This window comes from Nocardia exalbida NBRC 100660 (assembly GCF_000308575.1).
Lineage (GTDB): Bacteria > Actinomycetota > Actinomycetes > Mycobacteriales > Mycobacteriaceae > Nocardia > Nocardia exalbida.
Window position 1 is genome coordinate 109856 of record NZ_BAFZ01000032.1, and the last position, 56481, is coordinate 166336.

The following is a 56481-nucleotide window of genomic DNA, read 5'->3' on the forward strand; positions in this document are numbered from 1 at the left end:
TCGGCGCCGCGTGTGCGGCACCGTGGAGCCATGGCTCACGATGACAAGACCCCGATGTTCAGCTGGCGGGCGCGAGAACAACTGCTCAGCCGCCGCATAGTCGTACTCGACGGCGCGCTCGACGACGACAACGGGACGCTGCTGATGACCCAGCTGCTCACACTCGCCGCCGAAGACCCGGACGCGGGCATCTCGCTGTGGATCCATTCGCCGGGCGGATCGGTTCCCTCGATGCTCGCCATCCGCGACGTGATGCGGCTGGTGCCGTGTGAGGTCTCCACGCTCGCGCTCGGATTGGCTTGCAGCGCGGGACAGTTCCTGCTGTCGTCGGGGAGCAAGGGCAGGCGTTTCGCCCTGCCGCACGCCCGGGTGCTGATGCACCAGGGATCGGCGGGCATCGGCGGCACCGCCGTCGACGTCGAGGTCCAGGCCGACGATCTGCGCTACACCGTCGACACGGTGCTCGGCATCATCGCCGAGGACACCGGCCAGCCGTTCGACCGGATCTACGAGGATTCGCTGCACGACCGCTGGTTCACCGCCACGCAAGCCAAGGAATACGGCTTCATCGACCACATCGTCGACTCGTTCGGGCAGATCGTCCCGCAACGCCAGCGAATCGGGATCTCGGCATGATGCGGCAGCGCAGCGTGACCACGGAGGGCCCCGCTCGTGCCGGAAGGGACACATTGTGAGCACCTACACCATTCCCAATGTGATCGCGCAGCATCCGCGCGGCGGCGAGCGGATCACCGACATCTACTCCCACCTGCTCGCCGAGCGCATCGTCTACCTCGGCACGCCCATCGACTCGGGCGTGGCCAACGCGCTCATCGCGCAGCTGCTGCACCTGGAATCGGAGAGCCCCGAGCAGGAGATCAACCTCTACATCAACTGCGAGGGCGGGGATCTGCCCTCTATGCTCGCGGTGTACGACACCATGCAGCACATCCAGTCACCTGTGCAGACCACCTGCGTCGGTCAGGCGATCGCGGTCGGTGCGGTGTTGCTGGCGGGCGGCGAGCCCGGCCGCCGCGCCATGCTTCCGCACGCCAGGGCGGTACTGCACCAACCCGCCGCGCGCGGGCAGGGAACGATCCCCGATCTGATCCTGCAGGCCGACGAGCTGGTGCGGATGCGGGCGGAGATCGAGTCGATCCTGTCGCGGCACACCGGGCAGACGGTGGAGCGGCTGCGGCGCGACACCGACCGCGACCGGGTCTTCACCGCCTCGGCCGCGGTCGAATACGGCCTCGTCGATCAGGTCCTGGGGCGGCGGGACTAGGCCGCCAGGGCCATGAGCGTGGGCCCGGCGCCGGAACGCGGCGCCGACCGCTGCAAGAAGGCGAACCGGCGACGGGCGCGGAGTTCGTCCGCCACCTGGCCGGTGAGCTCACCCAGCGTGGTGCCGAGAGATCCGGCCAGGGCGGCGATCATCTCGCTCGACGGCTCCTTGCGGCCTCGCTCCACCTCGGACAGGTACTGCGGGGAAATGCCTGCCCGCCGAGCGGTTTCGGTCAGTGTCTCGCTGCGGTCCTGCCGCAGGGTGCGCAACTGCTCGCCGAGCACCTCGCGCCACAGGGGTTCCGGCGGCGTCGGCGGGGCCTGCGGCCGGTCGTCGCGTCCACCGGGAATCGAGTGAAGTCTCGGGTGCTCGCTCATGAGCAGAGCGTACGGTCCCGGAGCGTGGGTCTGCCCGGCATTACGCTCTGGGCGGACGAGTGCGGCGATATGGGCGGATTCGGCGTGGTCGCCGCCGTAATCCGAGCGGAGGCGAGCATGATGGGAAACCATGCCCCCGAATTCGAAGGTCTCCGATCTCAAGCCGCGCAGCCGCGACGTCACCGATGGCCTGGAGAAGACCGCCGCCCGAGGGATGTTGCGCGCGGTCGGCATGGGCGACGAGGACTGGGAGAAGCCGCAGATCGGCGTGGCCTCCTCGTGGAACGAGATCACTCCCTGCAATCTGTCCCTGGACCGGCTCGCCCGAGGCTGTAAGGACGGCGTCTTCTCCGGCGGCGGCTTCCCGATGCAGTTCGGCACCATCTCGGTCTCCGACGGCATCTCCATGGGTCACGAGGGAATGCATTTCTCCTTGGTTTCGCGTGAGGTGATCGCCGACAGCGTCGAGACGGTGATGCAGGCCGAGCGGCTCGACGGTTCGGTGCTGCTGGCCGGTTGCGACAAATCACTGCCCGGGATGCTGATGGCCGCGGCCCGGCTGAACCTGTCGAGCGTGTTCCTGTACGCGGGGTCGATTCTGCCCGGCATCGCCAAGCTCTCCGACGGCAGCGAGCGCGAGGTGACGATCATCGACGCGTTCGAAGCGGTCGGCGCCTGCGCCCGCGGGCTGATGAGCCGCGAGGACGTGGCCGCCATCGAACGGGCGATCTGTCCCGGCGAGGGCGCCTGCGGCGGCATGTACACCGCCAACACCATGGCCAGCGCGGCCGAAGCGCTGGGCATGTCGCTGCCCGGCAGCGCGGCGCCGCCCGCGACCGATCGTCGTCGCGACGGTTACGCCCGGCGCAGCGGCGAGGCCGTGGTCGAGTTGATCCGGCAGGGCATCACTCCCTCCGACATCCTCACCAAACCAGCCTTCGAGAACGCGATCGCGGTCGTCATGGCGTTCGGCGGCTCCACCAACGCGGTGCTGCACCTGCTGGCCATCGCGCACGAGGCGAACGTCGATCTGTCGCTGGACGATTTCGCGCGCGTCGGCCGCCGGGTGCCGCACCTCGCCGACGTCAAGCCCTTCGGTAAGCACGTGATGACCGACGTGGACCGGATCGGCGGCGTGCCGGTCATGATGAAGGCTTTGCTCGATGCCGGTTTGCTGCACGGCGACTGCCTGACCGTGACGGGAAAGACGGTGGCGCAGAACCTGGCCGACATCACTCCGCCCGATCCCGACGGCAAGGTGATCCGGGCGATGGCGTCGCCGATTCATCCGACCGGTGGCATCACCATCCTGTCCGGTTCGCTCGCGCCGGATGGCGCCGTCGTCAAGTCGGCGGGCTTCGACTCCGACGTATTCACCGGCACGGCCCGGGTTTTCGACCGGGAACGAGCGGCGATGGACGCGCTCGAGGACGGCACGATCGCGGCGGGTGATGTGGTCGTCATCCGGTACGAGGGCCCGAAAGGCGGCCCCGGGATGCGTGAGATGCTGGCCATCACCGCCGCCATCAAAGGCGCGGGACTGGGCAAGGATGTCCTGCTGCTCACCGACGGACGCTTCTCCGGCGGCACCACAGGCCTGTGTGTCGGGCACGTCGCACCGGAAGCCGTGGACGGCGGCCCGATCGCCTTCGTGCGCCACGGCGACCGGATCCGCCTCGACGTCGCCGCGGGCACCCTCGACCTGCTGGTCGACGCCGAAGAACTCGCCCGCCGTCGCGAAGGCTGGAAACCCCTGCCACCCCGCTACACCCGCGGTGTCCTGGCCAAATACACGAAGCTGGTGGGCTCGGCCTCGATCGGGGCCGTCTGCGACTGAGGGTCTGCCCGAACGACCGTCCGGCCGATCGCCGTCGTCTCCCGCGACGAATACCCGGACCGACGACGGGCTCAGCAGCCCCGCGCGGAGTGAAATCCCTGCCGCGCGGGCTGCCGAGACCGTACTACTCGCCTGCCGCTGCTCGTGCGATCAGCTCGGCGACCACGTCCGGCGCGGACACCGAGACCGCGTGCGAGGCCGAGACCTCCACGGCTTCTGCTCCCGCGCGTTGTGCCATGAATCGCTGCGCTTCGACCGGAATGTTCTTGTCCTCGCCGGTGATCAGCGCGAACGACCGGATGCCTCGCCAGGCGGTGGCGGCCGCGGGCTGTTGCAGGGCGTCCAAGGCCACCGGCCGCTGGGTCGCGGCCATCAGTTCGGCGGTGGCGGCGGGCACGTCGGCGGCGAACTGGCGGTGGAATTCCTCTTGCCGGATGTAGAGCTCGGTGCCGGTGCCCCCGTCTGGAAGCGGGTAGGAGGCGGGCCGGGTGGTCGGGCCGAGCGTCGATCCGGGGAACTTGTCCGTCAATTGCAACGCGCTCTCGCCCTCGTCGGGGATGAATGCGGCGATGTAGACGAGCGCTTCGACATTCGACTTCCCAGCGGCAGCGACCGTGATGACGCTCCCGCCGTAGGAATGGCCGACCAGAACGCACGGCCCTTCCACGGAGTCGAGAACCGAGGCCACATAGGCGGCGTCGCTGTCGAGGCCGCGCAGCGGGTTGGCGGCCGCGATCACGGAATGCCCTTGTGCGCGCAGTCGTTCGACAACCCCGTTCCAGCTGGAGGAGTCGGCGAACGCACCGTGGACCAGCACGATGGTCGGTGCGGAAGTATCGGTGCTCACGAGTGTGGTTCCTTCGGGGTCAGGCGGGGTGCAGGGCGGACCGCAGCGTCGCGACGGCCTGCGCTACCGCGCCCTTGGCGGCATGGGTGTCGTGCAGCGAGTTGACCATCACGAAGTCGTGGACGATGCCGCCGTAGCGCACCTGCGTGACCGGCACGCCCGCGGCACGCAACTTGCCCGCGAAGGCCTCGCCCTCGTCGCGCAGCACGTCGGCTTCGGCGGTGATGACCAGCGCGGGCGGCAGCCCGGTCAGCTGCTCGGTGGTCGCCCGCAGCGGCGAGGCGGTGATCTGCGCGCGCTCGTCCGCGCTGGTGGTGTACTGATCCCAGAACCACTTCATGCCCTCGCGCGTGAGGAAGTACCCCTCGGCGAACTGCTGGTAGGAGCCGGTGTCGAAGTTGGCGTCGGTGACCGGGTAGAACAGCACCTGCTGCACGAAGGAGACGTCGCCGCGCTCCTTGGCCATCAGGGTCAGCGCGATGGCCATGTTGCCGCCGACCGAGTCACCCGCGATCGCGATCCGGGACGAGTCGAGGCCCTTCTCCGCGCCGTTGGCGGTGACCCACTGGGCAACCCGGTAGGACTGCTCATTGGCCACCGGGTAGCGCACATCCGGCGACCGATCGTATTCGGGGAACACCACGGCGGCGCCCGCGCCGACGGCCAGATCGCGCACCAGGCGGTCATGAGTGTGCGCGTCGCCGAACACCCATCCCGCGCCGTGGGTGTAGACGATCACCGGCAGCGTCTCGGTGACGCCCTGCGGCTTGACGATCCGGACGCGCACCGAGCCGGTCGGCCCGCCATCGACGGTGATCCACTCCTCGTCGATCTCGGGCTTGAAGATCGGCGCGTCCTGCACGGAGTCCACCGCTTTGCGGCCCTCCTCGGGAGCGAGCTGGTAGAGGAACGGCGGCTGCGAGGTCGCGTCGACGAACTCCTGCGCCGCCGGTTCGAGCGAGATGCCCAGCGGGTTTCCTGACATGATCGTGCCTCTCTCGTAAAGGTGGTGGGAACTGTTGTGGCTCAGGCCGAGTGGGCGATCGCGTCGGTGATGACGGCCACCACGTCGTCGGGGTGGGTCTGCATCACCAGGTGTGGTCCGTCGATCTCGACCACGGCGCGGAATCCGGCGCGCTTGTAGCCGAATCGCTCGACGTCGGGATTGATCGTGTGGTCGGCGCTGGACACGATGCCCCACGCCGGTTTCGTCTTCCACGCGGCCGCCGAGGCGGGCTCGCCGAACGCGATGGCCGACAACGGCCGTTGCGAGACCGCGAGCACCGCGGCCTTCGCCGGATCGAGGCCTGCGGCGAAGATCGCGGGGAAGGCGGCGATGTCGACCGAGACGTCCGTGCCGGGCTCGGCGCCCTCGATCGGGTACGGCGCGTAGACGAGGTGGGCCGCCAGGTCGGAATCCGGGAACCCGCCCTGCAACTGCCCGAGGCTCTCGCCTTCCTCCAGGGCATAGCCGGACACGTAGATCAAGCCCACGACGTTGTCGGCGACGCCCGCGACGGTGATGACCGCCCCGCCATAGGAATGCCCGGCCAGCAGCACGGGCCCGTCGATCTGCTCCACGAACGACTTGATGTAGGCCGCGTCGGCCGACAGGCTGCGATTGAACACCGGGGGAACCAGGACGCGATGGCCTCGGTCGAGCAGCCGTTCGGTGACGGGGGCCCAGCTCGCGGCGTCGGCGAAGGCGCCGTGCACCAGGACGATGGTCGGACTTGCCGGGGCTGACATGGTGTTCCTTTCTCCAGCGCTCGCAAGTGGCGCTGCGGCCGACTCAGTCTCGGCCGCACGCCCCGCTTCGCGCCCCTCCCCACGGGCCACAAAAGCCTCCGATCAGGACACGGCCCGCTCCATCACCAGATCCGTACGGGCGGTCGACCGGAAGCGCTGCTGGTATTTGCGCGGGGAGATGCCCAGACGGGTGACGAACGCGCGGCGCAACGCCTCGCTGGTGCCGTAGCCCGCGGCCATGGCGGCCTCCGTCACGCTGTATCCGGCGTGCAGCATGTCCCGGGCCGTCCCGAAACGGATGAACGCGACGTACTCCGCGGGCGAGCGTTCGAGTTCCGCGCGGAACAGCCGGGTCAGATGCCGGACGCTGACGCGCGCGTGGGCGGCCAGCGTCTGGACGGTGTGCGGATACGCCGGGTCGGCGCAGATGAGGTCCACGACTCCGCGAACCAGCGGGCTGCGCGGCGCCGGTCCGCTCAGCGACGCGGAGAACTGGGATTGACCGCCCGCGCGCTGCACGTGCACCACCAGCGACTGGGCCACATGCCGGGTGACGTCGGCGCCGTGATCCTCTTCGACCAGCGCCAGCGCCAGATCGACGCCCGCCGCGACCCCCGCCGAGCTGTACAGATTGCCGTCCCGCACGAAGATCGCGTCCGGATCCACCTCGATCGACGGGTAGCGCCGCGCCAGTTCGGTCGCGAACTTCCAGTGGGTGGTCGCCCGCCTGCCGTCGAACAGGCCCAGATCGGCCAGCACGAACGCGCCGCTGCAGATGGACGCCAGTCGCCGCGTGTTGCAGGAGAGATGCCGCGCGGCGGCCAGAACCTCGGGAGTCACGAACTTGCCGGGTGGCAGCTCGCTTCCCGGGATCACCACGGTGTCGAAGCGGCCCGAGTCCTCGGCCGCGCAGCTCACCTCGACCCGCGCGCCGATCGAGGTCTGCGCGTCCTTGCCATCGGCCGAGACCAGGACCACCTCGTACCCCGCCACCGACTGATTCGCCTCGACGAACACCTCCGCGGGCCCGACGAAGTCGAGCATCTTCACGCCGTCGAACACCAGGATGCCCACACGTTTGCTGGGCGGAGCGGCGAAGTTGTAGGACATGTCAACATTATTATGGAGTCACGGCTCCAGAACAAGTGATGTGCCGGACCTCGCACACCGATTGGTACGGTGAGCCCATGGGACGGCCGCGCCAGTTCGACGAATCGAACCTGCTCGACGCCGCGACCGAGCTGTTCTGGTCGAAGGGTTTCGACAGCACCTCGGTGGAGGACGTCTCGCTGGCGACCGGCGTCGGGAACGGAAGCATCTACGCCGCCTACGGCAGCAAGCAGGGTCTGTTCCTGGCCGCGTTCGAACGCTATTGCCGGCGCCGCACACGTCTGGTCCGCGAGGCCATCGGTTCGGCGCGCGGTTCGGCCCGCTCCGCGGTGCGCGGGCTGTACCAGGCGATCATCGAAGACTGCGCCGCGCAGCCGAATCGGCGTGGTTGCCTGATGATCAACAGCATCGCCCAGCTCGCAGGCCGGATACCCGAAGTCGCCACCATCGGCAGCCGGACCACCACGGAGATGGAACAGGGCGTCGCCGACCGGCTGCGACCCGCGATGCGCGAGGCCGGAGACGACGACGAAGCCACCCTCTCGGCGGTCAGCGCCAATGTCGTGGTGGTCGCCCAAGGGCTGATCCAATTGAGCCGCTTGGGATTTCCCGCGCAGCGGCTGCACGAGATCGCCGATGTATCGAGTGCGGCCCTGCCACCGGCCTGGGCCGACCAGCTCGTGCCCTGACCCGGGTCGAGGACATCGGCCGCCCTCTGTCTCCGCGCGAGTGCAGCTGTGCGCCCCGCGAGCGTCGGCTTGTTGCGACCCGCCGAAGCGCAGGACGCCGCCGCGCTGGATTCTCCGGCCGTTCGGACGCGCCTCGACCTGCCGCGCAGCGAGCGCCGTACGACCTCACCGCGTCGTCCGGCGCGCTCTTCTTCAGGGAAGCGTGCCCGCCGCCCGGCCGTTCGTGACGCGGAGCAGATCGAGCTTCCCCGCGTCGTCGCTTCCGGCCGCGGCCGTGTACGTGACCATGCGGAGGTCCGCGCCCGGAACGACGAGGACGTCGCAGTCGAGGGAGATGTCGCCGATCTCGGGGTGCCGGATCGTCTTCCGGTCACTCGTGTGCTGGGACGCGGTCGCCGTCGTCCAGAGCTGGGCGAAGGCCTCGGACGTGGCCCGCAGATCGTGGACGAGGCGATCGAGCCGGGCATCGGCGGGGTAGCGGCCCACCGCGTCCTTCAGATCGGCGACGATCGAGGCCGCGAACGCGCCTTCCGCGCGGTCGGACCGGAAGGGACGGACCGAGGCGCGCGCCGCGCCCGCGCCGAAAACGGCCCGCGCCAGGTTGCGCTCCCCGGCCGGGACCATCGAGGGGTCACCGTGCAGGGCGCTCCACATGCCGTTCCACCACACGAGCGTCCAGTCGGCGGCGAAGACCCCGATCGGGACGTCGCCGAGACGCGCGGTGAGCCGTTGGATGCCCGGAGGCACGTGCGTGCCGATCGTCCCGTCCCGGGGCGGCAGGAGCCCGGCGCCGCGGTACAGCTCGTCGCGCTCGGGCCGGGAGAGCTGGAGGGCTCGCGCGAGTGCGCCGACCACCTGCGCCGAAGGGTTACGCGCCCGGCCTTGCTCCAAGCGCAGGATGTAGTCCACCGAGAGCCCGGCCAGCTGAGCGAGTTCCTCCCGGCGCAGTCCCGGAGCGCGGCGGCCGCGCGTCACCGCGAAGCCGGCGTCGGCGGGCGACAGGCGATCCCGCCAGGTGTGCAGGAGTTCGCCGAAATCGGAGCGAGCGGAAGTCACGCCTTCATTCTCGCCGCCGCGCGCCGGACCAGCCTGGGTACTGCCAGTCCAGGTGACGGGCGTGGCACTGGTTGCCGAGGGCCGCGGCGGTGACTATGGAGACGCCCGACCGGGCCGTCGGAAACCAATGCGGGAGGTTCCATGCCGTCGACCATCGTGATGACCGGGGCGAGTCGCGGGATCGGCCGTGTCGCCGCGGAGCGCATTCTCCGGGAGGCGCCGCAGGCGCATCTCGTCGTCGCCGCCCGCGGGTCCACCGGTGCACGACTGGCCGCCGAACTCGGCGGGACCGGGCGCCGGGTGTCGCACGTCGCCGTCGACCTGGGTGTGCCGGACAGTGTGCGTTCGGCCGCGGGCGAGATCCGCGGCAGGCTCGACCGGGGCGAGCTGCCGCCGCTGCACGGTTTCGTGGGCAACGCGGGGATCCAATACACGAACGCGCTCACCGAGGGGCCCGGCGGATTCGAGTCCACCTTCGCCGTCAACGTGCTCGCCAACCATCTGTTCGTCCGCCTGCTGGAGGACCGCTTCCATACCCCGGCCCGGATCGTGATCACGGTGAGCGACACCCATTTCGGCGACTTCGCGCACAACTTGGGCATGGTGCCCGGCCCGGTCTGGCGTTCGCCCGATGTCCTCGCCCGTCCCGGCGCGTTTCCCGAGCCGAGCGGCACCGCCGCCGGACGCACCGCGTATTCGACGAGCAAACTCGCCGACATCTACCTCGTGCACGAGTACGCGCGCCGCCTGCGGGCCGGGATCGATGCCGTCGGCTTCAACCCGGGGTTCGTCCCCGGCACCGACCTCGCTCGCAATGCGGGTCCGGCGTCCCGGTTCGCGATGCGCCGTATCCTGCCGCTGCTGACCCGCACGCGGTTCGCGACCAGCCGTGCCGCCGCCGGGCGCTGTCTCGCGGACGTCGTCCTCGGCGCCACCGCCGCGCCGACCGGCGCCTATGTCGACCGCGACCGGGTGGCCCGCTCGTCGGAGGAGTCGTACGACCCACGGCGCGAAGCCGAACTCTGGGACGTCCTGGAGCGTTTCATCGCGCCCTACGCCGCCTGAGCCGAGAACAAGTCCGACTCGCCGGGGACTCAGCCGGTGGAACCGCTGGCCGACTGTGAAGCAAGCAGTCCCAGTGCGGGGTGACCCGCCGATCGCGGCTCAGCTCACAAGTAGGGGAAGCAGTCGATGTCGCGGTGGGTGAAGCAGGGCTGCTCGACCGGTCGCAGCCAGCGGGCGGGGACCCGCAGCGGTTCGACCTCGGGCAGGCGCACGGGCCGGTCCTCGCCGTCGAACAAGGTCCCGCGCACCCGGAACACCCCGTCCGGCAATCCGAGGGCATCGGCTTGCTCGGGAGTCAGCATCACCGCGATGCGCGAGTTCGCGGTGATCCGCAGGCCCTCGACGGTGATCGGATCGCTGGTGTGATCGACCCTGGTGACGGTGAGCCGGAACCGGCCGCCGCGCAGCCACGACCACGCCCAAGTGAGCGAGCCCGGCTGGTCGCAATCGGGGTATCGACTGCGCGGCAGGCGCTGCGGGACCAGCACCATATAGGTGCACCCGACCTCGATATCGCGGGTCCGCATACTTTCAGCGTGACCGCCGCACCGCCCGCTCGCAAGGAAACCGGCAAAACCACCGCACCACGTGCGGGCGAGGGTTCGGGGCGAGCGGATGGTTGAGAACGGCACTACCTTCCTCAGCGCATGAGGCGATCGCTGAACGCTTTGCCACCGATCCGTCCGACCGTGAGATTCCTCAGCTGTGCTCGAGTGAACGTCACTTTCAAGCGGTTCAGTATGGGGGCGAGGGGCCGGGGATCGATGTCGCGGAGGGCCTCGGTGAGCAGGCGCATGGGCTCGCCGCACGAGTCGTAGCGGTCACCGGGGTCCTTGGCGAGCGACCGGTGCAGGATCGCGTCGACTTCGGGCGGGATCCAGCGGTGGCGCGCGGAGATCGTGGGAGGCGGCTCGTGCAACTGGGCCTCGGCGGTGGCCATGAGGTTCGCGCGAGCGAACGGTGTGTGACCGGTGAGCAGTTCGATGGCCGAACAGGCCAGTGCGTACTGGTCCGTCGCAGGCGACACGTTGTCCGCTCGCAGCAGCTCCGGCGCGGCGTATGGCACCGAAACGACGACGAAACCATTGGAGGACAAAGGCGGTTCGGGCCGGTGCAGCCACCGGGCCGAATCGAAGTCCGAGATCTTGACCGTCGCGGGCTCGTCCGTCCCGACCAGCACGTTCGCCGGCTTCACGTCGAGATGGACCACCCCGTTGGCGTGGGCGAAGTCCAGTCCGGCCGCGACATGCCTCAGCACGTGGAGCACCTGCCGCAGATCGGGGTGCCGACGCGGCACCAGCGTCGAGCCCGTCGCACCTGCCACGTACTCGTGCGCCGACCACAGCCTGCCGTCGGTTTCACCGTGCGTGTACATCCGCACGATGTCGGGGTGCCGCAGCGCCGACAAGATGTCGAACTCGTGCACGAATCGAGCGCGGGCCTCGGGCGATCGGCTGTCTTCTGGCCCCAGGATCTTCAACGACACCGGCCGCGACCATTCCGGATCCTCGGCCAGGTAGACCGCGCTGCTGCCCCCGTGTCCGAGCGGGCCCCGCACGATGAATCCCGCGAACTGGTCACCTGGTTCTAGCAGCACCGCCTCACCATAGTTCGCCGCACGGGCTCGCAGGCCGGGGTTTGCCTACGTGTGCCCAACGGCACTGCGCCACGGCGGCAGGTGTCTGTCGGAGCCGGCGGGCATGCTTCCCGCCGACCTGAAGGTTTGTGGTGCGAACACCTCAGGTCGGCAGGCGACAAGGTTGGGCGTCAGACGGCGGTGACCGTCAGGGTGTAACCGGCCGGCCCGCCGTCGGCGGAGGAGACGACGACCTGGTAGTCGTTGCCGTCGGCGACGAGATCGGCATGCGGGACCTCGTTGGCGACCTGCGGCCCGATCAGCGGGGCCACCGAGACGCGGGCATTGCCGGTGACGTCGAAGCTCAGGCGCTGCCCCGGCGCCGTGGCGATGGAATAGCTGTCGGCCTTGCCCTGGGCGACGTTGCCACTGGCATCGACGCGGTTTTGGCCCGGGGCGATCTGCAGGCGCTGCACGACACCGGGGACCGAAGGAATGCCGGGCGCGGCCTGGGCGGTCGCGGCCCCTCCGGCCGCGGTGAAGCTGACGACGGCGAGCACCGCGGGCACGGCACCCACCAATGAACGAAACAGTCGAGATGCGGTCATGGCCATCATCTTTCCTCAGGACGTGTGCGAGATCTCATGCGGCTGCGATTAATCGGCAACTGTGCGGCCGGACCTGCGCGGACGGAGGACAACGACATCGTCGCGCGGCCTGCCGGGTGTCGTCCACGTCCGGTCGCCATCGCTGCTTGCCGCGCCTCGGCTGTCCAGGTCAGCGAAGTTCCACCGGGATGAACGCGTCGGCAGGCTGCGTGGAGACGAGGCACGGAGGAGGTGCTCCGGCGCCGCGCGGTCAGCCGGGTGCGTCGGCGGATCGGGTGAGTGCGACGTAGAGCCAATGATGCGCGGCGCCGACGGTAGGGGTGTGGGTGATCCGGTCGGTGAGGTGCCAGTAACGGTGGATGCGGTGATCGGTGTCGGTTGCGCCACTGAGCAGTTCGTGGCGGAACTGTGGTGTGTCGCGGGTGCCGCGAGCGGCGGCGTGGGCGTCGACGAACTGGTCGAGTTCGGGGCCGGGCCGAGGCGGCTGGTGGGTGAGCAGCCGGTGACCGGCGGCCTGGCATGCCTGAGCGACCCCGGTGAGGAGTTCACGCCGGTGGCGGATGACGGTCCGGTTCGATCGCCAGAACTGGCGTGACATAGCGACGTGGAGCGCGGGATCGGCGGTGAGAGAGACCAGTTCGGCGTAGGCGGCGATGTGGTGGGCAGGGGGGTCGTCCGGTAGGCCGGGCACGTTCATCGCGACGAACTCGTCGAGCAGACCCGGTGGAATGGGAGTGAGTACGCGTCGCCAGAACGCCACGATCGCGTCGTGTGTGCGGTGGCGGTCCTGGACCGCGGCCAGTGCTTCCAAGCGAGCGGCCCGCTGGGTTGACGGGGCATCTTCGACAGCCCGCAACGAGGCACGCCGCCAGGTCAACGCGGCCAGTTCGGTATCCAGCGCACGACGTTCGGCGGCGACCGTGTCGGCGAGGGAGACGGTGCCCGCGAGTACGTCCGCTATCGCGGTCAAAGAGACGCCGAGCGCGCGCAGCCTGCGCACCAACAGCAGACGATCGACCGCGGTGCCGCGATCGAAGATCCGGTGCCCGCCGGTGGTGCGGTGCGAATCCAAGATCCCGTGATCGCAATAGAAGCGGATCGTCCGGACCGGCACGGCGGTCAGCCGTGACAACTCCCCGATGCTCACCGAGCCGGTATGTCGTGTGTCGTCGGTCACGATTGCTGGAACCTCCACCCGGGTGGAGTTCCTACCGTACTGGAACACCCCCGCTGAGAAGGAGCACGCTGATGACCGGTAGCGCGACGATGACCACCGACCAGATGTGGCGAGCGGTCGCCGCTGAACGGGCGAGTTTGATCGAACTGCTGGAGACTCTGCCGGAGCCCGACTGGAACCACGGTTCCCTGTGCGAGGGCTGGCGGGTCCGTGATGTCGTCGCCCACATCGTGCTCTCCGCGAACCCCGGCATCGGCTGGATTCTGGTCAACGTGCTCCGCGCCCGCGGCAACTTCGACCGCGCCATCCGGGAGACCGCGATCCGTCTCGCCGACCGCACCACGCCGACCCAGTTGCTCGTCGCCCTGCGCGAGGGAATCGCGCTGCGCTCGACGCCGATCGGCACCACCGCCGCCGATCGACTGATGGACCTGCTGGTACACGGCCAGGACATCGCGGTGCCCCTCGGCATCACCCGGCAGATGCCCGTCGATGCCGCGCGATCGGCTCTCGAAAGAATCTGGGCCACGAATGGATTCCGATCCCGCGAGCTGTCCCGGTATCACCTCGTCGCCACCGACACCGGTTGGGCCGTCGGCTCGGGACCTCTCGTCGAAGGCCCGGCCGCCGCACTGCTCCTGCTGGTCACCGGGCGCCGCGCCGGGCAGGAACACCTCACGGGCGAGGGCGTCCCGCGACTGAACCTCCAGTAGCCGACGAGAATTCGGAGTTCGTGTCGGTGCCTCGTGCCACACTGACGGCGTAGTCACCTGGCCAGAGGAGAACGCAGTGGCCACCATTGATGACCGCCCCACGGTGCGACTGGTCGCCCATTGCCGTCGCTGTCACGGGTGGCTCCTGTCGCCGCAATCGGTCGCCCAGGGAATCGGACCGACTTGCGCCGCCCGGGAGCGCGCCGAGTCCGCGCGGAATCCGGCAGAACTGACATTGTTCGAGGTCGCGGCGTGAGTGCGACGCGGTCGCCGGTCGGCAGGCTCGGCTGATCGGTCCACGGGTCAGGTGCGCATGACGGCGGCCGCGATCGCAACCGCTGCACCGGTGGCCGTCTCGCGCCGGTGTTCCAGGCGGGTCATCCGCCTCGGCGCATCAGCAGATGGCCCCGGCGGAACCGCTCGTTCTCGCACGGTTCACGCAGCATCCGGCCGATTTCGATGAATCCGGCGGCGCGGGCCAGCCTCGCGAGGTCGTCGATCGGCCACCGGTAGGCCGCCGTCACTTTGTGGTCGAACACCGTCACCGGCTCGTTCTCCGATTCGAAGAACGCGAGCAATAGGTGTCCACCAGCGGCGAGCACCCGATGGAACTCGGCGAAGTACGAGGGGATGACCTGCGGCGGGGCGTGGATGACCGAGTACCACGACACGATGCCGCGCAGCTCGCCGTCACCCAGGTCCAAGGCGTCCATGGAACCGACCTCGAACCGCAACTGCGGGTATGTCTCGCGGGCGAGCTCGATCATCACCGGTGACACGTCGACCCCGAAGACGTCCAGTCCCAGGTCTCGCAGGTGCGCGGTCACAGGCCCGGGGCCGCACCCGAGTTCGGCGACGAGTCCGGGATCAGCGCTCCGCGTGACTTCGGCGAACGCGGCGAGCACCGCGCGATCCAGTGCGATGGCCTCGAGATCGTCGCGGGGGAGTTCGGCATAGCGGACGGCGACGGCATCGTAGGCATCTGCCGTCGCGCGAAGGTGCGAGGAGGGTTCGATCACAAGCAAGCACACTAGGGCCTCCGAACTCCACGGCTGTAAATAGGACACCAACTCCTCTGTCTCACAACGTGATTCGAGCACGGTCGCGCCCCAGGCCAGATATCCGCAACCTCGGCTCCGCCCTGCAACGGCGAATCGCTCCCGGCCTGTGGACCACTTCGAATCCGTTGTCTCGCCCCGGTCCGGAACCCCGACTCGTGACATAGCAATTGTCGGTCGGAGTTCCGGCGCGGGGCTCTCGACGTTCACCCAGTGGAGGCGGCGACGAGTTTGCGGATGATCATCGGCTCGGCGAGCACGAATTCGAGCACCTGCTCCACGTGCCGGAAGTGCGCGGTCGTGAAGTGTTCGTCGAGGGCCTGCGTGCTGGTCCACTCCTCGACGATCACCATTCGGCCGGAGTGGTTCGGGTCGAGGTAGGGCCGGTAATCCAGGCAGCCGGGCTCCTCCAGCGAAGGCTCGATCATCGCCTCCAGCGCGGTGCGGAGGCGATCCTCTTGCCCGGGCGCGGCCAGGCACTCGGCGATGACGGTCAGCGACATGGTGATCTCCTGTGCGGTAGAGGTTTCACGGCCGAGCGGGACCGGTGCCCGCGCCGGAGGAGGTGATCGCGGCGGCGATCTCGGCCAGGTCCGACGGCGTCAACGCAACCGACTCCGCGCCGATCCAGCCGTCGACCTGGTCGGACGTGCGTGCGCCGACGATGGCTCCGGTGATACCGGGCCAGGCCAGCACCCAGGCGATGGCCACCTCGGCGACGGTGGCGCCGTGCCGTGCGGCGATGGGGCGCAGCGCGTCCGCCAACTGGAGGTTGGCGGACAGGCCGGTGGTGAAGTCGTGGTGGGCCCTCCGCCAGTCCTCGGCGGGCAGCCCGGCCACCCGCTCTGCGGAAAAGGCCCCGGTGAGCAGGCCGGATTGCAGCGGCGAGTAGACGATTACACCGGTCTCGTGCGCGCGTGCCCAGGCGATCTCGGCGGCGGACGACCGGTTGATCGCCGAGAACGGCGGCTGGATGACGTCGACGTGAGCGATCTGCTCGGCGGCCTCGAGCAGACCCGGCGTGTGATTGGACAATCCGATGGCCCGGACCTTGCCCTCGGCCTTCAGGTCGGCCATGACCTGCCAGTACTCCTCCAGCGGGGTGGCGTTCGGCGACACCGCGCCGAACCCGCCGCCCGCGTACTCCAGCGATTCGCCGGTGTCGGGATAGTGCACCTGGTAGAGGTCGATGTGGTCGACGCCCAGCCGCCGCAGGGAGTCTTCGGCCTCGCGGCGCACGCTGGCGGGCTTCATGATCCGCCGAGGCGCGGCCGACGGATTCTCCGGGTCCCAGACCAGGCCGGCCTTGGTGAAGATGTACGGGCGGTCGGCCTGCGGCAGGCCGGAGATTGCCTTGCCCACCAGTTCCTCAGAATGGCCCAGGCCGTACACCGCGGCGGTGTCGATCCAGTTGACGCCCGCATCCAGCGCGTGGCGGATCGCGGCGACCGACTCGGCGTCGTCCGTGGCGCCCCAGCTGAAGGTCCAGCCCGAGCCGGAAACGGCCCACGAACCGAAGCCGAGTCGGGTGATGTCCATGCCGGTGGTGCCGAGGGGGATCGGGGTCGGGTTGGTCATTGCGCAGTGCTCATTTCTTCTCGGTGTTGTTTCCGTGTTTCCAACCTTGACCGCCGCAGCGAGGGCTACCCAGTGCCAGCCGGAGCCTGGGCACCGCGTGACCAGGTTCGCGTCCAGCGGGTGCGTGGATACTGACCACATGCCACTGGACAGACGGGCAGAACTCGGCGAATTCCTGCGATCCCGGCGGGCCCGCTTGCGGCCCGAGGAACTCGGCCTGCCGGACTACGGCGGTCGGCGCCGCGTTCCCGGGCTGCGCAGGGAAGAACTCGCGCAGCTCGCCGGAGTGAGCGTCGACCACTACGTGCGGCTGGAACAGGGGCGCACCCTGCACTTCTCCGAAGCGGTGCTGGACGCGGTCGCCCGGGCGCTGCGGTTGAACGATGTCGAGCGCCAACACCTCTACCGGCTCGCGCGACCTTGGTCGGAAGGAGACCGCGCCGATGCGCCGCAGCAGGTCCGGCCCGGGTTGCGGCGGCTGCTGGACTCCGCCGCCGACGTGCCCGCCTACATCGTCGGCCGCAACACCGACGTCCTGGCCTGGAACCGCCTCGCCGCCGCCCTGATCACGGATTTCGGCGCACTACCACCCGCCCAGCGGAACCTGGCCCGCCTGGTTTTCCTGGACGAGGGCATGCGCAGCCTCTACGCCGACTGGCTGGAAAAGACCCGCGACGTGGCCGCCTACCTCCGGCTCGACGCCGGGCGTCACCCGGAAGACCCGGAAACGGCGGCGCTGCTCGACGAACTCTCGGCGGCCAGCCCCGAGTTCCGGCAAGCGTGGGCCGAGCACCGTCTCGAGGACAAGACCCACGGCCGGTACGTCTACCGGCACCCGGTGGTCGGCGAACTGGACCTCGGCTTCGAAACCCTGCGCCTCCCGGACGATCCGGACCAAGCACTGATCGCCCACACGGTCGAAGAGGGCTCACCCTCGCAAACCGCCTTGCGGCTACTCGCGAGCTGGGCCGAGGAAACGCGGCCGGTGACCTGAGACCAGTCGCCGCCGCGGCGGAAACCGGCTGCCGATGGCACAATTCCGCTCGCTTCCTCCACCATGGCTCCAGCTTCGATCACAGTGCTGGACAGCGATCTACACCCGGCCTCGGACTCGAACGGATCCGGATGTGTCAAGGAGACGCTGGTGATGATCCGACTGCTGTAAGCGGTTATGTCTCGTTGTTCATCAGCAGCTCGTATGACCTGCATCGGTCGCTCGGGCTGTACAGATCGGTCTTGACCAATAGCTCGTCGGCGCCAGTGGCCTCGACCAGCGCCTGTAGCTGCGGCAGCACAGTCGAAATACCCCCGACGAATACGCCGGTCAGCTCATCGTCTGTCTTCCGATTCTCCGCGTACCCGTGTGCCTCAGCTGTTCGAGGACTGGGTAGCTGTATCGGTTTGCCCTGTCGCCGCCGGGCGATCTTCATCCTCAGGGAACCGGCCAGCCACTGAGCTTGCTCGTCGCTGTCGGCGACGATAACCGCCGCACTGATCGAGATCCGCGGAGTCGGGCATATCGATGACGGCTGGAACGTTTGGGAGTAGGTTCGAACCGCTTCAACGGTGTTCATCGGCTTCAAGTGGTGGGCGGCGGCGAACGGGAGCCCGAGGCTCCCAGCGATCCGGGCGGTGTAGCCGCCGCTGCCGAGCATCCAGATCTCAGGTCTGTTGCCTACGGCAGGTACCGCCGCCGCGCGGCGGCCGGCACCGACCCGTATCCGCCGGGTCACCGAGGCGACGTGTCCGGCAATCACGGCTGGCGCCGCACTGGCTACCCCTGACATGCCATGATGCTCGGGCACCCAGTACCGGTGGTAGCCGAGGCCATCGGCCAGCTGTGCCAGTTCGACGCTGTTGCGCAGCGCCGTGGTGGCGTTCGATCCCTGGGGGATGGGAGCTGTGTCCAGAACCGAGATACGGACCTCCCGGAGAAGATTCATCACCTGGCCCACCTTCCCGCAACGTGGCTCCGCGCTCACCGAGTCCCGCCGGCATTCCGCACTCATCAGCTCGAAAGAGCGGCCTCCGACGCGATCTTGTGATCGGCGATCGGGGTTGTCGCCCCGGATACCCCGACGGCACCGATCGCCGCTCCGCCCGCGCGTATGAGCACCCCGCCACCGTGCGGCACGAACGGATCGCCAGAGGATACGGCCCCGGGCAACAGATGACCCGGGTCGTTGAGCGGAGCCATCTGAATAGTGTCGAAGCCGAGCGCGATCGCGGCGGCAGCTTTGTGTTGGGCGGAGTCGATGGTCGGCGGCGAGACACCGGGCATCCGTGCGAATGCGATCAGCTTGCCGACGGCATCGACCACTGCGATCGTGACGGTTTCCCCGTGCTCGGCCGCAGCGCGGCGCGCGGCGGCAACCACGGAATCGGCCCGCTCGAGCGAGATCGTCATGGTGTTCAGAATGCCGTACGGCTGGTAGAAGTTCGGCCTTGTCAGCGAAAGGTCGCCAGTTCACCGGAGTGCACCGCCGGGACTACGGATCGGCCCGAGCACCACCTGTGTCCAACTCGCCGGTGCCGGTGGTGACCGAAACCGCTGGATCCGGCAGGTAGCGCCGCCTCCGCGGTGCCGATGTCCTCGACTTGCGCCTGGGCGAGGAATGGAATCCCCAGACCACACTCCGAACCGCCCAGCAATCATCGGCTCACTCTTGCGGGTGAACTCTGTCGGGCTCCTCCGGCCGGGACGTGATGGCGCGGATCCTACGTCTTGCCGCTCGGCGGTGATTACCGGCGCGCCTGATACATCGCGAGTTCTCCCCGTCGGGCAGCCCGCCACCACCGCTGTCCGGAGTCGATACCACGCCGGATCTTGCGCACAGTGGGTATCTGGGTGAGTAGGTGTCGCTGGTAGCGCCACGGCATTTGTGGCCCGTGCCGAGCCGCCATCGCATAGGCGAACTGCACGGCGCTGCGGTCGAGATACCGGTCGGCGTGTTCGAACCAGATCATGCTGGTACGGGCGGCGGCCTGGATCGGGCGCAGCGCAGCGCGCCGCTGCGCATCGTAGTTCTCCAGCGCATCGGCGACCTCGGCATGTTCGTACAGGCTCTGCGCGAGCACGACGGCATCGACGATTGCCAAGCGGGTGCCCGAGCCGATGGTGAAATGCGTCGTGTGCGCTGCATCGCCGAGTAACACCACGTTGTCGTGATACCAGGTCTTGTTGGTTATCTCGGGAAAGCGACCCCACCTGGCGAACTCTCCTCGCGTCTTGCTGATCAACGAGTGACCGTCGAGAATGCGCGTGAATATGTTCTCCAGAACACGCATGTTCTCCGAGTTGTCCAGGGAATCGAATCCCAGTCCGTGCCAAGTCTGTGGTTGGCACTCGACGATGCAAGTGCTGATTTTTTCGGCAACCGACGGGTAGGCATGGAACCAGATCCAACCGGCCGAGGTGTGCTCGAACGCGAAGGTGAAGCGGGTGAAGACCTTGTCCGTACCGAGCCAGATATATCGATTTTCGCCGAGTGTGACCGACGTGCCGAAACGAGGATCGCCCAGCTGCCGTACCCGGCTGTTCGCGCCGTCGGCGGCGACGATGAGATCGGTGTCGACGAAGCCGGACAGATCGTGGACCTCTTGCCCGTGCTGGACGTCGACGCCCAAGTCACTCGCCCGGCGGGAAAGTACGTCGAGCAATGCCGCGCGCCCCATGCTGAACCCGTAGCCCCCGAAGTGCGCGGTCTGGTCGTCGCACACATGGATTGCCTGTTCACGCCATATAACTGAGTCGGCGCGCACCGCCTGGGCGCTGTCGGGGTCGTTCCGATACAGAACGTCGAGCAGGTCGTCCCAATACACGACGCCCCAGCCATAGGTGGACCCGAGGGGATCGCGGTCGATCACCGTGATGTCATGCGCCGGGTCGCGCCGCTTCATCGAAATGGCGAAGTACAACCCGGCCGGCCCGCCACCGACACACACAATCTTCATCTCGTCACCGGTTCCAGCCCGATTGGTCGAACCTGGCTGCACATGATCGGTACTCGATGCGACCGAGCCCGGCACGCTGTGCGTGTCCGGGCTCGGTCACCGGCGCTAGAAGCTGCCCCAGCCACCCCAGCCACCCCAGCCACCCCAGCCGGGTGGGTTGAACCAATTCCACCAGCCTGGGCCGTTACCCCAGCCGCCGCCGTTACCCCAGCCGCCGCCGTGGCCCCAGCCACCGCCGTTACCCCAGCCACCGCCGTTACCCCAACCACCGCCGTGACCCCAGCCTCCACCGTTACCCCAACCGGGGCTGTCGACGAGCTGGGTTGCGGAGGAAGGCGTCTCTGCGCGCGCGCTGGGCGCTTGCGCCGCGGCTGCGACGACCGGAATCGCGGCAACAGCGGCTATACCGGTGGCGGCTGCCAACCGTGCGAACTTCGTGTGTGAATTCTTTCTCTCGAACATGATAGGGCTCCAGATACAGTCCCGACCTAGTTGAATCGTACGCTGTTTCGTAGCACTCCAGAAGTCGCGCGTTGACAAATGGGTGCAAAAACGGGGAGATGGTCGCTAGATGTCCTCGCCGGAGCAATTTGCGACGCAATTGCGGAGTCGAAACAGCGCCAACGGGTGGCTCAGCTGCTGGGGAACGAGACGCGCCACGACCTCGGCTACGACCGGCGCCCTCGCCGCCGGGCACTACGACGACAAAGCGCTGGCCACTCTCGCGATGGCCATCGGCCAGGTGGACTTCTTCGTCCCGATCGCCCTCATCGGACAGCCGCTGCCCGGACGGCCCGAGCCGAGCAGTGGTCTCCCGTATCGGCTTGAGAGCCCGGACATCGGCTGCGGTCGTGGGGCGAAGATCGCCCGCAACCGCCTGCCGACTCGGTCTCGTACTGCTACTCGCATTCGCCGGCCCTGCCGCCGGAAGCGGTCGGCGTCCAGTTGCCGCCCCATTCTTGTATCTCCGGCGATGCCGGGTTCAGGAGATCAGCTACAGGAAAGCAGCGATTCGAAGGCGCTGTGCAGGTCGGACTCGTCGAAGATCTGGAGTGCATTGTCCGATGCGGTGTGACGCCAGACGACGTAATGAGCAGCCAGATATCGAAGATCTCCCCAGGGCTCCTGCGCGTGGACTCGCGCCTGCACTGTTCCGCAGCGCAGGCATTCGAGCCACGGGACGACGAGCAGGCCCGTCAGGGCAGAGTCCGTAAGGCCGATCCGGGCTGGTTGGACCGGCGTCGACCGATCATCCGGGAGCAGCCGGATGGAAGCTTCATCATCGGAATCTCTTACGCACGCGATGATTTCGTCGTGACGGGCCAGCCGCTCACCCCATTGCTCGGCAAGTACTTCGATCTCGGCGCGTGTTCGGTCGCTGATGGGCACCTGCCGCTCGAGCAGCCGTTGCGTCAGCATCCACAACCCTGCTTCCTGATGGGCGGACTCACGGCAGGCGCGGAAGTTTTCGGCATCCTCGGTCGAGGGCAGCAACGCAGCCAATCGTTCCCAGAGGTCGGCTTCGTATGCCGCGTAACGGCTATCGCTACCCACCGGCGCGACCCTACTGGACAGATCCGTGCACGCTAGTTCCCACCCGTCCAATGCTCAACGGGGGAACACACTGATCTGCCGCATACCGCGCGCTCGTCAATCGTTCGGAACGAATGCTCGGTCGGTAGATGCGGTGCTTCGTCACGGCACCGCCCCGACCCTCGACGAGGTAAGTCCGGAGAACGTAGCCGCCGCGTCAACTCCATGGGTATGCCCGGACGCCATTCCAGCGCGGTGGAGGTGAGGCCCTTGGCGCGGTGTTCACCGGCGATCCGCAGTCATCGCGGGCGCAGCCGACATGTACGGGGTCATCCGGCCGTAGAGCCCGATCGACGACGACTTTCCTATGGGCCACGATCATCGCACCTGGGAGCAGCCGTACACTGCTGCGCCCGTTGGTATCTAGGATGCTGATGCTCTCCTCTTCGGAGAGTCGGTTCGAGGCCGGTATCGCCTTACGCATTTATCGCCAATTTTCGAAAGCTAGGCGAGCATGCCGGCCACCTGGGCGATGAGTTCGCGCATCCACTGATGCCCGGGGTCGTGGGTCTGCGCCGTATGCCACCACAGCGCTTCGTTGATCGGCCCCACCTCGAACGTTCGGCGAAAAATCCACCGGAAACGAAGATCGCGCTCCAGATCGTGGTTCCGGTGGCACTGAAGGCCAGGAACCGCGGGAAGGAGTATTTCGACGCGCAGATCAGGATGGGAATGGTCGTGCGCAGCAGTGGAATCCAGCAGGCGAACAGCGCCGCCATGGTTCCGCGCTTGCGCAGACTGCTTTCGCCCTTCTCCAGGGCCCGGCGCAACTTGGAGTCGACCGGACGGCGACGAATCCAGTCGTCGAACACTCGCCCGAGGTAGTAGGTCCCTGTCGGGCCTGGTCGGTTGGACGTGGAAGCACCCCGATCGGTTCCATCGTTCAACGACTTTTTTCATCCGCCCTCCGCCATCGCCCGAACCCGCCCCAGCGCATCGGCATACCGCCGCAGATGCGCACCCCCGTTGAGATCGATTGCGGCCCCGGTCATCCAGGCCGTCTTGTCCGACGACAGGAACACCGCGACATCCGCAATAGCAGGAAGGTTGTACGTGGACGACGACGAACGCCAAGTGTGGGAGTTCGCGGTAGTAATCGGGCTGCCGGACGCGACCGGGCCCGGCGCCCTCGACGGCGAGGGAATCCACCCGGTCGCGCTGGCGCTCGAGGAGAGCACCCATCGGATTCGCGGGGTGAACCGTATCCCATGCTTTACCAGCTTCGGACCGGTCACCGCGGTCGATGAGTTCGCTCAGCGCGCGTGGGGCGAGGCGTACGATCCGGCGCGCGTCCCACTTGAATGCCGTCTCGCCGTCTATGTAACCAATGACGAGCTGGACGAACTGGTGCCAGCGATCGTCGAGGGTCTCGGCATCGACGAGGACAGATACTCGGTGGTAGTCGGCCGGAAGGTCACCGTCGGCCTGCGGGCCATCTCGCTGGAGTCGCCCGAGAACAGCTTTTCTCAGCACCTCGCTAGCCGATACCGGGATCAACCCACCACGGATTGACTGGAGAATTTCGTCAGTCGTTCTCGCTCAGGGGTGCGCTCGACGGAGCGGGCGCGGTCCCTGCGGCGGCGAACAAGGCCTCCACCTCGCTGCCCCACTCCGGGTACATCTCGACCTTGCGCTTGTAGATCGCATAGATCTTCTCGGGCAGTTCAGGATTCGATTCGTCGGAGAATCGCACCGCGTACTGCTTGGCCAAACGCGGCAGGATGTACTTGTCGCCCTCTATATGCACCGGATCGTGCATATAACGTTCCAGCGCGTCCAAATCGGGAATCGCCGTCAGATACGCATGGGTGAAGCCCTCCGCCGGGTCTCCGAGGTCCGGCCCGATGGTCGAGAACACCGCCGACTCGACCGATGCGGTGCGTCGCATGGCGGCGAGCACCTGTTCCTGCTCTTGCTCGGTGACGCCGGGCTTGAAGCTGAACCGCAGCAGATTGATGATCATCGGCCCTCCAAAATTGCACTGGTTAGTGCATATTAGAACACTCATCAGTGTATTCGCTAGAGTTGCCTCGTGCCCTCACCGAAGCCGCAGCGCCCGACCGGGCGGATCGACAAGCGGCAGGCGATCCTGGACGCCGCATTCACCATCTTCTCCAGGGACGGCTACCACCAGGCGGGCGTCGATACCATCGCCGTGCAGGCCCGGGTCGCCAAGCACACGATCTACAACCACTTCGGCGATAAGGAGACCCTTTTCCGCGAGGTGATCGCCAACCTGTCCTCGCAGGCGCTGACCCGCAATCTCTCCGCGGTCGAAGTCCTGGACCAGGATGGTGACCTCACCACGCTGCTGACCGAGACCGGGCTCAGGCTCGCCGAGTGCTACTGCGACGAACGCTCCGTGGCGCTGCGACGACTGCTACACGCGAACATGCCGAACATGCCGGACCTGCTCGATATCGTCAGAAACAACGCCTCCGACCGAGTCGACGACGCATTGTCCGCGCGACTGGCCAAACTCGCTCTGGCCGGCAAGCTCGATCTCGGCGCAGATCCCGCCATCGCCGCCGAACACCTCGCCGCCCTGATCACCGCACCACTCGAAGCCCGTACCCGCATGGGGGCACGAAGAGTATCCGAATCCGAGTTGCGCGAAGTCACCCAGAACGCGATCGCGACGTTCCTCCGAGCTTTCGGCTACAGGACGTAACAGAACGATCGCAGACATGGTCCCCCGACGGTGGCGCGCATCCGTCTACTGGAGGCTGAACGAAGCCTATTACGTCGCTGGCGCGATCCGCGTGGTCATCACGCCCCCGCTTTCGGCAGTCGCCCTCGTTCATGGCGATGCCACCCTCCGGAACCGGGCGGGCCAGCAGAACTCCGGCATCCAGACAGGTCAGCTCGAGACGAATGCCCGGACGCCAGCCCAGCGCGGTGAAGGTGATCTTGCCGAGGATCCGGCCTCCGTCACCGAGACAGCAGAGTCCGTAGACAACAGCGCCGCGGCGGGACGGACCGCGCGGTTCGTGACCAGTGGTCCGTGAACAAGTTCCTGCAACGGCGACTGCGGCGGCATGACCGGCGCTGTCACCGCCGACCACCCCTCCTGGTAGTGGCGCCAGCAGACTTTTCAGGGGGTCACAACTGTCGCAACGTGGCAGATGTGCCAGGAACCGGCGCAGGTCAGAGGGTGTTTCCCTTGGTCGTCCTCGGTGTGTGCGAGTGCACTCCAACCCGCGGCTGGGGAAGCGTCACGGATGACGGGAATCTGTGCGCGAGAGGGGACTTGGTTACCGATTCGGGCCACCGATGGGGTGGATCCGTGCGGAAGACACCTCTAAGATAGATCGCTGACTGGTAACCGTCAACTTGGATCTTCGGCCTCTATGTGAAAGTGGCAGGGGTGGCACAAGTTTCGCCACCTTGATGAAATAGCTGAGAAATATTTCTGCGTGGAAACGGGTACAGAAGAGGTCGAGACGGCCGCGCATCGTCCCGCGAGCCGATTGTCGGGCCGTGAGTTCTTCGAAGTACCAGTGGACGAAGCGATCGACGCCGTCCAAGTTGCCGCGCGACAGGTGGCCGGAATCGGTCGCTGGGCCTCTACCGACTCCTACCGCATAGTCGGAGCAGGTGATCGGGTGGCGTTGAAACCACCGCTGCGGCTGAGGCGCACGGTCTTACAGTGGTCGCGCCGACGTAGGAGCTTCGGCAGTCGCTGTGTTGCACACGCCAACTGGCCAACCGATGATCGCAGGTCATCGCCGTTGCCATGTGTGATGTGCCCCGCCGAGGGTACATCACACAAGGGAATCTAGCAGCCCATGGTCGCGGCGTCGGTGTTGTGTGCGGGGTGATGGCGGTGCGCGCAGCGCGCTGCGCGGCGGCCTGCGGGCATCCGGCGGTTCCGCCAACGCGCGCTCATAGCCGCTAGGCGGGTGCTCGCTACGGTGACAGTTACGGCACGAGGTGACAACTACAACCTGTCGTAGACGTATCAATGCTGGATGACGAACGGTGACAGGGAATGTCGGTGGTTGTCGCTGTCGTCGGTGCGGTGAGTTGAACTCGTCGGCAACTGGCTCGACTCGCTGGCGCAAAAGGTCGAGGAATACGACGTCCATCTGGATATCTACAACCCCTGCGACATAATTGTCGACAGATGTGTCGCGGCAGTGCGCATATCCGATTGGTGCGCGGTTTCTCGATGAGGTTCGGCCGGACCGGCCGACAGGCCGCTCGCCCCAGCCACGGAACAACTCCGTTGCTGCGTCGATCGTGAACGGTCGGCCGTAGCAGTTCGGTCGAGGCTAGTGTGCAGATATGGAGGCGTTGGAGCCGGCTCACGGTGCGGAGGCTGGAAGGAGTATTGCTGCGTCTTTGCTGGCGAATGTGTCCAGTCTGGCCGACGACATGCTGAGGTACATAGTCGAGCGGATACCGGAGGTCGTTGGGGATGCTGAGCTTCGCGGCCTGACGTTGGGATCGTGCTCGTCGAATCTCGAAGCGGTACTTTCGATGGTTCGGCATGGGATCGATGTAGCGGCTGCGGAAGCGCCGGTAACGGCGCTCGAACACGCGCGAGCAATGGCTGCACGAGGGCACAGCGTCGATGTGATGCTGCGGTTCTATCGGCTGGGTCATGAGTATTTCACCGAAAAGCTTTCCGAATCGCTCACCGAATGGATCGACGACCCCGCTGTCGCGCTGAGGACGTTCGTCGATCTCGAGCGGTACGGGTTTCGATACATCGACCGCATCTCCAGTCTGGTGGCTGCCGAGTACGTCGCTGAACTCGACCGACGCCAGAACCAGGCACGAGCCGAGCGCGCCGATGTCGTGCGGGCACTGCTTGCTGGGGAACGTGTCGACCTTGCTCGGGCCGAACGTGTGCTCGGCCACCGGCTCACCGGTCGGCAGGTCGGTTTCGTGTGCTGGGTCGACGACCGCGGCGTCGACCTCGAGGGATTCGCCAGGAAGGTTGGCAGGTTTCTCGGGGCTGGTCACTCGCTCGTCGTGGCGGACGGCCCACTCGCGGTGTGGGGATGGGCATCGATCACGGGCGACGTGAGGACTTCGCTCACAGGCATGGCGACGTGGTCGCCCGGCGAACGCGAAAACGTCCACATCGCGGTGGGCTCGCCCCATCCGGGAGCCGCCGGCTTCCGCACCTCCCACCTCGAGGCGCTCCGCACACGCCGGGTCATCGAACTGTCCGGGCGCGCGGCGCCATCGATCACCGAGTTCAGCGATGTCGCGTTGGTGGATGCCATCTCGCGCGACCTGGATGCGGCGAGGGCCTTCGTTGCCGCTCAGCTCGGCGATCTCGCACGGGACGACGTGAAAGCGCGCGGTGAGCGGGCCGCACTCCTGGCTGTTCTCGACGCGCAAGGGAGTCTGGCGACCGCGGCACGCACCTTGGGAATCCACCGAAACACGGTCCTGCAAAGGGTACGCCGTGCCGAAGAGCGCAGGGGTCGGCCCGCAACGATCAAGATCGCCGAACTGCACGCCGCCCTGCTCGTCTGCGACGTGCTGGGGGCCTCGGTGCTGCGCGAATCTTAGCCGCACTGACAGAGCCCCAAGCGCGGCGGGATGTGCTCACAGCACACCGGGGAGGGCTGGGATGGCCTTGTGACCTATACCGACGGTTCGTAGGTTGTGAGGCATCTCATCCCGAAGCGCGAAGGAGGAGTCCGAGTTGACTACGACTCAACACTCCCACCCCCCAGCAGCGGCCTCGCGGCACGCCTTGCCTGATCCGGGCGAGCAGGTTCCTCCGCTGTCCTGGCCGATCGTCGGCATCTTCACAGGTGCGCTCGCGGTTTTCGGCGCGTCGACCTGGGCCGCCCTCAGCGGCACTGTTCCTGCGATCGCCACCATAGCCGCGAGCTCGGCGGCAATCTTCGTCCTGTTCACTGTGTTGCACGACGCCTCGCATTACTCGATCAGCTCACATCGCTGGGTCAACGTCGCCTTCGGTCGCGTGGCGATGTTCTTCGTCTCGCCGCTGATCTCGTTCAAGTCGTTCGCGTTCATCCATATCGAGCACCACCGCAACACCAATGACGGTGATTTCGATCCTGATCACTTCGTCAGCGCCGCGCCTTGGTGGCAGCTGCCCATCCGCTTCCCGGCAATGGACCTGCCATATATCGGTTTCCTGGTGCGTAACCTGCGCCGCCGCCCACGCGCCGAGATTCTCGAAACGGCGGGCTTGATGGCATTCTCGGTGACGGTGATCGTGGCGGCCGCCTTCGCCGGACAGCTGTGGACGCTCGCGGTGATCTTTCTGATTCCCGGGCGGGTGGCGATGTTCGTGCTCGCGTGGTGGTTCGACTGGCTACCCCATCACGACCTGGAAGACACGCAACGCGAGAACCGCTATCGCGCGACCCGCAACCGGGTCGGCTCGGAGTGGATCCTGACTCCCCTGCTCTTGTCGCAGAACTATCATCTGGTCCACCACTTGCACCCCTCCATTCCGTTCTACCGCTATGTCGCGGTCTGGCGACGCAACGAGGCCGCCTACCTGGAGCGCGACTCGGCGATAAGCACCGTCTTCGGGCAGCAGCTGGACGCCACGCAGTACCGCGAGTGGAAACGCCTCAACGGCAAACTGGCCGCACTGTTCCCGGTCCGAATGCCGCGTTCCTCCGCCGCTCGCCAGGCCGGCACCCACCCGATCCCTGTCAGAAGCGTTGAGCCCCTGACTCCGGACAGCGTCAAAGTCACTTTCGACGTTCCCGATCACCTGCGCGACCAGTTCCAATTCCAGGCGGGTCAACACCTGACCGTTCGACACCGGATCGGCGGGAAGGAGGTGCGACGAAACTACTCGATCTGCACCTCGGCCGCGTCGGGAGAACTGGCGATCGGAGTACGGCACATCGCCGGCGGGATGTTCTCGACCTTCGCGGTCCGAACACTGCGTGCCGGTGACGTCCTGGAGCTGATGACGCCAACGGGTAGCTTCGGCGCACCCCTCGATCCACTCGCTCGCCGCGACTATGCCGCGGTAGCGGCCGGGAGCGGCATCACGCCCATCTTGTCGATCATCCGCACCACGATGGAGATCGAGACCGAGAGCCGCTTCACCCTCTTCTACGGCAACCGAACCGCAGGGTCGACCATGTTCGCCACCGAACTCGATGAGCTCGAATCTCGATACGCGGACCGGTTACGCATCGTCCACATCCGCTCCGCCGAGGCGCACCACCCCATCTCTCTTCGCGGCCGTATCGACCTGGCGATGGTGCAACGGCTGCTCACCGGCGACCTCCCTTCGATCGACCGGTGGTTCCTCTGCGGCCCAAATGATCTCGTCACGACAATGCGCGACGACCTCGCATCCGTAGGGGTGCCGACCGAGCGGATACACCTCGAACTGTTCCGCGCCACGAACCGGCCCACACACGTCGATGACTTCCGCGACTCCGAAGTGACCATCACCCTGTCCGGCGCGGATCACACCGTGGAACTCGCCGCGGGTGAGACCGTCCTCGAATCCGCGCTGAAAAACAACATCGACGCACCGTATGCCTGTCTCGGCGGCGCGTGTGGCACGTGCAAAGCCAGAATCACAACAGGAACGGTATCGATGGAGCAGAGTTTCGCGCTCAACACAGCCGAGGTCGAGGCCGGCTTCATTCTGACCTGTCAATCCCATCCCACCACCCCAACGGTCGCAGTCGACTACGACAGCTGAGCGACCTCACTGATTCCGGTCAACGACGCATTCTGCAGGACAGGCACTTTCGTGCCAGTGCCGCAGGCACGGAACTCCTACTTGAACACGGCTGATTCCGTCGCCGGAGACGTGACGGAACTTCTCAGAGGTAACGAGATGTCTATACCGACTACCGCACCAGTGGTCTCCAATGTGCCCGACATCCCCGATGCGATGGCACGGGTTCGCCGCGCGTTCGCCTCGGGCCGGACCCGAGACCGCGCTTGGCGTGCGGAGCAGCTGCGGAACGTGATCCGGCTGCTGGACGAGCAGGAGAATCAGATCGCAGCCGCGCTGGCCGGTGATCTTGGACGCAGCCGGGCCGAAACCTGGCTCGGCGATATATCGTCCACCAGGGGTGAGGCCGTGTTCGCCCTGAAACACCTGCGCCGGTGGATGCGCCGGCGGCGGCAGCCGCTGTCGCTGGTGCAGTATCCGGGTTCGGCCTGGGTGCAGTACGAGCCGCTCGGCGTCGTTCTGGTCATCGGCCCGTGGAATTACCCGGTCTACCTGACTCTTTCGCCGCTGGTGGCCGCGCTGGCCGCGGGGAACTGCGCGGTGCTCAAGCCGTCCGAGCTGGCGCCGGCCACGTCGGCCCTGTTGGCTCGGCTCGTTCCGGAATACCTGGACTCCGAGGCGGTCGTCGTGGTCGAGGGCGACGCCCCGGTCACCCAGGAGCTGCTGGCGCAGGGTTTCGACCACGTGCTGTTCACCGGCGGCACCGAAATCGGAAAGAAGATCATGGCCGCGGCCGCGTCGACGCTGACTCCGGTGACCCTGGAGCTCGGCGGTAAAAGCCCGGTGATCGTGACCGCCGACGCCGACCTGGATATCGCGGCCCGCCGGATCGCCTGGGTCAAGTGCGCGAACTCGGGGCAGACCTGCATCGCGCCGGACTACGTGCTGGCCGATCACCGCATCCGGGATCGGCTGGTGGACAAAATCGTCGCGGCGATCGAGCAGTTCGAGCGGGAGGGTGGCGCCGACGGCCGCCGGATCGTCAACGAGCGCCAATTCGCGCGACTGACAATGTATCTCGCGCAGACGCGCGGCACGATCGCGCTGGGCGGACGGGTCACCGAGGCTTCGCTGTCGATCGAGCCGACCGTGATCGTCGACCCGGATCCCGATGATGCGGTCATGCAGGAGGAGATCTTCGGACCCATCCTGCCCGTGCTGTCATACGAAAGCCTCGACGATGCGGTCTCGTTCGTGAACTCCCGGCCGAAACCGCTTGCCGCGTACTACTTCACGAAATCGGCGGCGGTGGGCAAGCGCCTGGCGGACGAAATCCCGTCCGGCGGTGCGGTGATCAACCATGTCGCCATGCACTGCCTCGTGCCGCAGCTGCCGTTCGGCGGTGTCGGCGCCAGTGGCATGGGCGCCTACCACGGGCGCTGGGGGTTCGAAGCACTCAGTCATCGGAAATCGGTGTTGCGCAAGACTTTCCACCCGGACCTGCAGCTGATCTATCCCCCGTACAGCGAGCGGGCGCTGAAGATCCTGCGCAAGATCTTCTAGGAGGCCGCTGAATCAGCGGTCTTCTGGGGGCATCGGTTCGGTGAGTTGTGCGGTGCGGCAACCCGGCCGGTGCGGTTCGCGGCGGTGGATATGGCCGGCAACTTCAGCACGGCGTGATCGCGGTCCGGTCAATCGGTTTCGGATACCTGAAAGGCTCAAAGATGGTGGATTCCGGCGAGATCTCCTCGCCTGCCCGCTGGGGCAGAACGCGGTCCGCCGCGGAGGTTGTCCCGCGTGCGGTGGGAGAGTTTTTCGGCACCACGCTGGATACCGCGCGGATGTTGCCGCGGCGGCCCTTCCAATTTCGGGAGTTCGTTCATCAGGCGTGGTTCATCGCCAGTGTGTCGATTGTGCCGACGTTGCTGATCGCGATCCCGTTCTGCGTCATGGTGATCTTCCAGATCAATGTGCTGCTCAACGAGATCGGAGCCATCGACTTGTCCGGCGCCGGCGCTGGAATCGCCGTGATTCGCGAGATCGGACCGGTGGCAACAGTTTTGGTGGTCGCTGGTGCGGGAGCGACGGCGATCTGCGCGGACCTGGGTGCACGGACCATCCGCGAGGAGATCGACGCGATGCGGGTGCTGGGCATCGACCCGATACATCGGCTCGTCGTGCCCAGGGTGCTCGCCTCCATGGTTGTCGCGCTGTTCTTGAACGGACTGGTCACCGCTGTCGGCCTGACCGGCGGCTACCTCTACGCGGTCTATCTCCAGGGCGCGACGCCCGGCCAGTTCGTCACCGCGATTCCGCTGTTGACCGGAATACCGGATCTGCTGGTCAGCGAGCTCAAGGCCGGGATATTCGGGCTGCTGGCCGCACTGGTCGCATGTCATCTGGGTCTGCATGCGAAGGGCGGCCCGAAGGGGGTCGGGGACGCCGTCAATCAGACCGTCGTTTTCAGCTTCGTCCTGTTGTTCCTGGCCAACTCCATCATCACCACACTGTGGCTTCACTGAACGGACCGATATGACCATCACCAGCCAACGGCCGTCCGCGGCCGAGCTGCTACGACGGAAGTCGTGGGGGCGCAGGCTAGCCGTCGCCGCCGCGCGCCCCGGCGAGGCCGTCGGCGGCCTCGGTCACCAATTGTCGTTTCACTTGCACGGGATCGGCTGGATTCCACGCACGCTGCGCCGCTATCGCGGTGAGGTAGTCCGCTTGATCGCCGAGGTCAGTCTGGGGTCCGGTGCGCTCGCGGTAATCGGCGGCACCGTCGTTGTCGTCGGATTCCTCACCGCCGCAGCCGGTTACGAGGTAGGCCAGCAGGGAGCTACCTCACTCGGCCGCGTCGGGGTCGAAGCGATGTCCGGATTTATTTCCGCATTCTTCAATACGCGCGAGGCCATTCCGGTGGTGGCCGGCGTCGCGCTGACCGCGACCGTGGGCGCTGGGTTCACCGCGCAGTTGGGTGCGATGCGGGTGAGCGAGGAGATCGACGCCCTCGAGGTGATGTCGATCCCGTCGGTCCCGTACCTGGTGACAACCCGCATTCTGGCCGGGCTGCTCGCGATCATCCCGCTCTACGGCATCGCGCTGTTCATGGGCTACGCCTCGACCCAATTCGTCAGCATTGTGCTGTCCGGCCAATCGCCTGGCACCTATGACCATTACTTCAACCTATTCCTCGTGCCCACCGACGTGCTGTGGTCGCTGTTGAAAGTGGTCATTTTCTCCGTGGTCATCATGTCTGTGCATTGCTATCACGGCTACCATGCGGCAGGCGGCCCTGCGGGAGTGGGCGTCGCGGTCGGCCGTGCCGTGCGTACGTCACTCATCGCGATCATGATCATCGACCTGATCGTCGGTATCGCCGTTTACGGTGGTGTCCACTCGACTGTGCGGGTGTCCGGATGAAGCAGGGAACCTCCCAGCGTCGCGCCGTGCTGCTCGGCATCAGCGCTGTGGTCGCATTCGTCCTCGTGTGGATGGGTGCTATCGCCTCGTGCAGTGGGGAATTCATCGCGAGCACACGGGTTTACCTGTATTCGGATCGTGCCGGTTTGCTGATGGAGCCGGGGGCGGACGTCAAGGTCCGCGGTGTGGTGGTCGGTCGGGTCAGCGCGGTCGACTTCGACAATGATCGGGCGAAGCTGACATTGGACTTGAAACCCGGTCAGGTACAGCGGATTCCGGCGAATGTCGGTGCCGAGATCGCGCCGACCACCCTCTTCGGTCGCAAGTTCGTCACCCTGCTCTGGCCGGACGTACCGGCATCGACGATGCTGAGCGCCGGTTCGGTGATCGACGGGTCGAAGGTACCCGTCGAAGTGAACGACACATTCGACGCGCTGCTCACCCTTCTGGAAACCATTGCGCCACAGAAGGTGAACGCGACGCTCACCGCGTTCGGGACGGCACTCGACGGCCACGGCAGCCGTTTCGGAGACCTGATGGTGACAACGGATCGCTACCTTGCGCAGTTCAATGACGCCATTCCGACATTGCAGCGCGATATCCCGCTCCTGGCCGACAACCTCGACACCTTTGCCGCCGCCACACCCGATTTCATGACCACGATTCGGAACCTGTCGACCACCGGCAACACCATCGTCGAGAAACAGGTGAGTCTGAGCGCATTTCTGCTGTCGTTCACCAATTTCGGAAATACCGGCGAAGTATTCGTAGAGGCGTCGTCGACGCCGCTGATCGGGGCTGTCGAGGCATTGGAACCGACCCTGCGGGTGCTCGCCGAGCAGTCGCCGTCGTTCCCATGCTTCCTGTCTGCTCTCAACCAGGACCGCAAGTTCCTCGAACGCGCACTCGGCGGCGGCAGGCCGGGCTTGAACGTCCTGAGCACCCTCCTGTTGGGCGACGCGCCCTATAGCTACCCGAAGGACCTGCCCGTGAACGGTGCTCATGGTGCTCCCACCTGCTATGGATACCCCTATACGCAAGACAGCCCGCCCGTCGGCCATACCGACTTCGACACCGGCACAACCGTGTACGGGCCGATTCGCGGTCCGGAGGATCTGCTGGGCAACCCCTTCGCCGCACTGATCTACGGACTGACACGATGATCGCCCGTCACGCCGGACTCAAGCTGGTGATCTTCCTGGCCATCACCTCGCTCATCTCGGCCATGCTCGTCGTGGTCGTCGGCGAATTGCGTTTCGTGCCTGCCCGTACCTACCGCGCGCTGTTCACCTCTGCTTCGGGGATGAAGCCCGGTGACGACGTGAAGGTGGCCGGCGTGCCGGTAGGCAAGGTGGAGTCGGTGGACTTCGCGCCGGATCACCTGGTCGTGGTGGCCTTCACCGTCGACCGTAATGTCGCCGTACTCACCAGTTCCACCGCTGCGATTCGGTACAAGAATCTGGTCGGTGACCGGTATCTCGAGATCACCGTCGTGCCGGATGGGTCCGCCGTGCGCGACGAAGACGACGTGATTCCGGTCGATCAGACCACGCCCGCGCTCGATATCGACAGTCTGGTCAATGGATTCAAGCCGCTACTGCAGGGCCTGGATCCGGACCAGACGAACTCTCTGTCGGCGTCGCTGATCGCCGTGCTCAACGGCCAAGAGCAGAACATCGCGGGGTTGGTCGAGCAGATCGGCACGCTCGGCAATGCGCTGGCCGACCGTGATCAAGCCATCGGTTCGACCATCGACAATCTCGGTGCCGCACTCACCGTGATCAACCAGCACGGTGAACAATTCGACGATCTGGTTGTCGACCTCCAGGAGGTCGTCAGCGGTCTGGACAGCGACAGGGCCACTCTCATCGCGGGCCTGGAAAGCATCGACGCGGGCACCGCCGAGGTCGCACAACTCTTACAGGACAATCGCCCGGCCATCACCGCTGATATCGCCCAACTACAGCGGCTGGCAAGCAATCTCAATGTCGACTCGGAAACACTGTCGCTTCTGCTTGCGAAGTTGCCGATGACCTACAACCTGGTCGGGCGGGCCAGCGGCTATGGCAGCTTCGTCAACTTCTTCCTCTGCGGCCTCGCGATCCGTTACACCCCGATCGGCGGCACGGGCTACCAGGACACCCCGATGTTCACCGTTCCCGCTGAAAGGTGCAGGGACACCCGATGAAATCATTCTCCGAACGCGACCCGCTCCGTATGGGACTGGTTGGCATCGGCATCATCGCCGCCCTGCTGGTCGGGCTGTTCAACTACGAATGCATCCCCGGCTGGCCGGGGCATACGACGATCGTCGCCGAGTTCACTGACGCGAGTGGCCTCAATGCCGGCGACGCGGTGCAGATTTCGGGGATCGAGGTAGGCAAGGTCGACCGCATCGAACTCAGCGGCGACCACGTCGATATCGCCCTGCGGGTCGACACCGACGGGCAACGTCTCGGCACCCGCACCACCGCGACGATCAAGGTCGAAACGGCGCTCGGACGCCGCTATGTCGAACTGCGGCCCGACGGCGAGGGCTCCATCGGCAACCGGATCCCGCTGGAGCACACCGCATCCGGCTTCGACATCACCGAATCCTTGAATCAGCTCACCAGCCGTTTGGCGGGCACCGACAAGGCACAGCTGGCCGATGCCGTCGACAGCGTTTCCAAGGTGCTCGACGCATTGCCGGACAACCTGCGGCCATCGTTGGACGGAGTGTCTCGGCTGTCGAATACGATCGCCTCCCGCGACGCCGCGCTGCTCGACCTGCTCGACCGTGCCGAATCGGTCACCGGCGTCCTCGCCCAGCGCAATCAGAACCTGACTCAACTCGTCACGGACGGCGGGTCGCTGTTCGCCGCACTCAATGACCGGGCAGCGATGATCCGCACTCTGCTGGTCGATATTCGCGCCTTCAGCACCGAACTACACGGGCTGGCCCAGGAGAACCGGCAGACACTGGCGCCCATGCTGGCCGAGCTGGACCAAGTCCTCAGCCTGCTCAACGCCAATTACGACAACATCAATGCCGCGATCACCGGTATGCGACCGTTTGTGACCCAACTGGGCGAGGCCGTGGGCAGTGGGCCGTTCTTCGGTGTACTGCTGCAGAACATCGCTCCGGCCAACCTCAATGGTCAGCAGCCCGGCAGCCCCGGAGGAGGACGATAATGGTTGCACTGCGCGCGGGCGTATCCCGGATTCCCGTACCCGGACGGCTACTGCTCGTCCTGGTAGCCGCCGCGTTGACAGTTACCGGCGCGACGCTGTGGACGACCCGAGACGCGACCGTTCGAGTCACGGCTTACTTCACCAACTCCGTAGGGCTGTATTCCGGTGACCGCGTCGTACTACGCGGAGTTCCGATCGGCGGGGTCGACGAAGTAACGCCGGTCGGCGACCGTGTACGCGTAGCAATGCATTTCGACTCCTCGCATCCGGTGAGTGCTGACACCCGCGCCGTGATCGTGGCCCCGACCTTGGTTTCCGGTCGCTACGTCCAGCTCATCCCCAAACGCGATGACGAGCCGGAACTCCGCGACGGTGCTGTGATTCCGCTGGAACGCACCGCCGTTCCCGTGGAATACGACGAAATCAAACGGCAGGTCACCGAACTCGCCACTCAACTCGGCCCGATGGCCGATGACCCGAGCGGCTCGCTCGCCCGTTTCGTCGACGTCACCGCGCATACGTTGGGCGGCAATGGCGCAACGTTGAAAGACACGCTGGTCAACTTGTCGAAGGCGATGCGAACGCTGTCGGAAGGTGGACCGGACCTGTTTGCTACCGTGCGTAACCTCCAGCTCGTGGTTTCCGCGCTCGCGGCCAATGACGAGCAGGTCCGCATCTTCGCCGGCCAGTTGGCCGGAGTATCGAATCGGTTGAACAGCAATCGAACTCAGCTGGATGCGGCGCTGCACGCAATCCGGGCGATGCTGCCCGAGATCCGCGACATCGTCGCCGAGAACCGCGACGCGCTCAACCACGACGTCTCCTCGCTGACCCGGATCACCTCGCTGCTCGTGGATCGGCAGGACGACCTCGCCCAGGTTTTGCATTTCGCGCCGACTGTCATCAGCGACCTGTACAACATCTATGATCCGGCCTCGAAATCGGCGACCGCGAATCTGAATCTCCCGGACTTCCCGGATCCGATGTCGCTGATCTGTGCGTTGCTCACCACCGTGGACGCTCCACAGGCCGAATGCTCACGCGCCAGCGCACAATTCGGCGACCTCTTCGGTGCCGCCGTTCGCGCCGCCATGGGTGGCAGCTCCGCACCTTCGCCGTTGGCCACCGAAGGTATGCCAGGACTACCGAGTCTGCCCGCGATACCCGGGCTGACCGACCTCCTCACGCCGGGAGCGGGCCGATGAAAACCTCGACACGACTACAGGCCGGTGGGGTGCTGCTGGTGTCAGCGCTGTTGACCGCTGGTTGCCGATTCGACGGCGCCAATTCGATCCCGCTGCCGGGCAATACTATTCACGCCGGATCGTATTCGGTGCGGGTGCAGTTGCGTGATACCCAGAACCTGATCGCCAACTCCTTCGTCAAGTCCAGCAACGTCACCATCGGCACGATCACCTCGATCGTCGTCCGCGATTACATCGCGCAGGTCACGCTCGAGATCGACAAAGACGTACAGCTGCCCGCGAACAGCACTGCCCGACTCGCGCAAACCAGTGTGCTCGGTGCCCAATACCTCGAATTGGTGCCCCCCGCCGAGGGCAATACCGAGCGGCCGCTGCGCGAGGGCGACCTGATCCCGTTATCGGCGACATCGGAATATCCCGCGACGGAGGACGTGCTCGCCGCACTGTCGCTCGTTCTCAACGGCAGTGGACTCGAACAGATCCGAACCATCATGGCCGAGATGAACGAGGCGTTCGGCGGTCACGAGGATGCGGTCAACCGGTCATTCGCGCGACTGGTCACCTTCGTCAATGGCCTCGACTCTCAGCGCGGAAACATCGTGCGTGCCATCGACAGTCTCGACTCGCTGTCTAAAGAGATTGCCGCACAGCGGGACACCCTGGGAACGGGTATCGAACAGATTCAGCCGGCCCTGGCGGTACTCGACGAACAGAAAACGCAGCTGACCGCCATGTTCGACAGCGTAGGAAGATTCGGTGCACAGGCCGCGCAGGTGCTGCGTAGCAGCCAGGACAATCTCAGCGCCGACCTACAGAATCTGCAACCCACACTGACCCAGCTCGCCGCAGCCGGTTCCGACCTCGCGGGCTCACTTCTGCTCGCCCTCAGCGTTCCGTTCCCGGTCACGGTCGCCGATCGGGTGGTGCGCGGCGACTACTTGAACCTGTTCCTCACCCTCGACCTCACCGTCGAAGGCGTACAGAACAAGGTCATCGGCAGTATCCCGCTCAACCGCATAGTGCCGATGTCCAACCGAGCGGTGAACCCGCTCACCGCGCCGACCGACCCCGTGCCCGCGGATATCCCCGCGCCCGCCACCACCGACCCGAACGGGGGGCCACGATGAAGACCCGCCTCGTCAAGGTACAGCTCATCGTTTTCGCCATACTCGCCACAGTGAGCCTCGTCTACGGCCTGGTCAACTACGTCGGTATCCAGCGCCTGACCGGAATCGGAACCTATACGGTGACAGCTGATTTCACCGATGCTGGTGGCCTCTACGAATCCGCGTCCGTCACCTACCGTGGGGTGGAAGTCGGCCGCGTCACCGGTGTCGACCTCGATATCGACACCGTCCGGGTGCGGATGCAACTGCGCGACGGGCAGAAGATCCCTGCCTCCACCGCGGCTGTCGTGAAGAGCATGTCCGCCATCGGTGAGCAGTACGTGGACCTGATCCCCGCTGCCGAGGGTGCGCCCTATCTCATTGACGGCAGCACCATTCCGCTGTCGAAAACCACCGTACCGATACCGACCGGCGATGTGCTGGACAGGTCGCAGGCGCTGCTGAAGAGCGTGTCGACCGATTCGCTGCGCACCGCCATCGATGAGACCTTCCAGGCCGTCAATGGCGCGGGGCCGGCCCTGGCCTCGCTGATCGAATCGTCCGCCACGCTGCTCGACCTCGCACAAGCAGATATCGGTCCCACCCTCGCCCTACTGAACGACGCCGAGCCGCTGCTGCGTACCGGGAACTCGGTACAAACCGAAATTCGTTCCGCCGCACACGATCTGTCCTCGTTCACCACACAGTTGGCGATGAATGACGGGCAATTGCGGGACGTGCTCGATCAAGGGCCCGCTACGGCCGATGTTGTTTCCGGCACGCTCGCCGACCTCACCACCTCTCTTCCGCTGCTGCTGGCCGATCTACAGACCGTCGGGCAGGTGTTGCGTGTCAACGTTGCGGGTCTGCGCCAGATCCTGGTCGTATACCCGGCGCTGGCAACCGCTTTGAACTACAGCTTCGTCGGCGGTGGATTCCAGACCAACGACGACACCATGAGCGCGCAGATGCCACTGGATGTCAAACTCGGAAATACCGAGAACTCGCCACCGTGTACAGAGGGCTATCAGGCGACTGTCCGCCGCGACCCCTCGGATACGGGCTTCGCCGAGGTGCCCGCGGGCAACTACTGCCGGATCTCCCCGGACAACCCGAAGGTGGTCCGCGGTGCCCGCAACATCCCCTGCGCAACTGACTCCGCCGTCCGCACCGCCGATGTGGCGAACTGCCCCGGCGGATTGCCCTCGACCTGGCCGGAAATGCTTGCCCGACCCGGCGATCGAGCTGCGGGCGTGGACGCGGCGTACGACACGCACGAGTCGCCTGTTCCCGCCCCGATGCCGCCCCCTTCGACCCCTGCGGCGATCACCGCCCCCTATGCGGAACACGACGGCACTTTCCGTGGACCGGACGGGATCACCTATGTCCTTGGGCAATCGGCCCAATCGGTCACCCAAACAAAGGAGTACCAGGGATGGCAATCACTCTTGATCAAGTAGACGTGGCCGAGGGCGCGTCCGACCCCGAAGCGGGGGAATGGCAGTCACGTCCGGCTCCGCCATGGCGGGTATGGGCAATCGCCGTTCTCGCCGCGGCCGTGGTGGCGTTGGCCGGTGTCAGCTTGCAGCTGTGGCTCGATGTCCGGCACAACCAACAGGATGAGAGCCGCGATCGTGCCGCACTTGACACAGCACGCCGCATTGCCGTCCAGTTGGTCACTCTCGATCACGCTTCGGCCCAGAAGAGCCTCGATGCGATCGGCGCAGATTCGACCGGATCATTCCGGGATCAGTGGGACAAGATCTCCGGCAATTTCGTCACGGTGCTGCGCAACGGCAACGTCGCGTCTACCGGCGAGGTCAAGGAAGCCGGAATCGTCACGATCGACGACAACCATGCGACAGTGCTGACCGCGGTTACCTCGATGGTCAAGAACACCGAAGCACCAGAGGGGCAACAGCGGGTCTATCGCATGAAGATGACTCTCGATCACGTCGACGGCCGATGGCTTGTCTCGAACGTGGAGTTCGTCGCATGACCGCCAGCGACAACGACACCGCGGTCGATGTCGACGTGGAAGAACTCGACAGTGCCGAGTCCTGGGCAGAAGCGGTCCGGTCGCGACAGCGTCTCCCACGACGGTGGTTCCGGCGCCTGTCCACAATGAACAAGCGGACGACCATCACCACCTTTGTCGTACTGGCGCTCCTGCTGGGCGCGGTGACCACCACGACGGTTGTTCTCGGACGCAGCGTTACGCAGCACAACGCGACAACGGCCGCCGCGCAGTCCGCTCAGGAAGCGGCGCGATCGAGGATCTCCACCGTGCTGTCGTACAACTTCAATACGATCGACACCGAATTGCCGAGGGTCACAGACGATCTGACCGGAAAGTTTCGGAGCGATTTCGCCGAAATCAGTTCGAAGGTGATCATTCCCATCGCCCACCGTGATTCGATTATCACCACGGCGAAGGTGGTCGAATCGTCGATCGTCACCGCGGACGTCGACAAAGTAACGGTGCTGCTATTCCTCAACCAAGAGACCTCGAGCGCCAAGTACCAGGGACCTCGTCTGGACGGCAGCCGAATTCGTGTGGAAATGACCAAGGTCGACGGCCAATGGCTGATCTCCGACATCACGCCCGTCTGATATCCAAAGAAGGAACAACCTGATGAACCTCGCTGAAAATCTCGTGATCACCGCGCGCGAGCACTCGGCTCAGATCGCGATCACGCTCGACGAAGTAGCCATCTCGTACGCGCAACTGGACGCGCTCAGTCAGCGAGTATCCGCGATACTGTCCGAATACGTTGTCGCAGTGGGGATCGGGTCGCGATCATGCTCCCGAACGTCCCGCACTTCGCCGCTCTCTACTACGGCGTCCTGCGTGCCGGGACGGTCTTCGTGCCGATGAACCCCTTGCTCAAAGAACGGGAAGTCGCCTACTACCTGCGCGATTCCGGTGCGAAGATCATTTTCGTATGGCAGGACTTCGCCGCCGAAGCCGTCGCGGGTGCCGCGCAGACCGGGGATACCGTGATCACGGTCGATCCGAATGCGTTCCTCAGTCGGGTGATGGGGACCGAGCCGCGCGACATCATGGTCGATCGGGAACCCGATGACACCGCGGTAATCCTGTACACCTCGGGCACCACCGGTCAGCCGAAGGGGGCGGAGCTCACTCACGCCAACCTCGCGGGCAATGTAGACGTGTGCGCCGAGACGCTACTGCACGCGCGGTCCGAGGACGTGATCTTCGGTGGGCTACCGCTGTTCCACGTGTTCGGGCAGACATGTGGGCTGAATGTCGCTGTGCGGGTGGGCGCGACGCTGACGCTGCTGCCCAGGTTTGACCCGACAAAGGTGCTGGAGATTCTCGTCCGGGACAGGGTGACGATCCTCGGGGGAGTGCCGACGATGTACTCGGCGCTGCTGACTCAACCGGGTGCGGCCGAGGTCGATCTCGGGGCGCTGCGCGTCTGCGTCAGCGGCGGAGCCGCACTGCCGGTTGAGGTTTTGCACTCATTCGAGAAGCAGTTCGATTGTGTTCTGCTCGAAGGATACGGGCTGTCGGAGACTTCGCCCGCCGCTTGTTTCGCTCACCCCGATAGGCCCCGTGTCCCCGGCTCCATCGGAACTCCGGTCCGAGGAGTCGAGATGAAGGTGGTCGACAACTATGGCCGTCCAGTAGCAGACGGTGAGGTCGGTGAGATCGTGATCCGTGGCCACAACGTCATGAAGGGGTATTGGAACAAGCCCGAGGAGACAGCCGAGGCCATCATCGACGGCTGGTTCCACACGGGCGATCTCGGTCGGGTAGACGAGAACGGCAACTACTTCATCGTCGACCGCAAGAAGGACATGATCATTCGCGGTGGCTACAACGTTTATCCACGTGAAATCGAAGAGGTGCTCTACGAGCATCCCGATATCGCCGAGGCGGCGGTTCTCGGTGTGGCTCATGGCGAACTCGGCGAGGAAGTCGGTGCCGCCGTCGCCCTCAAACGCGGTGCCACTGCTACCGCTGAAGAATTGCGCGACTTCGTCAAGGAGCGCGTTGCCGCATACAAATACCCGCGCCAGGTCCACATCGTAGACGCACTACCGAAGGGCCCGACCGGGAAAATCCTCAAGCGCGAAATCACCCTCTGAAAGGATGATCGCAACGACACCCGGTCAGTGTCCGTAGCCTCGACGAGAGTCTCTGCACGGCCGCAGGTCTGATCCAGCCACTCGACACTTTCTGCACCTCCGGCGCTGAAGGCGCAGCCACGGACGTTTCCGCCACACGCCGAGAAACGCGATCTCCCCTGTCCCGGCGGCTGTCATGCCGCCGGTACCGAAAGACACGGAGTGACCGACTTGACTTCAACTCAGCCCCGGCACGCTGCCGAATCCGGCACGGCCGCCGGGATCGCGCCGCCCTCGGATTCCATCTTGACAATCGACCCGGCGGAATTCGAGTGCGCGGTCGTCAACGGCATCGCCGCACGCTCCAGCCGGATCGGTGCTCCCGGCTGGGTGCTGCCCGCAGCGCGTGTGCGTAGCCTGCTGGCGTCGCTCGACGCGGTGCTCATCCACCTGATCGCGGCAGTCCGTCGCGCCGAAGCGTCTGTCCACGAACGGAATCGGTGAGCGCGATGCCCAAACGCGAGCCACTCGGCGTCCTGGACGCGGCCTTCCTGACCCTGGACTCACGCGAGGTCTCTGCCCACGTAGGCGTATTGGTCACGTTGTCCCGACCGGAGAACGCGGGCCCTGAATTCATCCGCGACTTGGTTGCCCAGCTCAGGGAGGCCACAACGTTCACGGCACCCTTCAATTACCGACTCGCGCGTTCACCGCTGCGAAAGATCCGTCCCGCATGGGACGTTCTACCCGACGACGAGGTCGACCTCGAATACCACTTCCAGCATTCGGCCCTGCCAAGCCCCGGTGGCCAACGCGAACTTGGTGTGCTTGTATCCCGATTGCATTCCCTGCCACTGGACCGCAGCAGACCACTCTGGGAATGCCACCTCATCGAAGGCCTGTCCGAGGGCCGGTTCGCCCTCTACGTCAAGGTCCACCACGCACTGACGGACGGCGTCAACGGAACTCGACGCATCGCCAAGATATTCGATGCCGACCCGGAGAGTACTCGGCTGCACGCGGTGTGGCAGACCGAACCGAAGACGACTGAGCGGATCCGAGCGACGACAGGGCTGCGGTCGCGCGTTCGGGGGTGGTTCCATCTGGCTGGTGGACTCGCAGTCGCGGTCGGCAGGATCGTCGAGGATGCTGTCCGCCCCAGCGATCCGGCCGTCGCGGTGCCGTTTTGCGTACCGACATTGGAGGTCCTCAACGGACGCATCTGCCGAGAGCGACGATTTGCCACCCAGTCCTACCCGCTCGAGCGGGTCAAGCGGGTGGCGACAGCCCTTGGGGTAACGGTCAACGATGTGTTCATCGGAATCTGCGCCGGCGCTCTGCGCCGTTATCTCACCGAATTCCATGAGCTGCCGCAGCAGAGCCTCGTGGCCGGAACGCCGGTCTCGGTTCGTCGCGCGGGGGACGATCGCGGAAACGCGGTCGCCCTGGTCATTGCGAAACTGTTCACCGATATTGCCAACCCGATCGAACGGATCAAACTGGTCAGCCGGTCGACCACTCTCGCCAAGCAGAAGTTCTACGATCTGCCCCAGATGGTCGGCGATTACTACGGACTGTTGACGAACGGTCCCTTCATCCTGCAGAACATCATCGGAACTGCGGGCCGCTCCCGGCCACCCTTCAATCTGGTGATGTCCAATGTCCCAGGTCCGCTCGAGCCGTTGTATCTGTGCGGCGCACGCGTGCAGGAGACCTATCCGATTTCTCTCCTGGCGCACGGACAGGCGCTCAACGTCACCGTGCTCTCCAGCGCCGGGCGGTTCAACATCGGGTTCGTCGGCTGCCGAGAACGGCTGCCGCACATGCAAAGACTCGCGGTCTACACCGGCGAGGCGTTGGATGAAATCGAGGTCATGCTCGGACTCATCGTGCCGGAACTCGAGGAAGCGAATGAGTCCGTTTGAGAAGGCCCGCTGCCCGGCCACAGATCGGGCAGCGTCCCTCTACTGTCCCCTCTGCCTCGTGGGCCACTACCTGGCCGCCCCATCCGCGGCGCCAGTCGCGTCCTTGTTCGCGCTGGAGGACTGCCGCCACGTCACGCGCGGGTTCGAACGTGATCTCCTCGGCACGGGACTCGAAGTAGTCCGAATGTCGACGCATCTGATGGCTGCGGCACGGACTGCGCCGCTACTGCGTGATCGACGATCTCGCCCAGCGACTGACCGGATTCGACGGTCTGGTCGCCGAGCTCGCGCGGGCGATGACCGCCCACTGCCCGGATCTGACCCAGCAGGTCAACGATCTGGAGCGTCAACTGCGTGACCGGGTTCGGGCTCTGGCGCCGAGCCTGCTCGCCGTTCCCGGCTACGGTGTGCCGGTCGGCCCGCAACGATCAAATTCGCCGGACTGCACGCCGCTCTACTTGTGTGCGACGTGCTGGGGGCCTCGGTGTTGCCAGATTCATCGCCTCACTGACAGGATCCCAAGAGCGCTGGATGTGCTCGCAGCACACCGCGCAGGGCTGGGAAGGCCTTGTTGATTGACACCGGCCGTTTGTAGGTTGGCATCTCATCCCGAAGCGCTACCGAGGAGTCCGACGTTGACCACTGAGCGGGTAGCCCGCCGGACGAAACTCAGCCGGGTCACGGGCTACCGCCGCTTCTGGGACCGCCACGCTCTAGTGACCGCGAAGATGACGCGCGAAGGCCGCCGCATTATCGCGCGTGTCGCGGAGTCCATGGCCAGCGCCCAGCCCCCCCACCGAGCAGATCGTCGAGGCGTTCGTCAGTGCGGTCCGCATCGCACGAACCCATCCTCTCCCGCACGGCTCTGCTGGAGTCTGGCGAGTTGATCGCCGACCCACCGTGGCCGCACGCGGTGTGCGGACAATCCAGGACTCGACAGAAAGGACACACTGATGATGTCAGCATGCGACGAGTTGTTGCTCAATCCGGTGAAGTATGACCCGGAGCATTTCGATCCGCAGACGCGGCGGCTGCTGCGCGCGACGATCGACTGGTTCGAACACCGCGGCAAGCAGCGGCTGATCCAGGACTATCACGGCAAGGTCTTCCACGCGGATTTTCTGACGTTCGTCGCGAAGGAGGGCCTGTTCGCGAAGTTCCTGACCCCGGCGCGGGACGGCGCCGGCGATCCGGACAAGCGGTGGGACACCGCGCGGGTGGCGGCGCTTTCCGAGATTCTGGGCTTCTACGGTTTCAACTACTGGTATCCGTGGCAGGTCACCGTGCTCGGGCTGGGCCCGGTGTGGCAGAGCGACAACGACGCCGCTCGCGCCCGGGCGGCGCGCTCCCTTGCCGATGGCGGTGTCGCCGCGTTCGGCCTCTCGGAGAAGGAACACGGCGCCGACATCTACTCCACCGATATGGTCTTGACCCCCGACGATACCGAGGGGTTTCGCGCGAGCGGGTCGAAGTACTACATCGGCAACGGCAACTGCGCCAGCACCGTGTCGGTGTTCGGGCGCGTGGCCGGAATCGAGGGCCCCGATCAGTACGTGTTCTTCTACGCCGACTCCGGGCACCCGAACTTCCACGTGGTCAAGAACATCGTTCCGTCGCAGATATTCGTCGCCGAGTTCACCCTGCAGGACTACCCGGTCACCGCGCAGGACATCCTGCACACCGGCCAGGACGCGTTCGACGCAGCGCTGAACACGGTCAACATCGGCAAGTTCAACCTGTGCTTCGGTGGGATCGGCGCGGCGACCCACGCCCTGTACGAAACGATCACCCACGCGCACAACCGGATTCTGTACGGGCACCCCGTCACCGACTTCCCGCACGTGCGCCGCGAGTTCGTCGACGCCTACGCCCGACTCATCGGGATGCGGCTGTTCGCCGACCGCGCGGTGGACTACTTCCGCTCCGCGAACCCCGACGATCGCCGGTATCTGCTGTTCAACCCGATCACCAAGATGAAAGTGACGACCGAGGCGCAGAAGGTGATCGGGCTGTTGTCGGATGTCGTGGCCGCCAAGGGGTTCGAGAAGGACCAGTATCTGCTGCTCGCGAAGATGGACATCGACGGGCTGCCTAAACTCGAGGGCACGGTCGCGGTGAACCTGGCGCTGATCGCGAAATTCATGCCTGCCTACCTGTTCGACCCCCAGCCCTATCCGCCAGTGCCGACCCGGCTCGATGCCGCCGACGACGAGTTCCTGTTTCGCCAGGGACCAGCCCGCGGACTGGCGACGGTCCGGTTCCACGACTGGCGCGTGGTATACGCCGCATCGGCCGCCATCCCGAACGTGGCCCGCTTCACCGCACAGGCCGAAGCCCTGGTCACTTTTCTCAGCGAGGCCGCCCCGAATGCCGCCCAGCAGGGCGATCTCGACTTCGGGCTCGCCCTGACCGAACTGTTCACGCTGGTCGTGTACGGGCAGCTGATCCTGGAACAAGCCGAGATCGTCGGCGTCGACGCCGACCTGGTGGACCAGATTTTCGACGTACTGGTCCGCGACTTCAACGCTGCGGCAGTCGGATTGCACGACAAACCCGCCACCACCGAGGCTCAGCAGCAGCGCATTCTGGCAGCAATCGGCAGACCCGTCGCTGACGTGGAGCGGTTCGACCGCATCTGGCAGCGTGTCGCCGCGCTGTCCGGCGCCTACGAGATGAACCAAGGACCCCACCATGGCTGAGCACGCGTCTCGCGGCGCCGCGCATCCAGCCGAAGGTTATGGCAGACGTCCGAGGAATGACCGGAACCGTGCGAACCAATTGGTCCCGGCCGGCGCCCTCACCGCATTCCCTAGCCGCTTGGCATACAGCCAACCCACCAGCTTGTAGGGGGTACATATGCCTGCTCCGTCCACCGCCACGTTCATGCGGCTCGCCGACCTGATCGCCATCCCGGACGCAGTCACTCGTCCGACCCGGCCGGTGATCGAAGCATTCACCGGAAAGCAATTGGCCACCGTGCCGGTCGGAACCGCGCAGGACGCCAAGGACGCAATCACCCGCGCCCGGGTCGCACAGAAGAACTGGGCCGACCGTCCGGTTGTGGAGCGGTCCGCCATATTCCACCGCTACCGCGACCTGGTGCTGCAAAATCGCGATGACCTGATGGACATGGCGCAGGCCGAGACCGGGAAGTCGCGCGACGCCGCCCAGGAAGAGGTCCTCGACATTGCCTTGACTGCCCGGCACTACGCGCGCGTCGCGCCAAAGCTGTTGCGGCCGAAGCGCGTAGCCGGAATGCTGCCCGGCCTGACCAAGACGGTGGTGCGGTACCAGCCCAAGGGCGTCGTCGGGGTGATCTCGCCGTGGAACTACCCGATGACGCTCGCGGTATCGGACGCCATCGCGGCGCTTCTCGCCGGCAACGCCGTGGTCCTCAAACCTGACAGCCAGACCCCGTACTGCGCGCTGGCGTGCGTCGAGCTGCTCTACCAGGCAGGCCTCCCGCAGGATCTGTTCGCGGTGGTCCCTGGGCCCGGTTCGGTGGTGGGCGCTGCACTGGTCGAGAACTCCGACTTTGTGATGTTCACCGGGTCCACCGCCACCGGTCGGCTGCTTGCCGAACAGGCCGGCGCCCGTCTCATCGGCTTCTCCGCCGAACTGGGTGGCAAGAACCCGATGATCGTGATGGCCGGGGCCGATCTGCGCGAGGTGACCGACGCCGCCGTGCGCGCCTGCTACTCCAACTCCGGCCAGCTGTGCGTCTCCATCGAACGTATCTACGTCGAACAGTCCATCGCGCCCGAGTTCACCCGCATCTTCGGGAAGCGGGTCGCCGCGATGACGCTGGGTGCTGGCTACGAATTCGGCATCGAGATGGGTAGCCTCATATCGGAGGAGCAGGTCAAAGCCGTGGCTCGTCACGTCGACGACGCCGTGGCCAAGGGTGCCACCGTGATCGCCGGCGGCAAGGTCCGCCCCGACCTCGGCCCGTTGTTCTACGAGCCGACCGTGCTCACCGACGTTCCCGCCGACGCCGAATGCTACCGCGACGAGACCTTCGGCCCGCTCGTCTCGGTCTACCCGGTCGCAGGCGTCGACGAGGCCGTCGAGCGGGCCAACGACACCGAGTACGGCCTGAATGCCAGCGTGTGGGCGGCCACCAAGAACGAGGGTGAGGCGATCGCGGCCCGGATCCACGCCGGCACCGTCAATGTCGACGAAGGCTACGGCCCCGCCTGGGGTAGCACCGGCGCGCCGATGGGCGGCATGGGAACCTCTGGCGTCGGGCGCCGCCACGGCCCTGAAGGCCTGACCAAATACACCGAACCGCAGACCATCGCCACCACCCGCGTCCTGAACCTCGGCGGCCCACGCGGCGTGCCGCAGAAGCTGTGGGCGAAGATCCTGCCGCCCTTCGTCAAAGCCCTGCAATGGATCCCAGGCCGCTGAGACCTCGGTGCCGAAGCGGGCTGCGCTGCTGCTGTTCTCGATGCGCAAAGGAGTCTCACGACCGCAGCACGCACCTTGGGATCCACGAAAGCACGGTCCCGCAAAGGGTGCATCATGCCGGGGTCGGCCCGCAACGATCAAGGTCGCCGAACTGCACGCCGCTCTACTTGTGTGCGACGTGCTGGGGGCCTCGGTGTTGCCAGATTCATCGCCTCACTGACAGGATCCCAAGAGCGCTGGATGTGCTCGCAGCACACCGCGCAGGGCTGGGAAGGCCTTGTTGATTGACACCGGCCGTTTGTAGGTTGGCATCTCATCCCGAAGCGCTACCGAGGAGTCCGACGTTGACCACGACTCAACACTCCCGCCCCCAGCAGCGGCCTCGCACGCCTTGCCTGATCCGGGCGAGCAGGTTGCCACACTATCCTCGCCGATAGTCGCATCTTCGTGTTCACACTGACGCTCTTCGGTGCATCAAGCTGGGCAGCCGCTACCGACTCTTTGTCTGCGATCGCCACCATCGCGGCGAGCTCCGCAGCAATCTCCGTCCTGTTCACCGTGCTTCACCCGCGGCTTCTGACTCGAGCCTCCCGGGCATCTCGCCGGTGCAGAGGATCTCGTGTCTTGCGTGCTGCTGCCGTGCCGCACGCCATTCTCACTACCGTCGACTGATTGTTAGGAAAGCCGCCATGACGCCTGACTATGACGTGCTCATTATCGGTTCGGGATTCGGAGGTAGCGTCAGCGCCCTCCGGCTCACCGAGAAAGGTTACCGGGTCGGAGTTTTGGAGGCCGGCCCGCGGTATTCCGACGCCGACTTCGCCAAGTCCTCGTGGGACTTGCGACGGTTCTTGTGGGCGCCCACATTCGGCATGTACGGCATCCAGCGGATCCACCTGCTGCGCAACGTGATGATCCTGGCCGGCGCCGGCGTCGGCGGCGGTTCCCTGAACTACGCCAACACGCTGTACATTCCGCCGGACCCCTTCTTCAACGACCCGCAGTGGAAGAACATCACCGACTGGCGAGCCGAACTGATGCCGCACTATGAGCAGGCACAGCGCATGCTCGGTGTGGTCAAGAACCCGACGTTCACCGACGCCGACCGGATCATCAAGGAGGTCGCGGACGACATGGGCTGCGGCGACACCTTCGTCGCGACGCCGGTCGGCGTGTTCTTCGGGCCCGACGGCGAGAAGACTCCGGGCAAGACCGTGCCGGACCCCTACTTCGGTGGTGCAGGCCCGGCGCGTACCGGCTGCATCGAATGCGGCGAGTGCATGACCGGCTGCCGGTACGGCGCCAAGAACACCCTGGTGAAGAACTACCTGGTTCTGGCCGAACGCGCTGGGGCCCAAGTACTTCCATTGACCACGGTGACCAGCTTCCAGCAGCGCGGCGACGGTCTGTGGGAGGTGGCCACCCGTCGCACCAACGGTCGGATGCGGCGCGGCAAGCGTACCTTCACCGCCAAGTACCTGATCCTCGCGGCGGGCACGTACAACACCCAGCGGCTGCTGTTCAAGATGCGTGACACCGGGAGGCTCCGTGACGTGTCCGCGCGGCTGGGCATGTTGACCCGCACCAACTCGGAGTCGATCGTAGGCGCTCAAACCCTCACGGTGTCACCAAATCTGGATCTCACTCGCGGGGTGTCCATCACCTCGTCGATCCACCCGACGCCGGATACCCACATTGAACCAGTCCGGTATGGCAGGGGCTCCAACGCGATGGGCATGCTGCAGACGCTGATGACCGATGGCGCAGGCCCGCAGGGCACCGACGTACCGCGGTGGCGCCAATTTCTGGGCCAGAGCCGCGCCCGGCCGGCTCTGCTGCTGAATACGCTCATCCCGAAACGGTGGAGCGAGCGCACGGTGATCGCCCTGGTGATGCAGCACCTGGACAACTCGATCACCACGTTTACCAAGCGCGGGCCAGGCGGCATCCGGATCATGTCCTCGAAGCAGGGCCACGGCGAACCCAACCCGACCTGGATTCCGGTCGGCAACGAGGCGACCCGGCGGATGGCCGAGAAAGTCGGCGGCATCGCCGTTGGCAGCTGGGGCGAGCTGTTCAACGTCCCGCTGACCGCACACTTCCTCGGCGGTGCGGCGATCGGCGACAGTGCCGAGACCGGCGTCATCGATCCGTACCACCGCGTGTACGACTACCCGACCCTCTACGTCACCGACGGTGCCGCCGTTTCCGCGAATCTCGGTGTGAATCCGGCGCTTTCGATCGCGGCGCAGGCCGAGCGAGCGGCGTCGCTATGGCCCAACAAGGGGCAGGAAGACGTGCGGCCAGCCCAAGGACAGCCTTACAAACAGCTCGCACCGATTCGGCCGGAACATCCCGCCGTACCCGCCATTGCTCCAGGTGCATTGACATCACATCAGTTCGCCCCCTGAGCCCAATCTGGGATTGTGAGATAGCGACGGCGCCCAGACCTTGCGTGCCGCTTCGCCGGTGACCGGCAGAGGGGGCCGGGGCGCCGGACCGCGAGACTCGGGGTCGAGTGCTGTCCGGTCGTTGTGCGCCAATAGATCCGGGATCGTCGGGTGATCGAGAGTGAACTGCCGCCAGTCCGTCAGGGTGGTCAGCTGTCGGCTCGGTTCGGTGATCGGCTCTTTGTCGGTGGTCCTCACCAGCGTTTGCTCGCTTCCCAGCTATGACGAGACCCGCATCGACTACCACACCCGGTTTCGGGTTGGTCGGGTCCGGCCTGATCGCCGGTATCGCTGTCGCGGTGCGGGGTCTGCGACGACGCGCCGCGGGTGGCTTTGGTGCGTCCGGCGACTTTGCGATCGCGGCGTGATCGGGTCGTGGCGGAGGCGTGGCCGCGTTCGGCGCGCTCGAGGAGTTCCGCTGCGGTGGCAGCGATTTCAGCTTCGGTTGCCGCGTCCTGGCCGCGTCCACTCTGCTCAATGCCGCGCAGACCCTGGGGACGAACGGCATCGCCACCCCGGAGGACATCGATCGCACCTTCATGTTCGGCGGCGGCACAGTCGGGCCGCTGGGCCTGGTCGACATGGTCGGCATGAAGACCGCGTACGACGTCCTCTCCTACTGGGGGAGCGGAACGGCGATGCGCAGATGATCGCCAACGCCGACTACATCAAGGAGCGCTTCCTCGACAAAGGGCTGCTCGGCGTGCAGACGGGTAAGGGCTACTACGAGTACCCCGACCCGGCGTACCAGCGCTCGGGCTTCCTCGACGCGCCTGACGTCTCCGCCGTTGCCGGCATGGTGTCCCGGATGCTGCCGCGGTAGCGGCCGCGCTGGCTGATCAATGAAAGGTTGGGCATGTCATTGCTTCAGGTCCAAGAGGGCAAGCAAGTAGCAGCTGTCGGCGCTCCGACGAAGTCGGAATGATCTCAGTGCGTATAAGGGTTACGCGAGTGTTGCGCGCATCCCTGGGAAATGCTTCACCTCTGCAATTGCGACATGCGGTCGTACCGCAGTCGCGATTGCATCCAACTTGCGTTGTAATCGAGCGGACCCAACCGCGTTGATGCTGTTGAAGTTCGCCGTAAGCAGCGAGCAGCCGTGGGCAGCATCGCCAGCCTCGATGTGGGCGTGGGCAAGCTCCAACTGCGCCGAGCTGCGAGGGTCGCCCTCGGGATTGATTGCTGGCAGACGCAACGCGACCTCTGTCAATCCGGCGTACAGGGTGTCGGCGGATTCAGCGTTCACCCACCCCACCAAACCCTGGCCGTCATGGAGTACATGGCGTGCATGTGCTGCGGCTACTTGGGTTTTCCCGGCCCCACGCATCCCCGTCACGACGGCTACCCGCGTCGCCGCCAACCCTGCCATCAGTTGGGGGTTTTGGTCACGATCGACAAAATTCGGCGGCTGGTCCGGAATCCGACCGACTGCTGCTACGGGGCTCGATCGGGAGCGCGGGGTCCTCGACGTTGTTCAGCAAACATCCCGTGTGGCGCAACTGGGCAATGCCTGCGTGTCAGAGGAAGCCCTCGTGCACGCCGATGGCTCAGTTGCGCCGATTGTCCGTGGTAGAGAACTGGGCGAGGTTCACTCGAACACCCGGGAGCGTCATTTCTGACGTAACTGCGTGCTGCGAGTGCCGCCTTCGGCGCATGCGCGTCACGACCGGGGCCGCTGCGAGCGAGTCGGAGGGGAAGAGTGGGTGATCGAGCAGGTATTTGCGTCAGATTTGACGCAAATACGTGCTCGAGTAATGCGCGAGAGGGGACTTGAACTCAGATCTTAGTCATCTGTGACGGAGATCCGTGCTGGAGTGGTAGTAAATCTAGATCGCTGCCGGATAGCCGTCAAGTCGATGCATCTGTATGAGTTGTCAACTGGGTTGTTTCGTAGCAAGTTTCGATGATTGATGCACGCCGTCTTCGATTTGCTGCTGGGGCGGCTTCGTCGCATATGTGCCCGTTGTGGCTGCTGCGCAACCGCTCTTGCTCGACGGCGGGAATCCGATCCGCTGAGGTCCGTGGCGCGGTGTTAACCGGCGACCTGCAGGCATTCGCGGGCACAGCCCGACATGTGGTTCATCCGGCTGTAGAGCCCGATCGACGACGATTTTCGTATGGGCCGCGATCATCGCACCTCGGAGCAGCCGTACGCTGCTGCGCCGTTGGTATCGAGGATGCTGATCTTCTCCTCGTCGGAGAGCCGGTCCGAGGTCAGTATCGCTTCCACCACTTCGCCGACCGGCGCGCGGGGAGTGTCACTGCCCAGTACCAACCGGTCGACACCGACGGTGGCGCGGACGGCATGGTAGAGGTGGGGGTCTTCGATGAGGCTGGTGTCGTACCAGAAGCGCCGCAGATGCGGCAGGACGCCGCCGAGTTCTTCGTAGAGATCGGTGTGTGCCGCGCGCATCCCGCGATCCCAGCGGTACGCCAGTAGCGGGACAGCGCCACCGGTGATCCCGGCAACCACTCGCACGTTCGGGAAGCGCAAGGGGATCTTGGCCGCCACCAGTCGGCACAGGGCCGTTGCCATCTCGGTCGGGCTGCAATAAGCCGGAGCCAGAAGGTATTGCGAGGATCCGACTGCCATCTCCGGTGTCGCCCCTGGGTGCAGGAACACCATGGCGCCACAGCTGTCCAGGGCAGCCCACAGGTCGTCGAATTCCGGCGCGTCCAGCGGCTTGCCCGCCGCGGAGCATCCGAGGTTCACACCGGCGAAACCGCATTCCTCGACGCAGAACGCCACTTCATCGATCGCAGCGGCGGTGTGGGGCAGTGGCAGGCTGCCGAATGCGCCGATGCGGCCGCGGCCTGCGGCGACCGCCTCGTGCAGCAGTTCGTTGGCGAAGCGAGCGGCGTCGGCGGCGTCGGATGACGAGTCGAAATATGGTTGGACCGCACCGACGCTGGCCAGCGTCAAGTCCACGGCGGCCGCGTCCATATCGCGAATCCACTGGTCGATGAAGGCAGGCTCGCCCGCCGCGAACTGTCTGTTCGACGCCGCCGCCAGATGCTCGCCGAAGACCGCGAAGGACTCGACGCGGTGGCGAGCGTCCAGTGCTTGCATCCGGTCGAAGAACCGAGGTGGAAGGTAGTGCCCGTGGAAGTCGATGCGCATAAGAAATAAGAATACGCATCTACTTTCGACTTTCGAAAGTTAGGCGAGCGTGCTGGCCACCTGGGCGACGACTCCGCGCATCCACTGATGTCCGGGATCGTGGGTCTGTGCCGGATGCCACCACAGCGCTTCGTTAATCGGCCCCACCTCGAACGGGCAGGGAACCACGCGCAAAGCGGGCGGCAGCGCCATCGCGCTGGTGAGCCTGCGCTGGACGATCCCCACGCGCTGCGTTCCGGCGATATAGAGGGGGAGGGCCACGAAGCTGTCGGTGATCACCTGTGGTCGCAGAGCGACACCCTGCTCGGACAGCCTGCGCATCAAGAAAGGCGATTCCCCCGGTTCGTGCTGCGCGAGCACCCAGCGCAGTTCACTCAATTCGTCGAGGCCGGGTCGGTGCGTGATGATCGGGTTGTCCTGGTCGACGATGGCGATCCATTCGTCGGAGAACAACTCCGTATGAGCCATGCCGAGCGGAAACGCGCTGTGTGGAGCGATCAGGCCGTCCTCGGAGCGGGCAGTGGGTTCCACAAGTGGGTCGGGCGCCTTGCCGAACTGCCGCAAACGCAGCAGCGCCCGCGGAGCTTGCGCTTCGAACGCCGCCGCGAGCGCTGGGCCCAGCACCGCAACCACGTAGTCCGAGACGGTCAGCACGAATTCCCGCTCAGACGTGGCCGGCTCGAAACGCGACTTCGTGGCGAACAGGCGCTCCGACAGCCGCATCACACCGCCTGCTTGCTCGCGCAACTGGCGGCCCAGCGGTGTCAGTTCGTATCGGTTGCCGACTCGCTCGAGCAACTCGTCACCGAAATGCCGGCGCAGTCTGGCCAACATTGCGCTCGCGGCAGGCTGGCTCACGCCGAGCCGCTGCGCCGCACGACTCACATGCCGCTCTTCGAGGAGCACATGCAGGGCGGCGGTCAGGTTCAGATCCGGATGCGCGGGCACGCCCCATACTATCAGCGGCACTTATATTGAGAGACCGAGGATCTATTTGCCGTATACGCGGCTGATCTCCACACTCGACTCATGAGCGACTTCACCGCCGTGCTCGACGCAGTGCACGGCCCTGTTCTCTATATCGTCCTGTTCTTCTGGACCATGCTCTTGTTCTGGTTTCCGACCGGTCTGCTCCTTCCCGGGGAGAGCTCTTCTTCGTCCTGGTCGGAGCGCTGGCAGTCAGTGGGCGACTACGGCGAGTGGCTGCCGACCTCGGTTCTCGGGCAACCGCATCCGGGTGAACCCGAGGCCGCCGTTCGAGTCCTTCTTCGATACCACGCGGGCCGTCACGGACCTGGTGTTGTCGGGGACTCTCGAGCGGTATCCGAGCATGCGGATCATCGTGCCGCACGCGGGCGCCGTACTGCCGGCGCTGGCGTCGCGCATCGACGTCCTCGCATCGAAGGCGACCGGAAAACCGGAACTCATGCACCGCGCGCTGCGGCTGCTGCATTTCGATCTGGCAGGAATGCCGTTACCCGATCAGCTACCCGCACTGCTGAACGTCGCCGACCCCGCGCGCATTCATTACGGCAGCGACTGGTCGTTCACGCCGCTGCCGGAGATTCGAGCCAACAAGCAACAGCTCGAAGCAACCACCTTCCCTGATGGCAGGCCGCTGGCGGCGGCGACCTACGAGAACTCCACGGCAC

At 65.7% G+C, this 56481-nt stretch carries 54 protein-coding genes and 3 pseudogenes; 34 read left to right on the forward strand and 23 right to left on the reverse strand.

The window, feature by feature from the left end; genetic code table 11:
• Window positions 1–30: 30 nt before the first annotated feature.
• Window positions 31–636, forward strand: a complete 606-nt coding sequence (locus ON29_RS06720) for a ClpP family protease (RefSeq protein WP_040865262.1) — start codon at window positions 31–33, stop codon at window positions 634–636.
• A gap of 55 nt (window positions 637–691) precedes the next feature.
• Entirely contained in the window at window positions 692–1285 is a 594-nt protein-coding gene (locus ON29_RS06725) for a ClpP family protease (protein ID WP_040865263.1), read from the forward strand.
• Here the strand turns inward: ON29_RS06725 and ON29_RS06730 are convergent.
• The gene (locus ON29_RS06730) at window positions 1282–1662 is read right to left on the reverse strand and encodes a helix-turn-helix domain-containing protein (RefSeq protein WP_040865323.1); all 381 of its coding nucleotides are present in this window, start codon (window positions 1660–1662) and stop codon (window positions 1282–1284) included. The genes ON29_RS06725 and ON29_RS06730 overlap by 4 nt on opposite strands.
• Before the next feature lie 130 nt (window positions 1663–1792).
• On the opposite strand from ON29_RS06730, the gene ilvD reads away from it, so the two are divergent.
• Window positions 1793–3499 (forward strand): dihydroxy-acid dehydratase, encoded by a 1707-nt coding sequence (ilvD, locus tag ON29_RS06735; protein ID WP_040865264.1) that lies wholly within the window; start codon window positions 1793–1795, stop codon window positions 3497–3499.
• 124 nt (window positions 3500–3623) lie between these two features.
• On the opposite strand, the gene ON29_RS06740 is transcribed toward ilvD, so the two are convergent.
• The 4 genes from ON29_RS06740 to ON29_RS06755 form a co-directional block, all read right to left on the reverse strand.
• Window positions 3624–4346: an alpha/beta fold hydrolase gene (locus tag ON29_RS06740; RefSeq protein WP_040865265.1), complete on the reverse strand. Its 723-nt coding sequence runs from the start codon at window positions 4344–4346 to the stop codon at window positions 3624–3626.
• Between the two features lie 19 nt (window positions 4347–4365).
• Complete coding sequence (locus ON29_RS06745) at window positions 4366–5331, reverse strand: alpha/beta hydrolase (RefSeq protein WP_040865266.1); 966 nt, start codon at window positions 5329–5331, stop codon at window positions 4366–4368.
• 41 nt (window positions 5332–5372) lie between these two features.
• The gene (locus tag ON29_RS06750; protein ID WP_040865267.1) at window positions 5373–6095 is read right to left on the reverse strand and encodes an alpha/beta hydrolase; all 723 of its coding nucleotides are present in this window, start codon (window positions 6093–6095) and stop codon (window positions 5373–5375) included.
• Window positions 6096–6197: 102 nt separating this feature from the next.
• Entirely contained in the window at window positions 6198–7205 is a 1008-nt protein-coding gene (locus tag ON29_RS06755; RefSeq protein WP_040865268.1) for a GlxA family transcriptional regulator, read from the reverse strand.
• Between the two features lie 77 nt (window positions 7206–7282).
• Between ON29_RS06755 and ON29_RS06760 the strand changes: the two genes are divergently transcribed.
• Window positions 7283–7894, forward strand: coding sequence for a TetR/AcrR family transcriptional regulator (locus tag ON29_RS06760; protein WP_051174925.1), 612 nt, complete (start codon window positions 7283–7285; stop codon window positions 7892–7894).
• 192 nt (window positions 7895–8086) lie between these two features.
• Here the strand turns inward: ON29_RS06760 and ON29_RS06765 are convergent, their stop codons facing one another.
• A complete protein-coding gene (locus ON29_RS06765) occupies window positions 8087–8950 on the reverse strand; it encodes a helix-turn-helix transcriptional regulator (RefSeq protein WP_083863275.1) in 864 nt (287 codons plus the stop codon).
• A 141-nt stretch (window positions 8951–9091) separates the two neighbouring features.
• Between ON29_RS06765 and ON29_RS06770 the strand changes: the two genes are divergently transcribed.
• On the forward strand, window positions 9092–10015 hold the full coding sequence (locus ON29_RS06770) for an SDR family NAD(P)-dependent oxidoreductase (RefSeq protein WP_040865269.1): 924 nt from the start codon (window positions 9092–9094) through the stop codon (window positions 10013–10015).
• 104 nt (window positions 10016–10119) lie between these two features.
• On the opposite strand, the gene ON29_RS06775 is transcribed toward ON29_RS06770, so the two are convergent.
• From ON29_RS06775 to ON29_RS06790, 4 genes are all read right to left on the reverse strand, one after another.
• Complete coding sequence (locus ON29_RS06775) at window positions 10120–10542, reverse strand: hypothetical protein (protein WP_040865270.1); 423 nt, start codon at window positions 10540–10542, stop codon at window positions 10120–10122.
• Window positions 10543–10655: 113 nt separating this feature from the next.
• Complete coding sequence (locus ON29_RS06780; protein WP_051174926.1) at window positions 10656–11612, reverse strand: serine/threonine-protein kinase; 957 nt, start codon at window positions 11610–11612, stop codon at window positions 10656–10658.
• A gap of 170 nt (window positions 11613–11782) precedes the next feature.
• Window positions 11783–12208, reverse strand: coding sequence for a hypothetical protein (locus ON29_RS06785; protein ID WP_157172672.1), 426 nt, complete (start codon window positions 12206–12208; stop codon window positions 11783–11785).
• 241 nt (window positions 12209–12449) lie between these two features.
• The gene (locus ON29_RS06790) at window positions 12450–13376 is read right to left on the reverse strand and encodes a MerR family transcriptional regulator (protein ID WP_040865272.1); all 927 of its coding nucleotides are present in this window, start codon (window positions 13374–13376) and stop codon (window positions 12450–12452) included.
• Window positions 13377–13447: 71 nt separating this feature from the next.
• Here ON29_RS06790 and ON29_RS06795 point away from each other — a divergent pair, with 71 nt between their 5' ends.
• Window positions 13448–14089: a maleylpyruvate isomerase family mycothiol-dependent enzyme gene (locus tag ON29_RS06795; protein WP_051174927.1), complete on the forward strand. Its 642-nt coding sequence runs from the start codon at window positions 13448–13450 to the stop codon at window positions 14087–14089.
• A 103-nt stretch (window positions 14090–14192) separates the two neighbouring features.
• On the forward strand, window positions 14193–14345 hold the full coding sequence (locus tag ON29_RS36885; protein WP_245548849.1) for a DUF6011 domain-containing protein: 153 nt from the start codon (window positions 14193–14195) through the stop codon (window positions 14343–14345).
• Window positions 14346–14466: 121 nt separating this feature from the next.
• On the opposite strand, the gene ON29_RS06800 is transcribed toward ON29_RS36885, so the two are convergent.
• The 3 genes from ON29_RS06800 to ON29_RS06810 form a co-directional block, all read right to left on the reverse strand.
• Window positions 14467–15108 (reverse strand): class I SAM-dependent DNA methyltransferase, encoded by a 642-nt coding sequence (locus ON29_RS06800; protein WP_040865273.1) that lies wholly within the window; start codon window positions 15106–15108, stop codon window positions 14467–14469.
• Window positions 15109–15353: 245 nt separating this feature from the next.
• The gene (locus tag ON29_RS06805; RefSeq protein ID WP_051174928.1) at window positions 15354–15650 is read right to left on the reverse strand and encodes a putative quinol monooxygenase; all 297 of its coding nucleotides are present in this window, start codon (window positions 15648–15650) and stop codon (window positions 15354–15356) included.
• A gap of 25 nt (window positions 15651–15675) precedes the next feature.
• Window positions 15676–16725 carry an aldo/keto reductase gene (locus ON29_RS06810; protein ID WP_040865275.1) on the reverse strand — a complete coding sequence of 350 codons (1050 nt, stop codon included), beginning with the start codon at window positions 16723–16725 and terminating at the stop codon, window positions 15676–15678.
• Between the two features lie 139 nt (window positions 16726–16864).
• Between ON29_RS06810 and ON29_RS06815 the strand changes: the two genes are divergently transcribed.
• The gene (locus ON29_RS06815; protein WP_040865276.1) at window positions 16865–17719 is read left to right on the forward strand and encodes a helix-turn-helix transcriptional regulator; all 855 of its coding nucleotides are present in this window, start codon (window positions 16865–16867) and stop codon (window positions 17717–17719) included.
• Window positions 17720–17894: 175 nt separating this feature from the next.
• Here ON29_RS06815 and ON29_RS06820 read toward each other — a convergent pair whose 3' ends face one another.
• From ON29_RS06820 to ON29_RS36890, 6 genes and pseudogenes are all read right to left on the reverse strand, one after another.
• Window positions 17895–18668: an LLM class flavin-dependent oxidoreductase gene (locus ON29_RS06820; protein WP_040865328.1), complete on the reverse strand. Its 774-nt coding sequence runs from the start codon at window positions 18666–18668 to the stop codon at window positions 17895–17897.
• A 65-nt stretch (window positions 18669–18733) separates the two neighbouring features.
• Complete coding sequence (locus ON29_RS06825) at window positions 18734–19132, reverse strand: GlcG/HbpS family heme-binding protein (protein WP_040865329.1); 399 nt, start codon at window positions 19130–19132, stop codon at window positions 18734–18736.
• 335 nt (window positions 19133–19467) lie between these two features.
• Complete coding sequence (locus ON29_RS06830; protein ID WP_217999088.1) at window positions 19468–20754, reverse strand: FAD-dependent monooxygenase; 1287 nt, start codon at window positions 20752–20754, stop codon at window positions 19468–19470.
• A 915-nt stretch (window positions 20755–21669) separates the two neighbouring features.
• A complete protein-coding gene (locus ON29_RS06835; protein ID WP_157172673.1) occupies window positions 21670–22233 on the reverse strand; it encodes a hypothetical protein in 564 nt (187 codons plus the stop codon).
• A gap of 623 nt (window positions 22234–22856) precedes the next feature.
• Window positions 22857–23159 (reverse strand): annotated as a pseudogene (locus ON29_RS37710) (DedA family protein); the annotation flags it as partial.
• Window positions 23160–23168: 9 nt separating this feature from the next.
• Window positions 23169–23309: pseudogene (locus tag ON29_RS36890) on the reverse strand (short-chain dehydrogenase); the annotation flags it as partial.
• Window positions 23310–23325: 16 nt separating this feature from the next.
• Here ON29_RS36890 and ON29_RS34520 point away from each other — a divergent pair.
• Window positions 23326–23784, forward strand: a complete 459-nt coding sequence (locus ON29_RS34520; protein WP_157172674.1) for a hypothetical protein — start codon at window positions 23326–23328, stop codon at window positions 23782–23784.
• A 13-nt stretch (window positions 23785–23797) separates the two neighbouring features.
• On the opposite strand, the gene ON29_RS06845 is transcribed toward ON29_RS34520, so the two are convergent.
• Window positions 23798–24235: a Dabb family protein gene (locus ON29_RS06845; RefSeq protein WP_040865280.1), complete on the reverse strand. Its 438-nt coding sequence runs from the start codon at window positions 24233–24235 to the stop codon at window positions 23798–23800.
• 69 nt (window positions 24236–24304) lie between these two features.
• On the opposite strand from ON29_RS06845, the gene ON29_RS06850 reads away from it, so the two are divergent.
• From ON29_RS06850 to ON29_RS36900, 24 genes and pseudogenes are all read left to right on the forward strand, one after another.
• Window positions 24305–24943, forward strand: coding sequence for a TetR/AcrR family transcriptional regulator (locus ON29_RS06850; protein WP_040865281.1), 639 nt, complete (start codon window positions 24305–24307; stop codon window positions 24941–24943).
• Between the two features lie 16 nt (window positions 24944–24959).
• Window positions 24960–25280, forward strand: a complete 321-nt coding sequence (locus tag ON29_RS06855) for a hypothetical protein (RefSeq protein ID WP_040865282.1) — start codon at window positions 24960–24962, stop codon at window positions 25278–25280.
• 1279 nt (window positions 25281–26559) lie between these two features.
• Window positions 26560–27801 carry a PucR family transcriptional regulator gene (locus ON29_RS06860; RefSeq protein WP_040865283.1) on the forward strand — a complete coding sequence of 414 codons (1242 nt, stop codon included), beginning with the start codon at window positions 26560–26562 and terminating at the stop codon, window positions 27799–27801.
• Between the two features lie 136 nt (window positions 27802–27937).
• On the forward strand, window positions 27938–29944 hold the full coding sequence (locus tag ON29_RS06865) for a fatty acid desaturase (RefSeq protein WP_040865284.1): 2007 nt from the start codon (window positions 27938–27940) through the stop codon (window positions 29942–29944).
• A gap of 138 nt (window positions 29945–30082) precedes the next feature.
• Window positions 30083–31486 (forward strand): aldehyde dehydrogenase family protein, encoded by a 1404-nt coding sequence (locus tag ON29_RS06870; protein WP_040865330.1) that lies wholly within the window; start codon window positions 30083–30085, stop codon window positions 31484–31486.
• 161 nt (window positions 31487–31647) lie between these two features.
• Window positions 31648–32445 (forward strand): MlaE family ABC transporter permease, encoded by a 798-nt coding sequence (locus tag ON29_RS06875; protein ID WP_040865331.1) that lies wholly within the window; start codon window positions 31648–31650, stop codon window positions 32443–32445.
• Between the two features lie 10 nt (window positions 32446–32455).
• Window positions 32456–33343 carry an MlaE family ABC transporter permease gene (locus ON29_RS06880; protein ID WP_051174930.1) on the forward strand — a complete coding sequence of 296 codons (888 nt, stop codon included), beginning with the start codon at window positions 32456–32458 and terminating at the stop codon, window positions 33341–33343.
• A complete protein-coding gene (locus ON29_RS06885) occupies window positions 33340–34506 on the forward strand; it encodes an MCE family protein (protein WP_040865285.1) in 1167 nt (388 codons plus the stop codon). Before ON29_RS06880 ends, ON29_RS06885 begins: the two co-directional genes overlap by 4 nt.
• Window positions 34503–35531 carry an MCE family protein gene (locus tag ON29_RS06890; RefSeq protein ID WP_040865286.1) on the forward strand — a complete coding sequence of 343 codons (1029 nt, stop codon included), beginning with the start codon at window positions 34503–34505 and terminating at the stop codon, window positions 35529–35531. Before ON29_RS06885 ends, ON29_RS06890 begins: the two co-directional genes overlap by 4 nt.
• Window positions 35528–36517 (forward strand): MCE family protein, encoded by a 990-nt coding sequence (locus ON29_RS06895; protein WP_040865287.1) that lies wholly within the window; start codon window positions 35528–35530, stop codon window positions 36515–36517. Before ON29_RS06890 ends, ON29_RS06895 begins: the two co-directional genes overlap by 4 nt.
• Window positions 36517–37722 carry an MCE family protein gene (locus tag ON29_RS06900; protein WP_063825250.1) on the forward strand — a complete coding sequence of 402 codons (1206 nt, stop codon included), beginning with the start codon at window positions 36517–36519 and terminating at the stop codon, window positions 37720–37722. Before ON29_RS06895 ends, ON29_RS06900 begins: the two co-directional genes overlap by 1 nt.
• Window positions 37719–38849, forward strand: coding sequence for an MCE family protein (locus ON29_RS06905; protein WP_040865288.1), 1131 nt, complete (start codon window positions 37719–37721; stop codon window positions 38847–38849). The genes ON29_RS06900 and ON29_RS06905 overlap by 4 nt, the downstream gene beginning before the upstream one ends.
• Window positions 38846–40288 carry an MCE family protein gene (locus ON29_RS06910; RefSeq protein ID WP_040865289.1) on the forward strand — a complete coding sequence of 481 codons (1443 nt, stop codon included), beginning with the start codon at window positions 38846–38848 and terminating at the stop codon, window positions 40286–40288. The genes ON29_RS06905 and ON29_RS06910 overlap by 4 nt, the downstream gene beginning before the upstream one ends.
• Window positions 40264–40827 carry an Rv1363c family protein gene (locus ON29_RS06915; protein WP_040865334.1) on the forward strand — a complete coding sequence of 188 codons (564 nt, stop codon included), beginning with the start codon at window positions 40264–40266 and terminating at the stop codon, window positions 40825–40827. The genes ON29_RS06910 and ON29_RS06915 overlap by 25 nt, the downstream gene beginning before the upstream one ends.
• A complete protein-coding gene (locus ON29_RS33645; RefSeq protein ID WP_051174931.1) occupies window positions 40824–41441 on the forward strand; it encodes an Rv1363c family protein in 618 nt (205 codons plus the stop codon). The genes ON29_RS06915 and ON29_RS33645 overlap by 4 nt, the downstream gene beginning before the upstream one ends.
• A gap of 19 nt (window positions 41442–41460) precedes the next feature.
• Window positions 41461–42944: pseudogene (locus ON29_RS06925) on the forward strand (long-chain-fatty-acid--CoA ligase).
• A 285-nt stretch (window positions 42945–43229) separates the two neighbouring features.
• Window positions 43230–43427, forward strand: a complete 198-nt coding sequence (locus ON29_RS06930; protein ID WP_157172675.1) for a hypothetical protein — start codon at window positions 43230–43232, stop codon at window positions 43425–43427.
• A gap of 5 nt (window positions 43428–43432) precedes the next feature.
• The gene (locus ON29_RS34255) at window positions 43433–44848 is read left to right on the forward strand and encodes a WS/DGAT/MGAT family O-acyltransferase (protein ID WP_040865291.1); all 1416 of its coding nucleotides are present in this window, start codon (window positions 43433–43435) and stop codon (window positions 44846–44848) included.
• A 230-nt stretch (window positions 44849–45078) separates the two neighbouring features.
• The gene (locus ON29_RS36625) at window positions 45079–45423 is read left to right on the forward strand and encodes a hypothetical protein (RefSeq protein WP_217999089.1); all 345 of its coding nucleotides are present in this window, start codon (window positions 45079–45081) and stop codon (window positions 45421–45423) included.
• 381 nt (window positions 45424–45804) lie between these two features.
• Complete coding sequence (locus tag ON29_RS06940; protein WP_040865336.1) at window positions 45805–47547, forward strand: acyl-CoA dehydrogenase family protein; 1743 nt, start codon at window positions 45805–45807, stop codon at window positions 47545–47547.
• 157 nt (window positions 47548–47704) lie between these two features.
• A complete protein-coding gene (locus ON29_RS06945) occupies window positions 47705–49258 on the forward strand; it encodes a succinic semialdehyde dehydrogenase (protein WP_040865292.1) in 1554 nt (517 codons plus the stop codon).
• Between the two features lie 689 nt (window positions 49259–49947).
• On the forward strand, window positions 49948–51669 hold the full coding sequence (locus ON29_RS06950; protein WP_040865293.1) for a GMC oxidoreductase: 1722 nt from the start codon (window positions 49948–49950) through the stop codon (window positions 51667–51669).
• A gap of 425 nt (window positions 51670–52094) precedes the next feature.
• Window positions 52095–52358, forward strand: a complete 264-nt coding sequence (locus ON29_RS36895) for a 3-hydroxyacyl-CoA dehydrogenase family protein (RefSeq protein ID WP_051174934.1) — start codon at window positions 52095–52097, stop codon at window positions 52356–52358.
• Window positions 52355–52531, forward strand: a complete 177-nt coding sequence (locus ON29_RS36900; RefSeq protein WP_245548845.1) for a hypothetical protein — start codon at window positions 52355–52357, stop codon at window positions 52529–52531. The genes ON29_RS36895 and ON29_RS36900 overlap by 4 nt, the downstream gene beginning before the upstream one ends.
• 120 nt (window positions 52532–52651) lie before the next feature.
• On the opposite strand, the gene ON29_RS35640 is transcribed toward ON29_RS36900, so the two are convergent.
• From ON29_RS35640 to ON29_RS06965, 3 genes are all read right to left on the reverse strand, one after another.
• On the reverse strand, window positions 52652–52954 hold the full coding sequence (locus tag ON29_RS35640; protein WP_157172676.1) for a hypothetical protein: 303 nt from the start codon (window positions 52952–52954) through the stop codon (window positions 52652–52654).
• Between the two features lie 882 nt (window positions 52955–53836).
• A complete protein-coding gene (locus ON29_RS06960; protein WP_040865294.1) occupies window positions 53837–54829 on the reverse strand; it encodes an amidohydrolase family protein in 993 nt (330 codons plus the stop codon).
• Window positions 54830–54868: 39 nt separating this feature from the next.
• Window positions 54869–55777: a LysR family transcriptional regulator gene (locus ON29_RS06965; RefSeq protein WP_051174935.1), complete on the reverse strand. Its 909-nt coding sequence runs from the start codon at window positions 55775–55777 to the stop codon at window positions 54869–54871.
• Window positions 55778–56066: 289 nt separating this feature from the next.
• Here ON29_RS06965 and ON29_RS06970 point away from each other — a divergent pair.
• Window positions 56067–56481: amidohydrolase family protein (locus ON29_RS06970; RefSeq protein WP_169332563.1), on the forward strand; the 415-nt coding region annotated here is incomplete at its 3' end.

What these genes read in the sequence shown, in the direction of transcription:
- ON29_RS06720 (WP_040865262.1), top strand. Translation starts at nt 31, where the DNA reads ATGGCTCACGATGACAAGACCCCGATGTTCAGCTGGCGGGCGCGAGAA.
- ON29_RS06730 (WP_040865323.1), bottom strand. Translation starts at nt 1,662, where the DNA reads ATGAGCGAGCACCCGAGACTTCACTCGATTCCCGGTGGACGCGACGAC.
- ilvD (WP_040865264.1), top strand. Translation starts at nt 1,793, where the DNA reads ATGCCCCCGAATTCGAAGGTCTCCGATCTCAAGCCGCGCAGCCGCGAC.
- ON29_RS06745 (WP_040865266.1), bottom strand. Translation starts at nt 5,331, where the DNA reads ATGTCAGGAAACCCGCTGGGCATCTCGCTCGAACCGGCGGCGCAGGAG.
- ON29_RS06750 (WP_040865267.1), bottom strand. Translation starts at nt 6,095, where the DNA reads ATGTCAGCCCCGGCAAGTCCGACCATCGTCCTGGTGCACGGCGCCTTC.
- ON29_RS06755 (WP_040865268.1), bottom strand. Translation starts at nt 7,205, where the DNA reads ATGTCCTACAACTTCGCCGCTCCGCCCAGCAAACGTGTGGGCATCCTG.
- ON29_RS06760 (WP_051174925.1), top strand. Translation starts at nt 7,283, where the DNA reads ATGGGACGGCCGCGCCAGTTCGACGAATCGAACCTGCTCGACGCCGCG.
- ON29_RS06770 (WP_040865269.1), top strand. Translation starts at nt 9,092, where the DNA reads ATGCCGTCGACCATCGTGATGACCGGGGCGAGTCGCGGGATCGGCCGT.
- ON29_RS06775 (WP_040865270.1), bottom strand. Translation starts at nt 10,542, where the DNA reads ATGCGGACCCGCGATATCGAGGTCGGGTGCACCTATATGGTGCTGGTC.
- ON29_RS06785 (WP_157172672.1), bottom strand. Translation starts at nt 12,208, where the DNA reads ATGATGGCCATGACCGCATCTCGACTGTTTCGTTCATTGGTGGGTGCC.
- ON29_RS06795 (WP_051174927.1), top strand. Translation starts at nt 13,448, where the DNA reads ATGACCGGTAGCGCGACGATGACCACCGACCAGATGTGGCGAGCGGTC.
- ON29_RS06805 (WP_051174928.1), bottom strand. Translation starts at nt 15,650, where the DNA reads ATGTCGCTGACCGTCATCGCCGAGTGCCTGGCCGCGCCCGGGCAAGAG.
- ON29_RS06810 (WP_040865275.1), bottom strand. Translation starts at nt 16,725, where the DNA reads ATGACCAACCCGACCCCGATCCCCCTCGGCACCACCGGCATGGACATC.
- ON29_RS06815 (WP_040865276.1), top strand. Translation starts at nt 16,865, where the DNA reads ATGCCACTGGACAGACGGGCAGAACTCGGCGAATTCCTGCGATCCCGG.
- ON29_RS06820 (WP_040865328.1), bottom strand. Translation starts at nt 18,668, where the DNA reads ATGAATCTTCTCCGGGAGGTCCGTATCTCGGTTCTGGACACAGCTCCC.
- ON29_RS06825 (WP_040865329.1), bottom strand. Translation starts at nt 19,132, where the DNA reads ATGACGATCTCGCTCGAGCGGGCCGATTCCGTGGTTGCCGCCGCGCGC.
- ON29_RS06845 (WP_040865280.1), bottom strand. Translation starts at nt 24,235, where the DNA reads ATGATCATCAATCTGCTGCGGTTCAGCTTCAAGCCCGGCGTCACCGAG.
- ON29_RS06855 (WP_040865282.1), top strand. Translation starts at nt 24,960, where the DNA reads ATGGTCCCCCGACGGTGGCGCGCATCCGTCTACTGGAGGCTGAACGAA.
- ON29_RS06860 (WP_040865283.1), top strand. Translation starts at nt 26,560, where the DNA reads ATGGAGGCGTTGGAGCCGGCTCACGGTGCGGAGGCTGGAAGGAGTATT.
- ON29_RS06870 (WP_040865330.1), top strand. Translation starts at nt 30,083, where the DNA reads ATGTCTATACCGACTACCGCACCAGTGGTCTCCAATGTGCCCGACATC.
- ON29_RS06875 (WP_040865331.1), top strand. Translation starts at nt 31,648, where the DNA reads ATGGTGGATTCCGGCGAGATCTCCTCGCCTGCCCGCTGGGGCAGAACG.
- ON29_RS06880 (WP_051174930.1), top strand. Translation starts at nt 32,456, where the DNA reads ATGACCATCACCAGCCAACGGCCGTCCGCGGCCGAGCTGCTACGACGG.
- ON29_RS06885 (WP_040865285.1), top strand. Translation starts at nt 33,340, where the DNA reads ATGAAGCAGGGAACCTCCCAGCGTCGCGCCGTGCTGCTCGGCATCAGC.
- ON29_RS06890 (WP_040865286.1), top strand. Translation starts at nt 34,503, where the DNA reads ATGATCGCCCGTCACGCCGGACTCAAGCTGGTGATCTTCCTGGCCATC.
- ON29_RS06895 (WP_040865287.1), top strand. Translation starts at nt 35,528, where the DNA reads ATGAAATCATTCTCCGAACGCGACCCGCTCCGTATGGGACTGGTTGGC.
- ON29_RS06900 (WP_063825250.1), top strand. Translation starts at nt 36,517, where the DNA reads ATGGTTGCACTGCGCGCGGGCGTATCCCGGATTCCCGTACCCGGACGG.
- ON29_RS06905 (WP_040865288.1), top strand. Translation starts at nt 37,719, where the DNA reads ATGAAAACCTCGACACGACTACAGGCCGGTGGGGTGCTGCTGGTGTCA.
- ON29_RS06910 (WP_040865289.1), top strand. Translation starts at nt 38,846, where the DNA reads ATGAAGACCCGCCTCGTCAAGGTACAGCTCATCGTTTTCGCCATACTC.
- ON29_RS06915 (WP_040865334.1), top strand. Translation starts at nt 40,264, where the DNA reads ATGGCAATCACTCTTGATCAAGTAGACGTGGCCGAGGGCGCGTCCGAC.
- ON29_RS33645 (WP_051174931.1), top strand. Translation starts at nt 40,824, where the DNA reads ATGACCGCCAGCGACAACGACACCGCGGTCGATGTCGACGTGGAAGAA.
- ON29_RS34255 (WP_040865291.1), top strand. Translation starts at nt 43,433, where the DNA reads ATGCCCAAACGCGAGCCACTCGGCGTCCTGGACGCGGCCTTCCTGACC.
- ON29_RS06940 (WP_040865336.1), top strand. Translation starts at nt 45,805, where the DNA reads ATGTCAGCATGCGACGAGTTGTTGCTCAATCCGGTGAAGTATGACCCG.
- ON29_RS06945 (WP_040865292.1), top strand. Translation starts at nt 47,705, where the DNA reads ATGCCTGCTCCGTCCACCGCCACGTTCATGCGGCTCGCCGACCTGATC.
- ON29_RS06950 (WP_040865293.1), top strand. Translation starts at nt 49,948, where the DNA reads ATGACGCCTGACTATGACGTGCTCATTATCGGTTCGGGATTCGGAGGT.
- ON29_RS36900 (WP_245548845.1), top strand. Translation starts at nt 52,355, where the DNA reads ATGATCGCCAACGCCGACTACATCAAGGAGCGCTTCCTCGACAAAGGG.
- ON29_RS06960 (WP_040865294.1), bottom strand. Translation starts at nt 54,829, where the DNA reads ATGCGCATCGACTTCCACGGGCACTACCTTCCACCTCGGTTCTTCGAC.